At 67.7% G+C, this 56,356-nt stretch carries 54 protein-coding genes and 1 pseudogene (1 of these 55 only partly in view); 21 read left to right on the top strand and 34 right to left on the bottom strand.

The window, feature by feature from the left end; translation table 11 throughout:
- The 3 genes from ASF80_RS09625 to ASF80_RS09635 form a co-directional block, all read right to left on the bottom strand.
- The coding region (locus ASF80_RS09625; RefSeq protein ID WP_235559928.1) for an ABC transporter ATP-binding protein at positions 1–564 on the bottom strand (564 nt) is incomplete at its 3' end.
- On the bottom strand, positions 561–1,385 hold the full coding sequence (locus ASF80_RS09630; protein WP_056310222.1) for an ABC transporter ATP-binding protein: 825 nt from the start codon (positions 1,383–1,385) through the stop codon (positions 561–563). The genes ASF80_RS09625 and ASF80_RS09630, both read right to left, overlap by 4 nt.
- A gap of 72 nt (positions 1,386–1,457) precedes the next feature.
- The gene (locus ASF80_RS09635; protein WP_056310223.1) at positions 1,458–3,122 is read right to left on the bottom strand and encodes an ABC transporter substrate-binding protein; all 1,665 of its coding nucleotides are present in this window, start codon (positions 3,120–3,122) and stop codon (positions 1,458–1,460) included.
- 167 nt (positions 3,123–3,289) lie between these two features.
- On the opposite strand from ASF80_RS09635, the gene ASF80_RS09640 reads away from it, so the two are divergent.
- Positions 3,290–3,937 (top strand): TetR/AcrR family transcriptional regulator, encoded by a 648-nt coding sequence (locus ASF80_RS09640; protein WP_056310226.1) that lies wholly within the window; start codon positions 3,290–3,292, stop codon positions 3,935–3,937.
- Between the two features lie 129 nt (positions 3,938–4,066).
- Here the strand turns inward: ASF80_RS09640 and ASF80_RS09645 are convergent, their stop codons facing one another.
- Both ASF80_RS09645 and ASF80_RS09650 read right to left on the bottom strand, forming a co-directional pair.
- Positions 4,067–4,438 (bottom strand): hypothetical protein, encoded by a 372-nt coding sequence (locus ASF80_RS09645; protein WP_157521017.1) that lies wholly within the window; start codon positions 4,436–4,438, stop codon positions 4,067–4,069.
- A gap of 92 nt (positions 4,439–4,530) precedes the next feature.
- The gene (locus ASF80_RS09650) at positions 4,531–5,892 is read right to left on the bottom strand and encodes an AAA family ATPase (RefSeq protein WP_056310230.1); all 1,362 of its coding nucleotides are present in this window, start codon (positions 5,890–5,892) and stop codon (positions 4,531–4,533) included.
- 136 nt (positions 5,893–6,028) lie between these two features.
- On the opposite strand from ASF80_RS09650, the gene ASF80_RS09655 reads away from it, so the two are divergent.
- Positions 6,029–8,269, top strand: coding sequence for an ATP-binding protein (locus ASF80_RS09655; RefSeq protein WP_162239127.1), 2,241 nt, complete (start codon positions 6,029–6,031; stop codon positions 8,267–8,269).
- Positions 8,270–8,320: 51 nt separating this feature from the next.
- Positions 8,321–9,535 (top strand): amidohydrolase, encoded by a 1,215-nt coding sequence (locus tag ASF80_RS09660; protein WP_056310234.1) that lies wholly within the window; start codon positions 8,321–8,323, stop codon positions 9,533–9,535.
- Positions 9,536–9,545: 10 nt separating this feature from the next.
- Here the strand turns inward: ASF80_RS09660 and ASF80_RS09665 are convergent, their stop codons facing one another.
- The 7 genes from ASF80_RS09665 to ASF80_RS09695 all read right to left on the bottom strand — a co-directional run bounded on the left by ASF80_RS09665 (position 9,546) and on the right by ASF80_RS09695 (position 15,625).
- On the bottom strand, positions 9,546–10,133 hold the full coding sequence (locus ASF80_RS09665; protein ID WP_235559930.1) for a hypothetical protein: 588 nt from the start codon (positions 10,131–10,133) through the stop codon (positions 9,546–9,548).
- Between the two features lie 153 nt (positions 10,134–10,286).
- On the bottom strand, positions 10,287–11,372 hold the full coding sequence (moaA, locus tag ASF80_RS09670; RefSeq protein ID WP_056310236.1) for a GTP 3',8-cyclase MoaA: 1,086 nt from the start codon (positions 11,370–11,372) through the stop codon (positions 10,287–10,289).
- A gap of 278 nt (positions 11,373–11,650) precedes the next feature.
- A complete protein-coding gene (locus ASF80_RS09675) occupies positions 11,651–12,364 on the bottom strand; it encodes a hypothetical protein (RefSeq protein ID WP_157521018.1) in 714 nt (237 codons plus the stop codon).
- 242 nt (positions 12,365–12,606) lie between these two features.
- Positions 12,607–13,662, bottom strand: coding sequence for an ABC transporter ATP-binding protein (locus ASF80_RS09680; RefSeq protein WP_056311973.1), 1,056 nt, complete (start codon positions 13,660–13,662; stop codon positions 12,607–12,609).
- Positions 13,659–14,447, bottom strand: coding sequence for a molybdate ABC transporter permease subunit (modB, locus tag ASF80_RS09685; protein WP_056310241.1), 789 nt, complete (start codon positions 14,445–14,447; stop codon positions 13,659–13,661). Before modB ends, ASF80_RS09680 begins: the two co-directional genes overlap by 4 nt.
- A complete protein-coding gene (gene modA, locus ASF80_RS09690; RefSeq protein ID WP_056310243.1) occupies positions 14,444–15,229 on the bottom strand; it encodes a molybdate ABC transporter substrate-binding protein in 786 nt (261 codons plus the stop codon). Before modA ends, modB begins: the two co-directional genes overlap by 4 nt.
- Positions 15,230–15,232: 3 nt before the next feature.
- Positions 15,233–15,625 (bottom strand): TOBE domain-containing protein, encoded by a 393-nt coding sequence (locus ASF80_RS09695; RefSeq protein ID WP_056310245.1) that lies wholly within the window; start codon positions 15,623–15,625, stop codon positions 15,233–15,235.
- Between the two features lie 150 nt (positions 15,626–15,775).
- On the opposite strand from ASF80_RS09695, the gene ASF80_RS09700 reads away from it, so the two are divergent.
- Genes ASF80_RS09700 through ASF80_RS09715 form a run of 4 tightly spaced genes read left to right on the top strand, consistent with a single transcriptional unit; the run spans position 15,776 to position 18,514 of the window.
- The gene (locus tag ASF80_RS09700; RefSeq protein ID WP_056310247.1) at positions 15,776–16,543 is read left to right on the top strand and encodes a HesA/MoeB/ThiF family protein; all 768 of its coding nucleotides are present in this window, start codon (positions 15,776–15,778) and stop codon (positions 16,541–16,543) included.
- Positions 16,540–17,787 (top strand): gephyrin-like molybdotransferase Glp, encoded by a 1,248-nt coding sequence (gene glp / locus ASF80_RS09705; protein WP_056310249.1) that lies wholly within the window; start codon positions 16,540–16,542, stop codon positions 17,785–17,787. Before ASF80_RS09700 ends, glp begins: the two co-directional genes overlap by 4 nt.
- Positions 17,784–18,263: a cyclic pyranopterin monophosphate synthase MoaC gene (moaC, locus tag ASF80_RS09710; protein ID WP_056310251.1), complete on the top strand. Its 480-nt coding sequence runs from the start codon at positions 17,784–17,786 to the stop codon at positions 18,261–18,263. Before glp ends, moaC begins: the two co-directional genes overlap by 4 nt.
- Positions 18,260–18,514, top strand: a complete 255-nt coding sequence (locus ASF80_RS09715; protein ID WP_056310253.1) for a MoaD/ThiS family protein — start codon at positions 18,260–18,262, stop codon at positions 18,512–18,514. The genes moaC and ASF80_RS09715 overlap by 4 nt, the downstream gene beginning before the upstream one ends.
- Positions 18,515–18,639: 125 nt before the next feature.
- Here the strand turns inward: ASF80_RS09715 and ASF80_RS09720 are convergent, their stop codons facing one another.
- The 5 genes from ASF80_RS09720 to ASF80_RS09740 all read right to left on the bottom strand — a co-directional run bounded on the left by ASF80_RS09720 (position 18,640) and on the right by ASF80_RS09740 (position 22,375).
- Positions 18,640–19,080, bottom strand: coding sequence for a molybdenum cofactor biosynthesis protein MoaE (locus ASF80_RS09720; protein WP_056310255.1), 441 nt, complete (start codon positions 19,078–19,080; stop codon positions 18,640–18,642).
- Complete coding sequence (locus ASF80_RS09725; RefSeq protein WP_056310257.1) at positions 19,077–19,565, bottom strand: molybdenum cofactor biosynthesis protein B; 489 nt, start codon at positions 19,563–19,565, stop codon at positions 19,077–19,079. Before ASF80_RS09725 ends, ASF80_RS09720 begins: the two co-directional genes overlap by 4 nt.
- Positions 19,566–19,605: 40 nt before the next feature.
- Positions 19,606–21,261 carry a molybdopterin-dependent oxidoreductase gene (locus ASF80_RS09730; protein ID WP_056310259.1) on the bottom strand — a complete coding sequence of 552 codons (1,656 nt, stop codon included), beginning with the start codon at positions 21,259–21,261 and terminating at the stop codon, positions 19,606–19,608.
- A 90-nt stretch (positions 21,262–21,351) separates the two neighbouring features.
- Positions 21,352–21,621 carry a hypothetical protein gene (locus ASF80_RS09735; protein WP_056310261.1) on the bottom strand — a complete coding sequence of 90 codons (270 nt, stop codon included), beginning with the start codon at positions 21,619–21,621 and terminating at the stop codon, positions 21,352–21,354.
- 55 nt (positions 21,622–21,676) lie between these two features.
- Positions 21,677–22,375: a GTP pyrophosphokinase family protein gene (locus tag ASF80_RS09740; protein WP_056310262.1), complete on the bottom strand. Its 699-nt coding sequence runs from the start codon at positions 22,373–22,375 to the stop codon at positions 21,677–21,679.
- Between the two features lie 155 nt (positions 22,376–22,530).
- On the opposite strand from ASF80_RS09740, the pseudogene ASF80_RS09750 reads away from it, so the two are divergent.
- The 3 genes and pseudogenes from ASF80_RS09750 to ASF80_RS09760 form a co-directional block, all read left to right on the top strand.
- Positions 22,531–22,842 (top strand): annotated as a pseudogene (locus ASF80_RS09750) (nuclear transport factor 2 family protein); the annotation flags it as partial.
- A 104-nt stretch (positions 22,843–22,946) separates the two neighbouring features.
- Positions 22,947–25,034, top strand: a complete 2,088-nt coding sequence (locus ASF80_RS09755; RefSeq protein ID WP_056310268.1) for an APC family permease — start codon at positions 22,947–22,949, stop codon at positions 25,032–25,034.
- Between the two features lie 141 nt (positions 25,035–25,175).
- Entirely contained in the window at positions 25,176–25,775 is a 600-nt protein-coding gene (locus ASF80_RS09760; RefSeq protein WP_056310269.1) for a GNAT family N-acetyltransferase, read from the top strand.
- Here ASF80_RS09760 and ASF80_RS19325 read toward each other — a convergent pair.
- The 5 genes from ASF80_RS19325 to ASF80_RS09785 all read right to left on the bottom strand — a co-directional run bounded on the left by ASF80_RS19325 (position 25,762) and on the right by ASF80_RS09785 (position 29,301).
- Entirely contained in the window at positions 25,762–26,073 is a 312-nt protein-coding gene (locus ASF80_RS19325) for a hypothetical protein (RefSeq protein ID WP_056310272.1), read from the bottom strand. The two genes, ASF80_RS09760 and ASF80_RS19325, sit on opposite strands and share 14 nt — an antisense overlap.
- Entirely contained in the window at positions 26,070–26,381 is a 312-nt protein-coding gene (locus ASF80_RS09770; protein ID WP_056310275.1) for an AbrB/MazE/SpoVT family DNA-binding domain-containing protein, read from the bottom strand. Before ASF80_RS09770 ends, ASF80_RS19325 begins: the two co-directional genes overlap by 4 nt.
- 80 nt (positions 26,382–26,461) lie before the next feature.
- Positions 26,462–27,640 carry an SLC13 family permease gene (locus ASF80_RS09775; RefSeq protein ID WP_235559931.1) on the bottom strand — a complete coding sequence of 393 codons (1,179 nt, stop codon included), beginning with the start codon at positions 27,638–27,640 and terminating at the stop codon, positions 26,462–26,464.
- A 33-nt stretch (positions 27,641–27,673) separates the two neighbouring features.
- Positions 27,674–28,030 (bottom strand): YciI family protein, encoded by a 357-nt coding sequence (locus ASF80_RS09780; protein ID WP_056310277.1) that lies wholly within the window; start codon positions 28,028–28,030, stop codon positions 27,674–27,676.
- Complete coding sequence (locus tag ASF80_RS09785) at positions 28,027–29,301, bottom strand: RNA polymerase sigma factor (RefSeq protein ID WP_235559933.1); 1,275 nt, start codon at positions 29,299–29,301, stop codon at positions 28,027–28,029. Before ASF80_RS09785 ends, ASF80_RS09780 begins: the two co-directional genes overlap by 4 nt.
- A gap of 572 nt (positions 29,302–29,873) precedes the next feature.
- Here ASF80_RS09785 and ASF80_RS09795 point away from each other — a divergent pair.
- The 6 genes from ASF80_RS09795 to ASF80_RS09820 are packed head-to-tail and all read left to right on the top strand — an operon-like array spanning position 29,874 to position 37,657.
- A complete protein-coding gene (locus ASF80_RS09795) occupies positions 29,874–29,963 on the top strand; it encodes a potassium-transporting ATPase subunit F (RefSeq protein ID WP_056276367.1) in 90 nt (29 codons plus the stop codon).
- Positions 29,964–29,980: 17 nt separating this feature from the next.
- Positions 29,981–31,660 (top strand): potassium-transporting ATPase subunit KdpA, encoded by a 1,680-nt coding sequence (gene kdpA, locus ASF80_RS09800; protein ID WP_056311980.1) that lies wholly within the window; start codon positions 29,981–29,983, stop codon positions 31,658–31,660.
- 1 nt (position 31,661) lies between these two features.
- A complete protein-coding gene (kdpB, locus tag ASF80_RS09805; protein WP_056310282.1) occupies positions 31,662–33,812 on the top strand; it encodes a potassium-transporting ATPase subunit KdpB in 2,151 nt (716 codons plus the stop codon).
- A 43-nt stretch (positions 33,813–33,855) separates the two neighbouring features.
- Positions 33,856–34,455 (top strand): potassium-transporting ATPase subunit KdpC, encoded by a 600-nt coding sequence (kdpC, locus tag ASF80_RS09810; protein WP_056310284.1) that lies wholly within the window; start codon positions 33,856–33,858, stop codon positions 34,453–34,455.
- Positions 34,455–36,989, top strand: coding sequence for an ATP-binding protein (locus ASF80_RS09815; RefSeq protein WP_414845664.1), 2,535 nt, complete (start codon positions 34,455–34,457; stop codon positions 36,987–36,989). The genes kdpC and ASF80_RS09815 overlap by 1 nt, the downstream gene beginning before the upstream one ends.
- Positions 36,986–37,657: a response regulator gene (locus ASF80_RS09820; protein ID WP_056310286.1), complete on the top strand. Its 672-nt coding sequence runs from the start codon at positions 36,986–36,988 to the stop codon at positions 37,655–37,657. The genes ASF80_RS09815 and ASF80_RS09820 overlap by 4 nt, the downstream gene beginning before the upstream one ends.
- Positions 37,658–37,666: 9 nt before the next feature.
- Here the strand turns inward: ASF80_RS09820 and ASF80_RS09825 are convergent, their stop codons facing one another.
- Together ASF80_RS09825 and ASF80_RS09830 are read right to left on the bottom strand one after the other, a co-directional pair.
- A complete protein-coding gene (locus ASF80_RS09825) occupies positions 37,667–38,461 on the bottom strand; it encodes a TspO/MBR family protein (RefSeq protein ID WP_056310288.1) in 795 nt (264 codons plus the stop codon).
- A 99-nt stretch (positions 38,462–38,560) separates the two neighbouring features.
- The gene (locus ASF80_RS09830) at positions 38,561–39,124 is read right to left on the bottom strand and encodes a TetR/AcrR family transcriptional regulator (RefSeq protein ID WP_056310289.1); all 564 of its coding nucleotides are present in this window, start codon (positions 39,122–39,124) and stop codon (positions 38,561–38,563) included.
- A 95-nt stretch (positions 39,125–39,219) separates the two neighbouring features.
- On the opposite strand from ASF80_RS09830, the gene ASF80_RS09835 reads away from it, so the two are divergent.
- Positions 39,220–40,062 (top strand): alpha/beta fold hydrolase, encoded by an 843-nt coding sequence (locus ASF80_RS09835; protein WP_056310293.1) that lies wholly within the window; start codon positions 39,220–39,222, stop codon positions 40,060–40,062.
- A 56-nt stretch (positions 40,063–40,118) separates the two neighbouring features.
- Here the strand turns inward: ASF80_RS09835 and ASF80_RS09840 are convergent, their stop codons facing one another.
- The 5 genes from ASF80_RS09840 to ASF80_RS09860 form a co-directional block, all read right to left on the bottom strand.
- Entirely contained in the window at positions 40,119–42,884 is a 2,766-nt protein-coding gene (locus ASF80_RS09840; RefSeq protein ID WP_082488258.1) for a glycosyl hydrolase 53 family protein, read from the bottom strand.
- Between the two features lie 31 nt (positions 42,885–42,915).
- Complete coding sequence (locus ASF80_RS09845) at positions 42,916–43,827, bottom strand: sugar ABC transporter permease (protein WP_056310294.1); 912 nt, start codon at positions 43,825–43,827, stop codon at positions 42,916–42,918.
- Positions 43,827–45,449, bottom strand: a complete 1,623-nt coding sequence (locus tag ASF80_RS09850; protein WP_056310296.1) for an ABC transporter permease subunit — start codon at positions 45,447–45,449, stop codon at positions 43,827–43,829. The genes ASF80_RS09845 and ASF80_RS09850 overlap by 1 nt, the downstream gene beginning before the upstream one ends.
- 64 nt (positions 45,450–45,513) lie before the next feature.
- A complete protein-coding gene (locus ASF80_RS09855) occupies positions 45,514–46,740 on the bottom strand; it encodes an extracellular solute-binding protein (protein WP_056310298.1) in 1,227 nt (408 codons plus the stop codon).
- 126 nt (positions 46,741–46,866) lie between these two features.
- On the bottom strand, positions 46,867–48,876 hold the full coding sequence (locus ASF80_RS09860) for a beta-galactosidase (protein ID WP_056310302.1): 2,010 nt from the start codon (positions 48,874–48,876) through the stop codon (positions 46,867–46,869).
- Positions 48,877–49,091: 215 nt separating this feature from the next.
- On the opposite strand from ASF80_RS09860, the gene ASF80_RS09865 reads away from it, so the two are divergent.
- Positions 49,092–50,099, top strand: coding sequence for a LacI family DNA-binding transcriptional regulator (locus ASF80_RS09865; protein WP_056310304.1), 1,008 nt, complete (start codon positions 49,092–49,094; stop codon positions 50,097–50,099).
- Between the two features lie 21 nt (positions 50,100–50,120).
- On the opposite strand, the gene ASF80_RS09870 is transcribed toward ASF80_RS09865, so the two are convergent.
- The 4 genes from ASF80_RS09870 to ASF80_RS09885 form a co-directional block, all read right to left on the bottom strand.
- Positions 50,121–50,579: a hypothetical protein gene (locus ASF80_RS09870; RefSeq protein WP_056310306.1), complete on the bottom strand. Its 459-nt coding sequence runs from the start codon at positions 50,577–50,579 to the stop codon at positions 50,121–50,123.
- Between the two features lie 43 nt (positions 50,580–50,622).
- Complete coding sequence (locus tag ASF80_RS09875; RefSeq protein WP_056310308.1) at positions 50,623–51,489, bottom strand: alpha/beta fold hydrolase; 867 nt, start codon at positions 51,487–51,489, stop codon at positions 50,623–50,625.
- Positions 51,490–51,624: 135 nt separating this feature from the next.
- The gene (locus ASF80_RS09880) at positions 51,625–52,305 is read right to left on the bottom strand and encodes a GntR family transcriptional regulator (protein WP_200934762.1); all 681 of its coding nucleotides are present in this window, start codon (positions 52,303–52,305) and stop codon (positions 51,625–51,627) included.
- A 191-nt stretch (positions 52,306–52,496) separates the two neighbouring features.
- The gene (locus tag ASF80_RS09885) at positions 52,497–53,939 is read right to left on the bottom strand and encodes a leucine-rich repeat domain-containing protein (protein WP_056310312.1); all 1,443 of its coding nucleotides are present in this window, start codon (positions 53,937–53,939) and stop codon (positions 52,497–52,499) included.
- A 277-nt stretch (positions 53,940–54,216) separates the two neighbouring features.
- Between ASF80_RS09885 and ASF80_RS09890 the strand changes: the two genes are divergently transcribed.
- From ASF80_RS09890 to ASF80_RS09900, 3 genes are all read left to right on the top strand, one after another.
- On the top strand, positions 54,217–54,618 hold the full coding sequence (locus tag ASF80_RS09890) for a hypothetical protein (protein WP_157521020.1): 402 nt from the start codon (positions 54,217–54,219) through the stop codon (positions 54,616–54,618).
- A 135-nt stretch (positions 54,619–54,753) separates the two neighbouring features.
- Positions 54,754–55,035 carry a PadR family transcriptional regulator gene (locus ASF80_RS09895; RefSeq protein WP_235559992.1) on the top strand — a complete coding sequence of 94 codons (282 nt, stop codon included), beginning with the start codon at positions 54,754–54,756 and terminating at the stop codon, positions 55,033–55,035.
- A gap of 2 nt (positions 55,036–55,037) precedes the next feature.
- Complete coding sequence (locus ASF80_RS09900) at positions 55,038–55,565, top strand: hypothetical protein (RefSeq protein ID WP_235559934.1); 528 nt, start codon at positions 55,038–55,040, stop codon at positions 55,563–55,565.
- A 17-nt stretch (positions 55,566–55,582) separates the two neighbouring features.
- On the opposite strand, the gene ASF80_RS09905 is transcribed toward ASF80_RS09900, so the two are convergent.
- Positions 55,583–56,356 carry the 3' portion of a siderophore-interacting protein gene (locus ASF80_RS09905; protein WP_056310319.1) on the bottom strand. Its footprint extends 183 nt past the window's final position, so 774 of the gene's 957 nt are visible here — the last part of the coding sequence; its start codon lies off the right edge, out of view; its stop codon occupies positions 55,583–55,585.

Genomic DNA, 56,356 nt, shown 5'->3' on the forward strand with positions numbered 1-56,356 from the left:
GTTCAGCACCCCGAGACGGATCGACACGTCGAGCATCGACACCGGCTCGTCGGCGACGAGCAGCGACGGGCGGGACGCGAGCGCGCGGGCGATCGCCACGCGCTGACGCTGGCCACCGGAGAGCTCATGCGGGCGGCGGTCGATCACGGCATCCGCGTCGAGCCGCACGCGCTCGAGCAGTCGGCGCACCTCGGCCTCGGTCTCCTTCTTCGGCACGACGTCGTCGAGACGGATCGGGCGCTCGATGTGGTACCTGATCGAGTGGTACGGGTTGAGCGAGGCGAACGGATCCTGGAACACCATGCGCAGCTGCTGGCGGTACTTCCGCAGCCCCTTGCCGCGTCGAGGGATGGGCTTGCCGTCGAGGCGGACCTCTCCGGTCGTCGGCGTCTCGAGCTGGGTGAGGATCTTCGCGATGGTCGACTTTCCGCTGCCCGACTGGCCGACCAGGCCGATGGTCTGCCCGGAGTTCAGCGTGAAGCTGACGTCGTCGAGCGCCTTGAGCTGACCGGCTCCGCGGACGTTGTAGGTCTTGGTGACGTGGGAGAACTCGAGAGTGGTCATCGGGTCAGCACTCCTCGCGCACCGGTGAGACGGGGGAACGACGACAGCAGTGTCTTCGTGTAGTCGTTCTGCGGATTCGTCCAGATCTGCTCGGCGGACGCGAGCTCGACGATCTCTCCCTCGCGCATGATCGCGATGCGGTCGCTGATCTCGAGCAGCAGGGGAAGGTCGTGCGTGATGAAGATCACCGAGAAGCCGAACTCGTGTCGCAGCTGCGAGATCTGCTTGAGGATCTCTCGCTGCACCAGTACGTCGAGCGCGGTGGTCGGCTCGTCCATGACCATCAGCTGCGGACGGAGGGCGAGGGCCATCGCGATCATGACGCGCTGGCGCATGCCGCCCGAGAGCTCGTGCGGGAACGAGCGGGTGCGCTGGCGCCCGACTTTGACGATCTCGAGCAGCTCTTCGGCCTCGGCACGGCGCTGCCGACGCGTCATGTCGGGGCGGTGGATCTCGAAGACGTCCTCGAGCTGCGACCCGATCGTGGCGACGGGGTTGAGCGCGTTCATCGCCCCCTGGAACACCATCGACACCTTGTCCCACCGGAACTTCTGCATCGCGTCGACGTCGAGGGCGTTGATGTCGACGTCCACGCCGGATGCATCGTGGAACGTCACGCTGCCGCCGGCGATCACCGCGGGGGCACGCAGCAGGCGCTGCACCCCGTAGGCGAGCGTGGTCTTGCCGCACCCGCTCTCTCCCGCGAGGCCGAGGATCTCGCCTCGCTGCAGTTCGAGGGTCACGTTCTTCACCGCCTCGACGGGCGGATCGACGTCGTACACGACCGAGAAGTCGCGCACGCTGAGCAGGGGTTCTGACATGAGGGGTCCTTCGTCGGTCGGGAGGTCGGTGGGAGGGGCGGATGCGGTCGCATCCGCCCCTCCGCGCGCTGCTTACTCGGCCGGCTTCAGCTTCGTGAGGATCATCACGATGTTCTGCTGCGTCGGGTCACCCGAGGCGTAGGGGTCGTCCTCGGACGGCCATCCCACGTAGTTGCGGGTGTTGTACTCGCCGAGCAGCGGGTGCGCTCCGAGCGGGATCGCCGGGACCTGATCGACGAAGATCTGCTCGAGAGTGGTGATCGCCGCGGTGCGCTCCTCGTCGGACGAGGCGTTCGCGTAGGTGTTCAGCGCCTCGGTGGCCGCCGGGTCCTCGAAGCGTCCGAAGTTGAATCCTGCGATGCCCTCGGGAGAGATCCAGCGCGGGTCCATGGTCGAGGTGTAGAGGCCGTAGGCCGTGCCGCTGTCCTCGAGCCAGTGGATGATGGCAGAGAACGTGCCCTCGTCGCGGGGTCCGGCCCAGCCGCCCCAGTCGGGCATGTCGATCTTGACCTCGGCGCCGATCGCCTCGGTGATGTCCTCGGCGATGAGCTCCTGCGCCGTGTTCCAGTCGCTCCATCCGGAGGGGACGGAGAGGGTGAACGAGACGGGCGTGCCTTCGGGGTCGACGAGCGCGTCGTCCTTCCAGGTGTAGCCGGCCTCTTCGAGGATCCCGCGCGCCTTCTCGGCGTCGACCGAGTAGTCCTGGCCCTCGAACTCGGGCTGGATCTCGTCTTCGAGGATCGAGGACAGACCGGTGACGGACCACACCGGCTCGCTGGCACCCTCACGGGCGATGTCGACGTAGGCGTCGCGGTCGATCACCCAGGCGAGCGCCTTGCGGAACGCCACATCGTCGAACGGCTTCTGCTGCAGGTTCATGAACAGCGTCGCGGACCCGGTGGTCGGAGCCACGAAGAACTTGTTGTGCTCGGGGTCGGCGTCGAGGAACTGCTCCTGGATCTGCGGGATGAACGCCTGCGCCCAGTCGGCCTCGCCCTGCGCGAGCGCGGTGGTGAGTGCCGTGTTGTCGCCGTACGAGACGTAGTGCAGCTCGGGAACGGCGAGGTCGCCGCCCCAGTAGTCGTCGCGGGCATCGAGCGTGACCGACTCGGTCGACCAGTTCGACAGCGCGTACGGACCGGTGCCGACCAGGTCGTCGCCCTTGACCGGGTCGGTCGCGGGCTCGTCGAACTTCTCCCAGATGTGCTTCGGCACGATGGGCACGTGCAGCACGCGGGCCTGGTTGACGTACTTCGACTCCCCGAAGGTGAGCGTGACGGCGTCGCCCTCGACGGTCGCGCCCTCGAACTTGAGGCCGGCGGTGTCGAGCTCCGGCGTCGAGACGAGCTCGTAGGTGAAGACGATGTCGTCGGCGGTGAACGGCTCGCCGTCGCTCCAGGTGACGTCCTTGCGGGGCACGACCGTGACCGCGGTGAAGTCGTCGTTCCACTCGATGCTCTCGGCGAGCCAGGGCGTGACCTCGCGGTCACCGGTCTGGTTCACGAGGCCGAGCGTCTCGAAGATGACCTTGCCGTAGCCGTACTTCGAGGCCGACGAGTCGCCGACGTACGGGTTGTTCGACTCGGTGGTGATCGCGCCGTCTGGCTTGGCGATCGTCAGGGCGGCACCGTCTCCGGAGCCGCTGTCGTTCGATCCGCCGGCGGCGCAGCCGGCGAGGGCCGAGATGCTGAGGGCGGAGATCGCCGCGACAGCGATCAGGGACTTTCTGAGCTTCATTGCTTCTCCTTGGGCACGGGTCGTTGTGCTGTGGTGCTGTCGGTGCTCGGGCATCCGACCTGTCTTTGCTTACTGGCGAGAAAGTAAGCTGGTGCGAGGTTACTCGTTGGTAAGTAGAGTTGGCAAGTACGATCCAGTGCAGGATTCCGTGCAGAAGAGGATGGACCATGTCGAAGGATGCTGTCGCCCACACGTCCGTCCGGCCTGCCACCCGCGAGAAGCGGGAGCAGATCCTCAAGGCAGCCGTCGAGATCTTCGGCAACAAGGGCTCGACCAACGGCACTCTCGCCGATGTCGCCGAGCAGGTCGGCATCACCCACGCGGGCGTGCTGCACCACTTCGGCTCGAAGCAGAAGCTGCTGCTCGAGGTGCTCGCCTACCGTGACCAGGCCGACGTGGCCGAGCTCGCCGAGAAGCACATCCCCGGTGGCCCCGAGCTCTTCCTGCACCTGGTGCGCACGGCGATCGCCAACGAGCGGCGCCCCGGCATCGTGCAGGCGTACACGGTCCTGTCCTCCGAATCCGTGACCGACAACCATCCCGGTCGCGAGTACTTCGAAGAGCGGTACACGACGCTGCGCCGCGAGGTGACCGACGCATTCCATCTGCTGTGCGCCCAGGAGGGCGTCACCGAGCCCGAGACGGTCGCGACCGCCGCGGCCGGAATCCTCGCCGTGATGGACGGCCTGCAGCTGCAATGGCTGCTGCACCGCGACGTCTTCGACCTCGGCGAGGCGAGCGAGTTCGCGATCCGCGCGATCGTGAACGGCGTGCTGCACCCCGGACCCACGCTGGAGTCCTACCGCCACGACTAGCGAGACGTCGAGTCTCGCACGATCTTGGATCCGAGAATCAACCCCAGCTCGTCACGACCGCAACAGCCGCTGCTACAGCTGATCCACTCGAGGCTGACTACGAGATCCAAGGTCGGGCCGGTGGCAAGCCTACGCGTGCGCCAGAAGCCCGTCGTCAAGTGTCCAGATTTTGGCCCGAATCTTGGATCGTTCCTCGAACTGGAGCCGCTCCGTGATGATACAAAGGTCGCCAGCGCCAACTTTATTCATTGCGTGCTCGACGTACGTCGACATCGTGTCGGCGCCGTCGAGCAGGGTGCGCAGGAAGTTTCTGTCCCACGCGACGTCATGAAGAACCCACGGCGCTTTGCGCTCGCAGATGAGATTGAGGATAGCGTCGAGCTTCTCGGCAGTCTGCCGGCGCAACTGCCCATCAGCGAGTTGAGCTATGAAGTTGCCCGTCTCGATGACCGACGTGATCGGAAGAATGAATCGCTCCCGGCGATTGAGACGCTCCGTCATCTCTCGCTTCACCTCATCCGCATTCTGATCGCGACCTGGAACTGGCACTAAGTTGCAAAGCACCGTGGTGTCAATGAATGAAACCTCAGTCATCATCCGAGCCCCAGGAGTCGCTGAAATTCCGCGTAATCGGGTTCCTCGTGCGCGCCCGACGATAGCTTGCCGCTCGTCACGGCCGCGCCGAGTGAGCCTTCCGCAAGCGAAATCGCGTATCCGGGAAGATCAATAATCCGCTCAAGCTTGCTGTACCCGGAACCGGGGTGTCGATAGCAAACGATTATGTTTTCGTTAAGATGACCCTCCGCAGCATCAAGGAGAGCTGGACTATGCGACGTGATCAGCACACTGGTTCCGGTGGATCGGCTGCTCTCCCGGATCAGTTCGAGCACCCTGTGCGCTTGGGATGGGTGAAGACCGTTTTCGAGCTCTTCCAGCACTACGAGCACTGCACCCCGCGGCTCTTCGTCGTCTATCGATGACGACATCGCCGAATCGATGTCTAGACCGTTCTGCGGCGAGAGCAATGCCGTCGCGATCCCGATGAAACGGAGAAGACCATCACTCATCTCTCGAGCCGGCGTTCGCTCGGATCGCTCAGTCGCCGCACCGCGAGACTCCTGTAGCGCCAACATAACGTCACCGAGTTCACTGCTCACGAACGAGATGCCTTGAACTCCGTCATCCGCGATCAGCCGCACAAGTTCCCCGATGCGGCGGAATGCATCGGGGTCAGTGGATTGCAAGTTCCTAAGTGCAGCCGACAGGTTCTCGCCCGTTCGACGAAGCTCGACATCTCTGCCGGGAACGAAATCTCTCATCAAGTGTGGAATTGGATCGAAGTGAAAGACCCCTCTGAGAGCATTCCTCACGGCTGCGACGGCCCTGAGGACAGACCTCTCCGCCCGGTTTGCCCCTGGGACAACCAGGGGAACCTGCGTCAACAGCAGCCTGCTGTCGCGAAACCTCGACCACGGATTTGATCCACGTTTACCGTTGTGAATCTCGGCCTCGATCCCGGTACCGGGGGCGCCCGCTCGTCTCGTCTCGAAGATCGGACCATACGAACGTGCACCGCTTGCGGCGGCTACTCCATACCCGTAAAGTTTCTCCGCGATTATGCGAATATCGGGCCGAACTTCGATCGTCACCTCGTACCGCAACGACTCACCGGCGTAATCTACGCGGCAGCCAAGCGTGAAGCTATTCGTCCCGTGGGGCGCACAGCCCTCGGACCCACCGCGAACCGCTCCCATCTCTCTCCGGCGTCCGTCTAGCGCATCTATCAGGTCTTCGCCCTCCGCTAGACGGGCGAGCACCTCTAGCCCATCCAACGCGTTCGACTTACCTGAGCTGTTGCGCCCGATCAGGAGCGTCAGGTCGTCAAGCGGAAGCGACTCTTCTCGGAAGGACTTGAAGGCAACCAGATTCAGCTCGGTCACGCGGGCGTCTGTCATGGATAAATCGTAGGCCCAACACGCCACCGAGTAGCTAGCACCCAGGACAACCAGCGTCAATCCGACCCTCAGGCCTGGAGGGTCAGTGCCCGCCCGGGACGGCGCCTGCGCAAGCGATATGTGGGAAAGTACGTTCGTGCGCAGTTACAAGAACCTGTCCGACCATGACTTCGAGCTCCTCGTCGCCGAACTACTTGGTGCGGACGAGGGTCGAGTCTACGAAGCTTTCGCCCGCGGCGCGGACGGAGGAGTGGACGTTCGATCACTTGGCCCTGACGGCTGTCTTGACGTGGTGCAGTGCAAGCACATGGAAGGAAGTACCTTCCCGCAAATTAGGTCAAAGGCGAGGGTCGAGGCGACCAAGCTCCGTAAGCTCGATCCACAACCAAACCGCTATCGCTTCGTAACGACACACTCGTTGACCCCCGGGAACAAGACTGAACTTCGGAAACTACTTTCACCCTGGATAGCGTCCGACGATGAAATCATTGGGGCGGAGGACCTCGAGCTGCTGCTCAATCGTCATGTGGCTGTGGAACGCAACCACGTAAAGCTCTGGATCAGCAACTTCGCGTTGCTCGATCGAGTCCTGCACTCAGCGACCTGGGTGCGTAGCGAACGGATGCTCGAAGAGATTGCCGAGACCCTACCGCGGTTCGTTGATACCGGCGCCTACGGAGTAGCAAGTGATCGCCTGCACAGCGAGAAGGTCCTAGTTCTATCGGGTCCACCCGGCATAGGCAAGACCACCATCGCCCGGATGCTTGTTGCCGACGCCGTGTCAAAGGGTTACGAGCCGATCGAGATCTCTGAGGATATTGAAGAGGCTCATTCAGTCCTCGAGGAAAGCCGACTTCAGGTCTTTATCTACGACGACTTCCTCGGAGCGACATTCCTCCATAATCGCCTGACGAAGAATGAGGACAAACGACTAGCTACCTTTATGCGTCGGTGCCGTCGCTCAAAGAACACATTGTTCATTTTGACTACCCGCGAGCATATTCTTCAACAAGCTCGAAGCTGGTACGAAGAACTGGATCGTCTGGACCTGCCGTTGTCGAGACTCCTTATCGAGCTTCGCTCCTACTCGCGGCGGGAGCGCGGCCTGATCCTTTACAATCACCTCTTCCACAACCAAGAGCTGACCAAGCCCCAGAAGAGATCGATGCTTCGGAACGCCGGATACCTTGAGGTGGTCGACCACCCCAACTACAATCCGCGAATCATCGAATACACGACCGCCAACTACTCCGCGGCGCCGCAGGGAACCAGCACCCTTGATTTCGCTCTCTGGAACCTAGACCACCCCGAACGAATCTGGCAGCACGCCTTTACTCAACAGCTCGACGACGATTGTAGAGACTTGGTCCTCATCCTAAGCTCTATCCCGAGCGCGATCACCGTTTCCCGCCTACATCCAGTGTTCGACGCGGTCGTCGCCGAGCGCGGTAGGCGACCGCCCCAGGGAGCGCTCCGACAAGCGCTCCGGGTTCTCGATGATTCCTTCACTCGAGCTAGCAATCGCTGGGCGCATGAACCGGAAATAGAGATCGCAAATCCGTCAGTTTCCGACTTCGCCGCATCTTGGTTGCGCGAGAACACCACCGATGCTCGGCAGCTGCTGGACGGCGCCATTTACTTCGAACAACTTGAATGGTTAGAGGCACAGGTCGTGCGTGCATCGAAAACGGTGACGTTGCAAGAAGCTCTTGAGCGAGCCTTCATGCGCACCTTCGATGCCGGACCTCCGACTTGGTGGTTCGACCGCGCGCCCTCGGCTCCTCTTGGACGATACGGGGAGGCTCGTCTTCTGTTTATTAGGCGAGTTCGTCGCAGGGCGCCCTCGGTTGGCAGCGAACTGTTCAACGAGTGGTGGAAAGAGCAGATGAAGCTTGCGGTCGAGTTGTGGAGAACAACGGGCGCGCACGACCTCGCAAGCGCCCTGACACTCGCCAGAGCCTTACTCGAAGACGAGCAGTTGAGTTCGGATGAGCAATCAGCAATCACTGCAGCCGCGATGGCGGCCGATTCAACGTCAGACTGGTCCTTGGTAGTTAGCGTGATCGCCGATTCCCCGTCGCTCTTCGATGAAGACGCACGAGCCTTTTCAGCGCGCTTCCGCGAGTGGGCAGAAGACCGTCTTAGTAATTCAATCGAGGAGGTTTCGGACTTGGAAGAGCTCTACGAACTCGAGGCCGCCGCCGAGTCATTGGGAGTGCCGATAACTTCGCACCTGTGGTCGAGCGCCTATGACGACATAAGCAACAGACCGAACGATGAGGTACCACAAGGTGAGAACTCAATCCGACCCCGCATTGAAGTCGAAGATGCAACAGACGGCGAGCTACGCCGACTCTTTTCTCGACTGGGGGAGTAACTGCCACCGCAAGAGGTGGTCAGCAGTACCGCCACGACTAGGCTCGGGGCCATGACGATCGACCTCGAAGCGCTCTACATCGACCTGCACCAGCATCCTGAGCTCTCGTTCCAGGAGACGCGCACCGCCGGCATCGCCGCCGGTCACCTGCGGGATCTCGGCCTCGAGGTGCACGAGGGCATCGGTGTCACCGGCGTGGTCGGCATCCTGCGCAACGGCGAAGGTCCGGTCGTCTGGGCGCGCGCCGACATGGATGCACTGCCCGTCGGCGAAGAGACCGGCCTCGCCTATGCAAGCACCGCGACCGGCATCGACCCCGCCGGCAACACCGTGCCCGTCATGCACGCCTGCGGTCACGACATGCACGTCACCGCCATGATCGGTGCGGTCGAGAAGCTCGTCGCCGAGAAGGACGACTGGTCGGGAACCGTGGTCGTACTGATCCAGCCCGCCGAGGAGTACGGAGCAGGCTCCCGCGCCATGCTCGACGCCGGCCTGCGTGACCTCGTGCCGCACCCCGATGTCGTCCTGGGCCAGCACGTCACTCCCCTGCCCGCCGGCACGATCGGCGTACGCCCAGGCACCCAGATGGCGGCATCCGACGGCCTCACCGTCGTGCTGCACGGACGCGGCGGTCACGGCTCGCGGCCGCACTCGACCATCGACCCCGTCGTCATGGCCGCGGCGACCGTCATGCGACTGCAGACCATCGCCTCGCGAGAGGTCGACCCCCGCGACGTCGCCGTGGTGACGGTCGGCTCGATCCACGCGGGTCTGAAGAACAACATCATCCCCGCCGAGGCGAAGCTCGAGCTCAGCCTGCGCTACCCGAACGACGAGATGCGCGACAAGGTGCTTGCGAGCGTCGAGCGCATCGTGCGCGCCGAGGCCGCGGCATCGGGAGCAGAGCGCGAGCCCGAGATCCGCACCGACCACACCCTGCCGCCGACGATCAACGATGCGGATGCCACGGCACGCGTCACATCGGCGCTGCAGCGCGCGCTCGGTGAGGCGTCGGTGATCGACCCCGGCATGTTCACCGGCAGCGAGGACGTGTCCTGGTTCGCCCGAGACACCGGGGCGCCCCTGGTGTTCTGGTTCTGGGGCGGCGTCGATGCGGCGAAGTTCGCTGAGTCAGCGGCGGCCGGCACCCTCGACAAGGACATCCCGACCAACCACTCGCCGTTCTTCGCGCCCGAGATCCACCCGACGATCGAGGTCGGCGTCACGGCACTGTCGGCGGCGGCGCGCGAGTTCCTCGACTGAGGCTGTTCCGCTAGCTCGGCGGTCCCGGCACGCAGCCCTGCGGTTCGGAGTTGCCGCTGACGACGAAGTCGCCGCAGGTCAGGAAATGCTCCTGGTTCGCGCCGAGCGCGAACGAGGCCACGCCGACCACGACGACCGCGATCACCACGAGGAATCGCCGGCCTCGGCTGATGTCCTCGCCGAACTCCGGCCACATGACGCGGGCGAGCACCCAGATCGTGGCAGGCACGCTCAGCAACGCCACGAAGACGGCCAGGAGGTCGATCACGACCGTCAGCACATCGTCGGAGTCCAGGGGCACGAACGACAGCACCAGCCAGAGGGACGGCACCAGCAGAGCGAGCGCCTTGAGAACCCGCGGCCTCCCCCGAGGCTGGAAGAGCACCACGATCAGCGCACCGACCGATGCCGCCCACACAGTGAGCAGCTGATCGAAGAAGAAGGTCCCCCACGCGCCCAGTGTGAACGCCGGCCACCAGACCGCGATGCTCATGGCGATGATGACGACGCCGGTCGCGCGGGCAGATGCAGGCGAGCGCGCCGGAGCGAGGCGGTCACTGCCGGCGTGGCGCGAGTCGTCGGATGGTGGGCTGCTCACGAGCTCACGGTAACAGCCGACACGACGCCGCCGCCGTCAGGCAGCGCCGCCGTTCACAATTCAGGAAGAACGCGTCGGCTCGGATCGGATTCGTGTCCCGCGAGAGCGGAACGCGCGTTCTCTGCTGCGTTGTGAACGCGAAGCGGGGCTGACTCAGCCGCCGATGGCGTTCATGCCGCGGGCGGGCTGCAGGAATGACGGGTCGTTGATCGCGTGTCCCGGCAGCTTGCCGTGCACGCAGGAGCGGAGCATGTCGGCGATCCCGCCGGCACGCCGGGCGGAGTCGGATGCCCCGTCGCCGCGCAGCACGCCTATCAGGTCGTACTCGGCGTTGGAGAACAGGCAGTTGCGCAGCTGTCCGTCGGCGGTCAGGCGCAGGCGGTCGCACGCGCCGCAGAAGGGGGCGGTGACCGAGGCGATGACACCGACCTCGTGCGGCCCTCCGTCGATGCGCCACTTCTCGGCGGGTGCACCGCCGCGACCGGGAACGGGCTCGAGGCTCCATCTTGCGCTGAGCTTCTCAAGGATCTCCTCGCGCGTGACCATCGAGGCGCGATCCCAGGTGTGCCCGGCGTCGAGCGGCATCTGCTCGATGAAGCGCAGCTGCGCTCCGACCTCCATCGCGAACGCGACCAGGTCGGGCAGCTCGTCGTCGTTCACACCGCGCATGGCGACGGTGTTGAGCTTGAGCGGGCGGAGTTCGGATGCCGCCGCTGCCGCGATGCCCTCGAACACGTCGTCGATGCGATCCCGGCGAGTGAGGTCGGCGAAGCGCTGACGGTCGACCGTGTCGATGCTGATGTTCAAACGTGTGAGCCCGGCGTCGATCAGCGCGGGCAGGTGCTTCGCGAGCGTGATGCCGTTGGTGGTCATGGCGACCTCGACGGGGCCCTCGTCGCCCTGGATCGCGGAGACGCGGCGAACGACCTCGACGATGTCGGCGCGCAGCAGCGGTTCACCGCCCGTGAGCCGGAAGGTGCGGATGCCGAGCGAGGCCGCGACCTGCGCCACCTCGACGATCTCGTCGGTCGAGAGGATGCTCGTGCGCGCGAGCCATTCGTTGCCCTGCTCGGGCATGCAATACGTGCAGCGCAGCGAGCAGCGGTCGGTCAGCGAGATGCGCAGGTCACGGTGCACGCGACCGTGCGTGTCGACGAGTCCGTGCGACGCGGGCGCGGCGGCATCGATGACCGCGGCGCTCGGCGCTCGCATCCCGATCACGACCGGCACAGCCGTCATCGCTCCATCCCTCTCCCCGACATGTTCCGAGACTACCCGCGACTCCGGCGCCAAGGCCCGCGCGGCGACGACGACCGGCATATTGCCAGGTCGCAGACCTCCAGTGCGGGTGCTCAACGGTTTCGACTCGTCCCCGTGTGATTGTCGCCGCGCACCTGTCGGCGACGCCGTCTACTGCTGCGGTCGCTGTGGGGCCGTGAAAGCCAGAAGAGCTGGGGTCGAAGAATCGATTCCCAGCATTGCGGCTGCTGGCACCGCAAGCGCTGCCATCTTCTTGTTCATGAGATCTCCTTTGACTCAAATGGGTGGATCCACGCCCGCACTTCGAGCGCGCTTGCAGGCGCCGCACTCAGCGCCGGTGTCCAGTGTTTGACGATGCCGACGACGCGGTAGTCACCATTCGGACTCATCGCCTCTCCTGCCATGAGGAGGTTGTTGTCCCGGTCCTCATTGGCGAGAATCTCGTCCGCGCGTCGGAGCATGGCGGTGGTGTTCTGAGAGTGGACAACGACCAGGCAAGTGCCCAGAAGCGGCCCCAGCTCAGACTCGACGCGATCGACATCAGTGGCCGCGACAACGACTGCGAAATGCTCGGCGTCGTCCACCACGACGAAATGCAATGCTGCTTCTTTCTCGACCAGCTCGCCAGCGACCGACCGAGCGAGGGAGAGATCGATCCCGGCCCGGCTGCCAGCAGCAGAAGGCAAAGACAGAAGAGCCTGCGTACCCAATGACGGCGGCGGCGCAAGGACTGCGGCATTCTCAGCTACCGGAATGATGTCCCGAACTGCGACTGCTCCCTCGCGAACCCACACTCCTCGCGCCTCGACGTAGCCGTGGGTCAAGCGATCGAGATCCGAAGATGCTTCCAGGTGAATCCTGGCATCGTCCATAGCAAGGCGGGTCTCGGGTGACAGCGAGACCACCGGAATCAACCACGAGTCGTGTTCGTCGTGGCGGACGAGTCCGCGGGCTGCAACCGTGTCCCCCACTGTCGCCCCTCTCGAAGTGTCTGACATCGTCACCATCTCCTCTTCCTCGCACCGACGCTGGTGCAAGACCCTCCCAAGGTCCCATCGCTACCGTGCGGAGACGAGTTCTGGTCTTATCGGCCGCGTCCGAATGAAACTCTGACGGCAACGAGCCTTCTTCCTCCACACCCACCGCGACGCATATCGATATGAAGCGCTGTCAGCGGAGAATTCGATGCTTGATCACGAAAGCTGGGCGCAGCTCAGGGCACCGCGACGAACCGCACCAGGGCCGGGTCCACCCGCAGCCGAATCCGGTCACCGACCGCGACCCCTCCGGCAGCATCCAGCGACAGGTCGACCGCCCCGACATCGGTGTGCGCGCGCATGCCTCCCAGCGTGGGCTCGATGCGCGCGACCACAGCCGGCCACGACTCCGGTCCGGTGTCGGCCACCCGCACATCGCCCGGGCGGAAGACCGCGGCGAGCGCGGCACCGTCCGTCGCAGCGAGAGCACGCGAGGCCGGATCGTCACTGGTCAGCAGCACCTCGCCGCTTCGCCATGCTCCCCCACTCGCCACCCCGACGAGGCGATTCACCCCGGCGATCGATGCGACGAAACCGGATGCGGGTGAGGCGAGCACCTCTCGCACCATCCCCTCCTGCGTCACGCGGCCCGCCTCGACGACGATCAGCCGGTCAGCGAGCGCGACGGCATCCGCGGCATCGTGCGTGACCGCGACGGTCGTGGTCGAGACGAGCTGGTCGCGCAGCATCCGCCGGATGTCACCGGCCGTCTCGGGATCGAGGGCGACGAGCGGCTCGTCGAGCAGCACGACACGAGGGGATGCGGCAAGCGCACGCGCGACCGCGACCCGCTGCTGCTCTCCTCCGGACAGCTCGTGCGGCATCCGCTCTCCGGCGCCGGGGAGCCCGACGCGCGCGAGCCAGTCGTCGGCGCCAGCTCGCGCTGCTCGCGCCTCGACCCCCGCCGCACGCGGCCCGAATGCCACGTTCTCTCGCGCCGACAGATGGGGGAACAGCCGGGGCTTCTGCCCGAGCAGCACGACACCGCGGCGCATCGGCTCGGTCCGCACCCTGGGCTTCGCGACCCGGTCGACGACCCGACCCTCGACGGCGATCTCGCCCCCACCCAACGGTTCGAGTCCGGCGAGCGCCTGCAGCAGCGTCGACTTGCCCGCACCGCTCGGCCCCATCACGGCGACCGTCTCTCCCGCCGCCACCTGCAGTGAGACGTCGACCGTGAAGTGCTCCCGCGGCACGACCACCTGAGCGTGCAGGCCACCGACGGCGCTCATCGTGCAGCCCCCGGACGCCACCCGCGCACCAGCAGCAGCACGAGGATCGCGGTGGCGAGCAGCAGCAGTGCGAGGGCGACTGCGGCTCCCTGGGTCACCCCGGCGCCGTTGAAGGCCGTGTAGATCGCCAGGGGCATGGTCTGCGTGACGCCGGGGCGGTTGCCCGCGAAGAGCGCCGTGGCCCCGAACTCACCGATCGCCCGCGCGAAGCACAGCACCACGCCGGCCACGATTCCGGGGGCCGCCAGTGGCAAGGTGATGCGGCGCAGGATCGTCCAGCGGCCGGCGCCGAGCGCCGCGGCGGTGCGCTCGTACTCGACCCCCGAGGTGCGCACGGCGCCCTCGACCGCCAGCACCAGGAAGGGCAGCGCCACGAAGGTCTGCGCGAGGATGACCGCCGGGGTGCTGAACGAGAGCCCGAGCCCGCCGAACCACCCCGCCCGCCCGAACAGGTAGAGCAGGGCGACACCGCCGACCATGGGCGGCAGCACGAGCGGAACCGTGACCGCCGCACGCAGCACGGCCGCGAGGCGAGGCCCTGAACGAGCGATCGTCAGCGCCAGCGGCACGCCGATCACGATGCACAGCAGCGTGGCGATGAGCCCCGTGCCCAACGACAGCAGCAGCGCCGAGCGCGCGGCCTCCGACGTCACGTCGGCGAGGAAGGTCGACCATTCGACGCGGGCGACCAGGGCCGCGAGCGGGAGGATGAGGAACGCGAGACCGATCAGCGCGGGGACGGCCAGGGCACGCGGCGCGTATCCGCGGGCTCCGGCCGCGCTCACGGCTTTCCGAATCCGAAGTCGGCCAGGATGCGCTGCCCCTCGTCTGACAGCACGAAGGCGACGAACGCCTCGGCGGCCGCGGAGTTCGGGGCTTCGGACAGTGCGGCGATCGGATAGTGGTTGACGACCTCATCGGCGCCGGCGGGCACGATCACCTCGACGTCGTCGCGGCCGATCACGTCGGTCGCATACACGAGCCCGGCATCCGCCTCGGATGCGGCGACCTTGGTGAGCACCGCCGTGACGTTCTGCTCGAGGCTGGCCGCCTCCACCGTGACGCCCGCGTTCGAGATCAGGGTGGCGGATGCGGCACCGCACGGCACCTCGGGGGCGCACAGCACGGTGGTGACGTCAGCCAGGTCGTCGAGGGTCTCGACGCCGCCGGGGTTGCCGGTCGGCACGGCGATCACGAGCGTGTTGGAGGCGAACAGGGTCGGGTCGACCGCGGCATCCTCGAGCTTGTCCATATTCGCATCGTCGGCGGAGGCGAAGACGTCGGCCGGGGCACCTTCGAGGAGCTGCGTGACCAGCGTCGAGGACCCGTCGTACACCCCGCTGAAGTCGACGTCCGGGTTCGCCTCGGTGAACGCCGCGCCGATCTCGTCGAACGCACCCGAGAGCGAGGCCGCCGCGTAGACCGTGAGCTCCCCGCTCACTGTGCTCGCGGATGCCTCGTCGGCGGCGGTCGGTGTCGGCGATTCGGCACCGGCGGCGCACCCCGTGAGGGCGAGCGCTGCGGCGGTCAGCGCGACCGTGAGGGTGCGGCGGAGGGTGCGGTTCATGTGTCAGTCCTTCGGCACTTCGACGACGACGTTGGTCGCCTTGACGGATGCGGTGGCGAGCGAGCCCACCTCGAGCTGCAGCTCGCGGGCGGCCTCGGCCGACATCAGCGAGACGACGCGGTGGGGTCCGGACTGCAGGTCGACCTGCGCCATCACTCCGTCGATCTGCACGCGGGTCACGATGCCGACGAAGCGGTTGCGGGCGCTCGAGAGCGCATGATTCGACTCCTGCGCCTCCTCGGCGAGCTCCACGGCACGGGCGGCGAGGGCGTCTCCGGGGATCTCGGCGGGCACGGCGTCGGTCGTCGGCAGCAGTCCCTGGTCGATCCAGCGCCGCACCGTGTCGTCGCTCACGCCGAGCAGCTGTGCCGCACGTGAGATCCGAAAGCTCTGCATGAGTGAACATTACCGCAGAAGCGGATACTGAGGCAGAAAAAAACCGCATCAGCGGAAGGGAGGCGTGCGAGCCGCATCCATCCGCTCCGCACCCCGGGCGAATCCCCCTGCGCCCGCCGCAATCGAGCACCCCGGGCATAGCCTGGGGACATGCAGCCGCTCGTCGCCCCCGCGCCCGCCCTCGACCCGGCAGAACTCGTCCGCACCGCCAGGCACGCGGTGCTCGCGGGCATCGGAGAAGAGGGCCAGCGCCGCCTCGCCGCAGCCCACGTCACCGTGGTCGGCGCCGGCGGCATCGGCTCCCCCGTGCTTCTCGCACTGGCCGCGGCAGGAGTGGGCAGCATCACCGTGATCGACGACGACATCGTGGAGCTGACGAATCTGCAGCGCCAGCTCGCCCACCGCGTCGAAGACATCGGCAGGCCCAAGACCACCTCGGCGGCGCGCGCGATCATGGCCCTGTCGCCCGGGGCGGATGTCGTGACGGCGGCGGAGCGACTCGACTCCGAGAACGCCGAGCGCCTGTTCGCCGGCGCCGACATCGTGGTCGACACGAGCGACTCCTTCGCGACCCGGCGCGATGTCGCCGCCGCGACCGAAGCCCTCGGTGTCCCCCTCGTGTGGGGCGCCGTGCAGGAGTGGCACGCGCAGGCGACCGTGTTCTGGTCGAACCCGCCAGAGCACGATCCGGTCGTGCTGACCGATCTCTTCCCGCTCGGCACCGAGGGCGAGCCGCCCAGCTGCGCGCAGGTCGGCGTGCTCGGCGCGCTGTGCGTGCAGGTCGGAGGGATGCTGGCGGGCGAGGTCGTGAAGCTCATCACCGGCGCGGGCGCGCCGCTGCTCGGGCGCCTCGCCATCATCGACGCACTCACCTCGAGACAGCACGAGATCGCGATCCGTTCGGCGGTGTCGGCATGAGCGCCGCGAGCGGCAGCCGCCGCACGGTCGAGGAGCAGTTCGCGCGGGTGCTGGATGCCGTGCGCACACTGCCCGCCGAGACACGGCCGATCCGCGACGCCGCCCACCGCACTCTTGCGGAGCCCGCGACGGCGGCCCACGACATCCCCCTCTTCGACAACTCGGCTATGGACGGCTTCGCGGTGCGAGCGGCCGACGTCTCCGCTGCATCCGCCGACAACCCGGTGGTGCTGCGCGTGGTCGCCGATCTGCCCGCCGGGGTGTCCGACGACCCGCCTCTGGATGCCGGCGAGGCCGCGCGGATCATGACAGGCTCCCCGACGCCGACCGCGGCCGATGCGATCGTGCCCTTCGAGGACACCGCCGGAGGGCTCGCCGACTCGCTCGGCGAGGTGCGGGTGCTGCGGGCACCGGCGACACCGGGAGCATTCGTCCGCCGCCGCGGCGCCGACCTGCGAGCGGGGGATGCCGTCGTGCTCGCCGGCGAGCGCCTCGGCGCCTTCCAGCTCGCGGCGGCCGTCGCAGCCGGCGTCGAGACCGTCTCGGTGACCCGGGCGCCGCGTGTGGCCGTGGTCTCGACGGGCAGCGAGCTGCTGGAGCCGGGTGAGCCCGCCACCCGTGGCCGAATCCCCGACTCGAACGGCCCGCTGCTCGAACTGCTCGTCGCCGCAGCCGACGCCGAAGTCGTGCTCGTCGCCCGGGTCGCCGACGATGCCGACGCCGTCCGCACCGTCACCGCGACCGCCGTCGAACGCGGCGCCGATGTGATCGTGTTCACGGGCGGCGTCAGCGCCGGAGCCTACGAGCCGGTGCGCGGCGCCTTCGACGGACAGGGTGCCGTCGAGTTCGCGAGCGTCGCGATGCAGCCGGGCAAACCGCAGGCGTTCGGCGCACTCGACTCCGGCACGCTCGTGTTCGGGCTGCCCGGCAACCCGGTCAGCGTCGCGGTCTCGTTCGAGGTCTTCGTGCGGCCGGCGCTGCTCGCGCTGCAGGGTCGCTCCGAGATCCATCGCGCTCGCGCATCCTTCACGGCGGATGCCGCCTGGACCACCCCTCCCGGGCGGCGCCAGTACCTGCCCGCCGTCGTCGACCTCGCGAACCGCACGGTGCGCCCCGCGACCGCCGGAGGGTCCGGATCGCATCTGGCCGGCGGTCTCGCCCGGGCACGCGCTTTCGCGATCGTGCCCGCCGAGGCCGAGGCCGTCGCCGTGGGCGACGTGATCGATGTCATGCTGGTCGAATGAGTTTCACGCACCTCGACTCGGCCGGTCATGCGCACATGGTCGATGTGACCGCCAAGCAGCCGACCGTCCGCACCGCGACCGCTCGCGGCTTCGTGCGCTGCAGCCCCGAGGTCATCGCGGCGCTGCGCGACGGCACCGCCCCCAAGGGCGACGTGCTCGCGGTCGCCCGCATCGCCGGCATCCAGGCCGCCAAGTCGACGCCCGCCCTGTTGCCCCTCGCCCACGTGATCGGCGTGCACCGGGCGAACGTCGAGCTCGACATCGTCGACGACGGCGTGCACGTCGAGGCGACCGTCGGCACCGCCGACCGTACCGGCGTCGAGATGGAAGCACTGACAGCCGTCTCGGTGAGCGCTCTCGCGATCGTCGACATGATCAAGGGACTCGACCGCTCGGTCGTCATCGAAGACGTGCGCATCGTCGCGAAGTCGGGCGGACGCTCGGGCGACTGGGTGCGCGAGGGCGAGACCCGATGACCGCGCCGCTGACCACGACCGTGCGCGTGCGCTACTTCGCGGCCGCCGCAGAGGCTGCGGGCACCGACTCGGAGGAACGCGGCGAGCGCTCGCTCGCACAGCTCCGCGCGGCACTCGTGGCGGAGCATCCGGCTCTCGCCGACATCCTGCCGCGCTGCGCGGTCATGGTCGACGGCGTGCGCAGCGACGACGACCGATCGCTCGACGATGCTCAGCTGATCGACGTGCTCCCGCCGTTCGCCGGAGGCTAGACCACCGGCGAAGCGATGGCCGCGGGGCGTGCGCTTCGTGCGGCGATCTGCGCTTCGGAAGGACGCGGATGCCGAGAACGGCCGTCAGAAGCGCAACTGGCCGCGTGAAGCAGCCGCAACCCGGCTCAGCCGCCGATGCCCTTCCAGGACGTCGATCCGTCGGACTCGACCTGACGCTTCCACACGGGCAGCGAGGTCTTGATGTCCTCGATGATCGCGCGGCACACCTCGAACGCCTCGGCGCGATGCTCGGCGGCGACCGCGATCACGACGGCCGCATCGCCCACGTCGAGCCGTCCGATGCGATGACTCACGGCCACCGCGACGCGGGCCTCGCCGACGGCATCCGCTGCCGCCTCCTCCGCGATGCGCCGCAGTGTGGTCTCGGCGTCGGGGTGCGAGCTGTACTCGAGCCCGACGACAGGCGTCTCGGCATCCGGGTCGTTGTCGCGCACCCGGCCGATGAAGGTCGTCACGCCGCCCAGCGCAGGGTCCTCGACGGCGGCGAGATGAGCGTCGAGGTCGAGGCGCTGGTCGGAGATCGCGGCGATCCGCACCTCGTTCATGCGTGGTCACCGCCCTCGACCTGGTCGACCACGTGTCTCGCGACGGTCAGCACCACGGGAACTCCGGATGCCACGGCACGCGTGGATCCCGGCAGGTTCACGACGAGCGCTCCGGCCGGGTCGACGACACCGGCGAGCCCGCGGGAGAGCACCGACAGCGGCGTGTCGGAGAGGCCGCTGTGACGCAGTTCCTCGGCGATGCCCGGCACCTCGCGGGTGATGACCTGACGGGTGCCCTCGGGGGTCTCATCTCGCGGGCTGACGCCCGTGCCGCCCGTCGTCACGATCAGCCGCACGCCCCGCGCGACCGCTCGGCGCAGTGCATCGGCGACGGAGGCCGCCCCATCGGGGATGACCTCGGCGTCGGGGCAGTGCCACCCGGCATCCCGCAGCAGACCGACCGCGATCGGACCGCCTCTGTCTTCGCGTTCCCCGGCGAACGAACGGTCCGAGACGGTGATCACGCAGGCGGGGAGCGACGTCATGGCTCCACCCTAGGTGCTGCCCCGCAGCGACGCACGGGCATCACGAGACGCGGATGAGCGAACGCTGCCAGCCCGACGATCCGTCCGGCGCGATCGGTGCGCGTTCCTCGATCTGCATGTCGCCGTTCTTGTTGATCGCTCGCACGGCCACGTAGTGCGTGCCCGGTGTCGCATCCCACTCCATGAACCACTGCACCCAGGTGTTCTCGTTGATCGGGGCCGAGAGCGTCGCCGGCATCCAGTCGCCCTCGTCGATGCGCACCTCGACGCGCTCGATTCCCACCGTCTGCGCCCACGCGACACCGGCGATCGGGATGCGACCGGCATCGACGGCCTGGCCGACCTTGGGGGTGTCGACGCGCGAGGCGAACTTGATCGGAGCCTCTGCGCTGTATCCGCGCGGAGTCCAGTAGGCCTCGTCCTTGTCGAACGTGGTGACCTTGAGCTCGGTGAGCCACTTGGTCGCCGAGACGTAGCCGTAGAGCCCCGGCACCACCATACGCACGGGGAAGCCGTGCTCGAGCGGCAGCGGCTCGCCGTTCATTCCCACGGCGAGGATCGCGTCGAGGTTGTCATCGGTCAGCGCCGACAACGGCGTGCTGGCGGTGTAGCCGTCGACGCTCTTCGACAGCACCATGTCGGCACCGGACTTCACCCCGGCCTTCTTCAGCACATCGCGCAGCGGAACACCCAGCCACACGGCGTTGCCGACGAGGCCCCCGCCGACCTCGTTCGAGACGCACGTGAGCGTGACCGCGTACTCGTCGAGGCCCATGTCGAGGATGTCCTGGAAGCTCATCTCGACGCGCTGATCGACCATGCCGTCGATCACGAGACGCCAGGTCTCGGGGTCGATCGTCGGCACGGTCAGTGCGGTGTCGACGCGGTAGAAGTCCTTGTTCGGCGTGATGAGCTTAGTGAGGCCAGGGATGTCGAGCTCGGCACCCTTCGGGACGGTCACCGTCGACTTCGGCGACGGCAGTTTGAGGGCGTCGCGGATCGACGCGACGGATGCGACCGTCATGCTCACGGTGCGCGAGGCGACGCCCACGACGACGGCGGCGACGCTGGCGATGCCGGCGAGGATGAAGAACTGTCGACGACCCAGTGCCTTCGCGGGCTTGCCGTCGGAGGCCTCGGCCTCGGCATCCGCTGGCTCGGTGGTCTCCCCCTTGCGGTCGACCATCGCGGCGGGAACGGCGGAGGCCTTCCACGCGACGAGGCGGCGGGTGAGCATCACGAGGATGACGGAACCGACGATGGTTCCGAGCACGGGAGGCAGGAAGGCGAGGGGCGTGACACCGGCTCTGGTCACGATCGCCGCGGTGGAGAGCACGCCCGCGACCACCAGGGCGATGACGCCGAGCGGGGGACGGAGCAGCTGCAGGATGCCGGCGATCGCCGACGCGATCACCACCGCGAGACCGAGACCGGCCAGGAGCGCGATCTTGTCGTACTCGCCGAAGGTCGCGATCGCGAACTCCTTGAACGGCTGGGGCACGATGTCGATCACGAATCCGCCGACGGCGAGGAGGGGGCTGGCCGAGCGCGCGAAGATCAGCGCGAACAGCTCGGCGGTCGCGAGGAAGACGAGTCCGCTGATGACGCCCGAGAGGGCCGCCCAGAAGAAGAACCTCTTGCCTCTGCTCTGCCGTGTGCTCGTGCCGCGCTCTTCTGCGGTGCTGCGCTGTGCCATGGTCTGCTCCTTCGCACCGAGGACGGTGTGGTCTCGGGTTGTTCGGAGCGGACGCGCGAACGGATGGTCGCGGCATCGGATGCTGCGTGATCAGAGGCGGCGCGCGGTGATGGTGTCGCGGTCCTGCAGTTCGCGCAGCGTGCGCAGGCACCTCGAGCAGAGGATCTCGACGCGACGCGGGTGGTTCTCTCCGCACACGCAGTCGACCGACACGCGCCACTTGGCCTTGCGGCCGCAGGCGGCATACGCCTCGTCGTCGCCGTGGTCGCACTCGCACAGCTGGCGCCCTCGGTCGAGTCCGGGGACCTCGACGAGGGTGCGCTCGATGTCCGAGACAGGGGCCTGCTGCGTCTTCACCACCTGTCGATGCTCCCAGGGCCGTGCAGCCCCGCGCAACACCGCGACGGGTGGCGCGTCAGACCTGCACGACGTGCGGGGGCGGCGGCGGGGCGAGCTGACGCTGGGGCACGCCGTGGGCCTCGCGGTGCAGACGCTCCATGCGGCTGTCGAGTTCGGCCGCGGCCTCGGCGGCATCGGTCAGGCTCTCGACGAGGTGCGACGGCACCTGGTTCGAGAACTTGTAGTAGATCTTGTGCTCGAGGCTGGCCCAGAAGTCCATCGCGATGGTGCGGAACTGCACCTCGACCGGCACCGACAGGGCACCGGTCGAGAGGAACACCGGCACCTCGATGATCGCGTGCAGGCTCTTGTAGCCGTTGTCCTTCGGGGTCGCGATGTAGTCCTTGACCGTGACGACGGTCACGTCGTCCTGCGCGGTGAGCAGATCGAACAGACGGTAGACGTCGGCGACGAAGCTGCAGGTCACGCGCACGCCGGCGATGTCGGTGATCTCGGCGCGGATGCGCTCGAAGTCCGGCTCGGCGATGCCCTTGCGGGCGATCTTCTCGACGATGCTGTCAGGAGTCTTCAGCCGGCTCTTGACGTGCTCGATCGGGTTGTACGCGTGGTGGTGGGTGAACTCGTCACGAAGGATCGAGATCTTCGTCTCGACCTCCCGCATCCCGAACTCGTATTCGCGCAGGAAGCGCTGGAACTCATCGCGGAGTTCCCGAGTCTGCTGGATGGCGTCATCGGTGACCTGGAGGGACGTCATGTCTTCGACGTTACGCGTCCGTGATCGGAAGTGGCTGTGCATCGTCGATGAGAAATCGAGTCGAACCCCCGTTGACGATGTCGGAGCCCGGGTCTAGAACGGAGGACATGACCAGCGCAGGAGAGAAGTGGACCGAAGCGTAGGTCGAGGCCTGGAGGTCGAACGATCCCCAGCAGATCGCGGCGCTCTTCAGCGAGGACGCCAGGTATCTGACGAGCCCCGATTCCGAGCCGCGCGTGGGCCGAGCCGACATCGTCGCCGGCTGGCTCGAGGATCTCGACGAACCGGACACGTGGTCGTTCGAGTGGTGGATCGTCCGGGAGGATGCCGGTTTCGTGGCGATCGAGGGTCGGACGAAGTATCCCTCCGAACGCGACTACCTCAACCTCTGGGTCGTTCGTCTGGATGACGAGGGCCGGGCGACCGAGTTCACCGAATGGTACATGCCACGCCCGCACGAGGACTGATCGGTCGCGCATCCTCGCACCGACCCGTAAGGATTCCGTGAGGACGGCGCATGCGCCCGTAGGGATTCCGTGAGGAACGCGTGAGGAAGGCGTGTGCGGGCGTAGTGTCGCCCGACGTGTCAGATGAATCCCGGGACAACACCGACGCCCCTCCCCGCGCCAAGCGCATCCTCATCGGCGACCCGCTGACGAGCGAGCAGGTCGACGATCAGCTGCTCCCGAAGAAGATGGCGTTGCCGATCTTCGCATCGGACGCACTGAGCTCTGTCGCCTACGCGCCGCAGGAACTCGTGATGATCCTGCTGATCGGCGGCCTGACGTTCCTGTCGTTCACGCCGCTGGTCGCGGTCGCGGTCGTCGTGCTGCTGATCGTGGTGGTGCTCAGCTACCGACAGCTCATCAAGGCCTACCCGTCGGGCGGTGGCGATTACGAGGTCGCGTCGAAGAACCTCGGCGAGATCCCGGGCGTCATAGTGGCCGCCGCTCTGCTGGTCGACTACGTGCTCACGGTCGCCGTGTCGGTGGCATCCGGTGTCGACAACATCATCTCGGCCGTCCCGGGGCTCGATCCGCTGAGGGTCGAGCTGGCGGTCGGCTTCGTGATCCTGATCATCCTCGTGAACCTGCGCGGTGTGCGCGAGGCGTCGCTCGTGTTCGCGATCCCCACCTACGTCTTCATCGCCTCGGTCGGCTTCATGATCGTGACCGGACTCATCCGGACGTTCCTCGGCGATGCGCCGGTCGCATCCAGCGCCGAGTTCGCGGTGAACGCCGAGAACCTCGGCCAGGCGGCGGTCATCCTCCTGATCCTCCGTGCCTTCTCGAGCGGATGCTCCGCCCTCACCGGCGTCGAGGCCGTCTCGAACGGCGTGCCCGCCTTCCGCACGCCGAAGGTGCGCAACGCGCAGTCGACGCTGGTGCTGATGGGCTCGATCGCGGCCTGCCTGTTCGCCGGCCTCACGGCACTCGCCCTGATCACCGGCGTGCACTACGCCGAGAACCCGTGCGACCTGATCGGCTTCGACTGCTCCAACCCGCAGCCGAGCCTGATGGCGCAGATCGCGTCGGCGACATTCGGCGGCGGCAGCATCATGTTCTTCATCATCCAGGCGGCGACCGCGTGCGTGCTGCTCCTCGCGGCGAACACCGCCTTCAACGGATTCCCCCTGCTCGGCTCGGTGCTCGCCCGCGACGGCTATGCACCGAAATCGCTGAACACCCGCGGCGACCGCCTCGTGTTCTCGAACGGCATGATCGTGCTCGGCATCGCCGCGATCGCCGTGCTCGTGATCTTCCAGGCGAAGCTCACGACGCTGATCCAGCTGTACATCATCGGCGTGTTCGTGTCGTTCTCACTGGGACAGATCGGCATGGTGCGGCACTGGAAGCGCGTGCTGCGGGGTCCCGTCGAGAAGACGCCGGGCTCGGGGATCGACGGTGCCTCGGCATCCGATCGCCGCTCGGCCAAGATGGGCCTGGTCATCAACTCGCTCGGTGCCGCCATGACGGTCACGGTGCTGCTGATCGTGACGATCACCAAGTTCACCCACGGCGCGTACCTGGTGTTCTTCGCGATCCCCGTGCTCGCCTTCCTGATGATGGGCGTCAAGCGGTACTACCGCGACGTGGAGCACGAGATCGCGATCGATGACACCACCAAGTTCGGCGCCACCGGCGACCTCGCGATCGTGCTCGTCAACCGCCTGCAGAAGCCGGTCATCAAGGCGATCGACTATGCGATCGCCGCCAAGCACGGCAAGACGCTCGCGGTGCACGTCGCCGTCGCATCCGACGATGCCACCCAGCTGCAGAAGGACTGGGCCGACCATCTCGTGCCGATACCACTCGTGATCGTCGAGTCGCCGTACCGGTCGTTCGCCCAGCCGGTGTCGCAGTTCATCAAGCAGTACCGCGCGAAGCACGGCTCGTCGGTCGTCACCGTGTACCTGCCGCAGTACATCGTGGGGCACTGGTGGGAGACGTTCCTGCACAACCGCCGCTCGCGCCGCCTGGCCAACCAGCTCATGCTCGTGCACGGGGTGTCGATCACTCTCGTACCGTGGCTGCTCGACTCGTCGGAGCTCATCTACGGTCGGCGTTCGCGGCCGCTGCCCGGGCAGGAGCGCGCAGGCCGCCCTGTCGTCGTGAACGGACGCCGCGCGCATCGTCCCGAGGGACCGCCCGAGAGCTGAGCCGCGCCGGTTCCCGAGCGCCGTCTCGCTCTCCGGTCGCAGTTCGTGCCGCCCGAGAGAGAGATTTCGGCGGCACAGAGTGCGACCGGAGCGAGAAGGAGACGGATGCCGGCCGCGCAGCCGCCTCAATAGGCTGGGGCGATGACCGCTACGCCGCACGCCGATGTCTGGCCCGTCCGCACCGAGCGCCTGCAGATCCGCCCGATGACCGCGCCCGACATCGATGCGATGTGGACGTGGCGGCACCTGCCCGATGTGAATCGCTGGCTGGGGCTCGCGCCCGACACGATCGAGGCGTTCCGCGAGCGGTACCTCGACCCTGAGCGCCTCGCCTCGATGTACATCGTCGAGCTTCTGCCGGCAGATGGCACTGCAGCCGCGACCCCGATCGGCGACGTCATGATCAGGATCGGCGACGGGTGGGGTCAGCTCGAGGTCGCCGATCAGGCGAAGGGCGTCGAGGCGGAGCTCGGCTGGGTGCTCGATCCCGGCTACACCGGACGCGGCTATGCGACCGAGGCGATCCGAGGCGTGATCGACGTCTGCTTCGGCCCGCTGGGGCTGCGCCGGGTGCACGCCGGATGCTTCGCCGACAACGAGCCGTCGTGGCGCTTGATGGAACGCCTCGGGATGCGCCGCGAGGAGTTCAGCCGCAAGACCGCGCTGCACCGCTCGGGCGAGTGGCTCGACGGCATGAACTACGGCATCCTCGCAGAGGAGTGGGCGGTCACGGACTCCTGAACACGTCGTGGTCTCCGACGCGACGCCACCGGATCCGGGGTTCATCGTCGACAGTGACGATCTCGAACGTGGCTCGACCGTCGGGCGAGGAGAACGACCAGGTCATCTCGAAGATGCCTGGCGCAGCGCGCATGGACTTGATCCTGAGTGACGCCGGCCAGGGCGTGGACGGATCTTTCGCGAAGGCATCGCAGGCCGGGATGAACTTCTCGCGCAGGATCTTCCGGAACTCAGCGAGATGAGAAGACTTCAGTCTGCGGACATCGGTGTCGAAGCTCGGGGTCGTCTCGAACTTCACTGCTCGGACTCGAGGGCTTCGAGGCTCTCGAGGAAGGCCTCTCCGCTGTCGAACGTCGACACGCGCCCGGCCGCCACGTGCGCATCGACCTCGCGCTCTCGCTGCTGCCACCTCTCGGTCCAGAACCACGCTTGCTCTGCGGGCACGGGCACAGCGGCCCGCAGCTCCACGACCCCATCAGCGCGCTCGGTCACTTCGAGCTGGGTTCCGGGCTCGTTCAGACGCAGGCGTTCACGCACGCTCGCAGGGAGGGCGATGAGGCCGCGACTCTGCACGCCGACGTAGCCATGGAACTCTGCGGTGGACATGTGTCGAGTGTACTGCGATGCAGATACACAGGGAAGCTGTTTTACAGCATTACAGCAGGCCGCTTCTCGGAGGCGACTTCTCAGCCCGAGACGAGCGCGAGCACGAGCGTCGCGACGAGCACGGTCGGCACGGCCACGATCGCACCCCAGAGCATGAGGCTGCCCCAGCGGATCTCGACGCCGAGCGACACCACCCGGTGATGCCACAGCAGGGTCGCGAGAGAGGCCCAGGGCGTGATCAGCGGGCCGAGGTTCACGCCGATCAGCAGCGCCATGAGCGCGACCGGGTCACCGGCGGCGGGTTCGAGGATCAGGTAGGCCGGCAGGTTGTTCACGCCGTTCGCGGCGAGCGCGCCAGCGGTCGAGAGACGCAGCAGCTCTGCGGGTGCGTGCCCACTGGTGGCCAGCACCGACAGGAAGTCGAGGAGGCCGTTCGCGTGCGCCGTCTCGACCACGACGAACAGCGCCGCCGCGAGGCCGATCGCCTGCCATGGCACGAGCGACAGCCGCAGCACGTGTCGACGCCGCATGCCGAAGAGCACGATGAGGATCACCGCGGCGACGGTCGCGGGGATCCAGACGTCATGGGTCAGTGCGAGCAGCGGCATCAGCAGCACGAGTGTCGCCGCGGCTCCCCAGAACAGCAACGGATCAGACGGCTGCCCTCCTGACGGCACCCGGTATCCGCCGAAGAGCGTGCGCCGATGGCGCAGGGTGAGGATCAGTACGGGGATCAGCACGCCCACCAGCGTCGGCGCCCAGCTGAGCGCGAGGAACGAGAGCGGGTCCTCGCCGATCGCGCGCGCGGCCAGCAGGTTCGTGAGATTCGAGACCGGCAGGGCGAGGGATGCCGTGTTCGCGAGCCACACGGTCACCAGCGCGAAGGGCAGGGGTGGGATGCCGACGCTCTGCGCGAGCACGACGACGACCGGCGTGACGATCACCGCCGTGGTGTCGAGCGAGAGGAACACGGTGCTGATCACCGCGAGCACCACGACCGACACCCAGAGCAGGATGACGCGACCATGCCCCCCACGCGCGAGGCGCTGGGCGACCACGTCGAACACGGCCGCATCGCGCGCCAGTTCGGCGACGATCGTGATCGCCACGACGAACCCGAGCACCGGCGCGATGCGGGCGCCGAGTGCCCCGGCATCCGCCCGCGGAAGGATGCCGGAGACGACGCAGACGACGGCGACGGCGATGAGCACCAGGACGATGATCGTTCCTGCACTCAGCCGCCGTCGCGTCGCACTCACTCGCTGAGTGTAGATCCGGTCGGTGTGTGACGTTCAGTCCTCGTCCCAGGGGAGCTTCACCACCGGCAGGATGTAGACCCGGCCCATGACGGCGGTCGGATGCTTCGCCATGAACGTCGCTGCTTCTTCGATCGACTCTGCGGTGAGGAGGTCATAGCCCGCGAACCACTCCTTGAACTCGGGGAACGGGCCGTCGGTGACGAGCACCTTGCCGTTTCGCACGGCGACCGACTTCGCCTCCTCGGGCCCGGCCACGGGTGCGCCCTCGCCCAGGCTGCCGTCAGCCCTGCCCTCTTCGGCCCAGTCTTCGAGCAGGCGCTGATCCTCTCCCTGCGACATCGTGCCGCCGGTGGGATCGGTCATGTGGATCACGAGGTACTTGTTGCTCATCTGCTCTCTCCGTTCGATGCGGTCCCGGGCGTTCCGGGTGCGGGAGGCGTCGCGAGTTCGTCGCGGCGCCGGGTCAGGTGGATGATCTCGGCGGCGTTGTCGGCGAGCGCGATCGCACGTGCGTACGCGTCGCGGGCCTCTGCCTCGCGGCCCGCGGCCCGCAGCAGTTCGGCGCGCGTCACGTGGAACCCGTGGAAGTGGTCGAGCGCGTCGTCCAGCTGCTCGACGAGCGGCAGCGCCTCCTCGGGCGAGTCCCGCTCTGCGAGCGCGACCGCCTTGCTGAGGACGACGACCGGGCTGGGGTCGATCCGCTCGAGCTGCTCGTAGAGTTCGACGATGCGCGCCCAATCGGTGTCGGCGGCATCGTTCGCTCGCACGTGCACCGCGTTGATGTCGGCCAGCAGCCGATGACGACCGGGTGCCGCACGAGGCGGCCCGTCGAGAAGCGCGAGCCCCTCCCCGATGAGCTCGTGGTTCCAGGTCGCGCGGTCCTGTTCGTCCAACCGCACCAGTTCGCCCTCGGTCGTGACTCTCGCCGTGGCGCGCGCCTCGCTGAGCAGCATCAGCGCCAGCAGACCCGCGACCTCCGCGTCGTCGGGCAGCAATTCGCGGAGCAGCCCGGTGAGCCTGATGGCCTCGCCGGTCAGCTCCCGACGCAGCGCGGGCACACCGGCCCCGGACGCGAAATACCCCTCGTTGAAGACGAGGTAGAGCACGGCGAGCACCCCGTCGATCCGGGCCGGAAGGTCGTTGGCCGCCGGCATCCGATACGGGATCCGTTCGGTCTTGATCTTCGTCTTGGCCCGGGTGATGCGCTGCCGCACCGTGGACTCCGGGATGAGGAACGCCCGCGCGATCTCTTCGACCGTGAGACCCCCGACGATTCGCAGAGTCAGGGCGACACGCGCCTCGAGCGAGAGCGCCGGGTGGCAGCAGGTGAAGAGCAGTCGCAGGCGATCGTCGTCGATGACTCCTGTGGGCTCCGGTGGTTCGGGATCCTGCAGCATCAGGGCCTCCCGCTGCTTGGCGTCGCGGAACGACTCCCGGCGGAGCCGATCGATGGCCTTGCGATAGGCCGTGGTGGTGATCCAGCCGGCGGGGTTGGGTGGCACACCCTCCTCCGGCCAGAGCTCAGACGCTGCGGCGAAGGCCTCAGCCGCCATCTCCTCGGCGAGGTCGAGATCCCCGCATCTCCGGGTGAGACCACCGACGATGCGCGCCCACTCGTCTCGGTACACCTGCGTGACGCGCGCCGCGACGTCGATGTTCACCGAGGCTCCTCGATCCGATTCCGGCGCTGCATCACTCAGACTCTCTCCGTCCGCACGATCGAGCAGGCTCTGCGTCGAGCCTGCCCTCCCGACGATCATCCCGGTTCCCCGCTTCCGCCGGAAGAGATACGTGCCCAGAGGCGGCGAGCGCGCTCACGGAGGGAAGGACGCCGGATCAGGCTCGGATGCTCGAGCGCCGCTCGACGTCGCATGATCTGCTCCTCGGCTTCCTCCGCCTCGAGCCGGTAGACCAGGTTCGCCACCATCGGGTCGTTGTACACAGCCGCCACCGCGTCTCTCGTGTCGTGGGGAGACCGCGTATCGGTCGCCTCCACCTTCACCACGAACGCCGAGACCCGGATGCGACAACGAGGCGCGAGAAAGTTCGCGCGAGTCCGAGATGTGAGCATCCCGCATGCATCGCGCACACCCCCGTAGGCAAAGCGTGAGGATCGTCATATTCCGGTCTGCACGAGAGTTGTATCGAGTCTCGTGCTCGACATCATCTACATCGCGCTGACTCTCGCGCTGTTCGCCCTCGTCTCCCTGGTCGCGAAGGGGGTGGAGCGACTGTGATCGTCTTCGAGATCATCGCCGCCGCCCTCGCCGTGGCCGCCGTCGTCTACCTCGTGGTGGCTCTCGTCGCCCCGGAGAAGTTCTGATGGGCGCCGGTTCGTCGATGAGCGCCGACCTCTGGTTCGGCATCCTGCAGGCTGCCGTCCTCATCGTCGCCCTCGTGCTGCTCTACCGCCCCGTCGGCGACTACATGGCCCACGTCTTCAGCACCCCCCGTGATCTGAAGGCCGAGCGAGGCATCTACCGCCTGATCGGCGTAGACCCGGCATCCGAGCAGACCTGGCGGGCCTACGCCCGCAGCGTGCTCGCGTTCTCGGTCGTCGGCCTGCTGCTGGTCTACGGCCTGCAGCGTCTGCAGGGCTTCCTGCCGCAGTCGCTCGGACTCCCGGCCGTTCCCGAGGGTCTGGCGTTCAACACCGCCGCGTCGTTCGTCGCGAACACCAACTGGCAGTCCTACTCGCCCGAGCAGACCATGGGGTACACCGTGCAGCTCGCCGGCCTCACGGTGCAGAACTTCGTCTCCGCCGCCGTCGGCCTGGCCGTCGCGGTCGCCCTGATCCGCGGTCTCTCCCGCCGCGGATCGACCACGATCGGCAACTTCTGGGTCGACCTGATCCGCGGACTCGGACGCATCCTGCTGCCGATCGCCCTGATCGGCGCCATCGCCCTCATCGCGGGTGGCGTTGTGCAGAACTTCGCCGGCTTCACCGATGTGACCACCGTCTCGGGAGGCACGCAGACGGTCCCCGGCGGACCCGTCGCCTCGCAGGAGGCCATCAAACTGCTCGGCACGAACGGCGGCGGATTCTTCAACGCCAACTCCGCGCATCCGTTCGAGAACCCGACCGGCTGGACCAATCTGCTGCAGATCCTGCTGATCCTCGTGATCCCGTTCGCACTCCCCCGCACGTTCGGCCGCATGATCGGCGACGACCGTCAGGGCTACGCGATCGCCGCCGTGATGGGCACGATCTTCCTGGTCTCGACCTTCGCCCTCTCGGCCCTCGAACTCGCCGGCCGCGGCAGCGCCCCCGAGCTCGCGGGTGCCGCCATGGAGGGCAAGGAGGTGCGCTTCGGCATCCTCGGCTCCACCCTGTTCGGCAGCGCCAGCACGCTGACGTCCACCGGCGCCGTCAACTCGATGCACGACTCGTACACGGCACTCGGCGGCATGATGCCGATGCTCAACATGATGCTCGGAGAGGTCGCCCCCGGCGGCGTCGGCACCGGTCTCTACGGAATGCTCGTGCTCGCGATCATCGCGGTGTTCGTCGGCGGACTGCTCGTCGGCCGCACCCCCGAGTACCTCGGCAAGCGCATCGGCCCGAAGGAGATCAAACTCGCGAGCCTCTACATCCTCGTGACGCCGACCCTCGTGCTGGCAGGCACCGCGCTGAGCTTCGCGATCCCCGGCATCCGCTCCGACGTCGAATCGACCAGCATCCTGAACCCCGGCGTGCACGGCATGAGCGAGGTGCTCTACGCCTTCACCTCCGCCGCGAACAACAACGGCTCGGCCTTCGCCGGACTCACCGCGAACACCCCGTGGTTCAACACCGCACTGGGAGTCGCGATGCTGCTCGGCCGGTTCCTCCCGATCGTCCTCGTGCTGGCTCTCGCCGGGTCTTTCGCCGCGCAGCAGCGCGTGCCCGAGAACACCGGAACACTGCCCACGCACGGACCGCAGTTCGTCGGCCTCCTCGCCGCCGTCGCGGTCATCATCACGGCACTCACCTACTTCCCCGTGCTCGCACTGGGACCCCTCGCTGAAGGACTCGTCTGACATGACCCTCACCACCACGCCCTCCGAGACACCGTCGGAACAGCAGGATGCTGCGGCATCCGCCCCGACCACACCGCCGCGCTCTTTCGGCTGGGCGCAACTGACCCAGGCGCTTCCCGGCGCGCTGCGCAAGCTGAACCCCGCATCTCTCGTGCGCAACCCCGTGATGCTGCTCGTCTGGGTCGGCGCCGCGTTCACGACCGTGCTCGCGATCGCCGAACCGTTCCTCGGCGGCCCCGCCGACTCGGGCGGAACCCCGGTGCCCGCACCGTTCACCTGGGGCATCGCGATCTGGCTGTGGCTGACCGTGCTGTTCGCCAACGTCGCCGAGTCGGTGGCCGAGGGCCGCGGCAAGGCTCAGGCTGCGAGCCTGCGCAAGACCCGCACGAGCACCATGGCCCGTCGCGTGGTGCGGTACGACGCAGGCGCGGATGCCACGGCCGAGCGCACGGAGACGGTCGACGTCTCGTCGGCCGAGCTGCAGCGCGATGACATCGTGATCGTCACTGCGGGCGAGCTGATCCCCGGCGACGGCGACATCGTCGCGGGCATCGCCACGGTCGACGAGTCGGCGATCACAGGCGAGAGCGCCCCGGTCATCCGCGAATCCGGCGGCGACCGCAGTGCCGTCACCGGAGGCACGCGAGTGCTGTCGGATCGCATCGTCGTGCGCATCACCTCGAAGCCCGGCGAGACGTTCGTCGACCGCATGATCGCTCTCGTCGAGGGTGCCAGCCGTCAGCGCACGCCGAACGAGATCGCGCTCAACATCCTGCTCGCGAGCCTGTCGATCGTGTTCGTCGTCGTGGTGCTCGCACTGAACCCGATCGCCTCGTACGCGGCGTCGCCCGTCAGCATCCCGGTGCTGATCGCCCTGCTCGTGTGCCTGATCCCCACCACGATCGGCGCCCTGCTCTCGGCCATCGGCATCGCCGGCATGGACCGTCTCGTGCAGCGCAACGTGCTCGCGATGTCGGGCCGCGCGGTCGAGGCCGCAGGAGACGTCACGACCCTGCTGCTCGACAAGACCGGCACCATCACCTACGGCAACCGCCAGGCCCACGAGGTGCTGCGACTCGGAGGCGTCGACCCCGACGAACTGCTGCGCGTCGCCGCCCTCGCATCCCTCGCCGACCCGACGCCCGAGGGCGCTTCGATCGTCGAGCTGGCGCTGAGCCGCGGCATCCGGGTCGACGAGCCGGCGGATGCCGTGGTCGTGCCGTTCACCGCGCAGACCCGCATGTCGGGCCTCGACCTGGCCGACGGCACACAGATCCGCAAGGGCGCAGGCTCGGCGATCAGCGCCTGGCTCGGACTCGGGGCGGATGCCGAACTCACCGGCCTCGTCGACGGCGTCGCCTCGAGCGGCGGCACCCCGCTGGTGGTGGCCGTGAAGCACGCGGCGGGAATCGGCGAAGTGCTCGGCGTCGTGCACCTCAAGGACATCGTGAAGGACGGCCTGCGCGAGCGGTTCGAGGAACTCCGCAGCATGGGCATCCGCACGGTCATGATCACGGGCGACAACCCGCTGACGGCCGCCGCGATCGCGAAGGAGGCGGGCGTCGACGACTTCCTCGCCGAGGCGACCCCCGAGCAGAAGCTCGAGCTGATCAAGCGCGAACAGGAGGGCGGCCGCCTCGTCGCCATGACCGGTGACGGCACGAACGACGCCCCGGCTCTCGCCCAGGCCGACGTCGGCGTCGCGATGAACACCGGCACGTCGGCGGCGAAGGAGGCAGGCAACATGGTCGACCTCGACTCGGACCCGACCAAGCTGATCGACATCGTGCGCATCGGCAAGCAGCTGCTCATCACCCGTGGAGCGCTCACGACGTTCTCGCTCGCGAACGACATCGCCAAGTACTTCGCCATCATCCCGGCGATGTTCATGGGCGTCTTCCCCGGGCTCGCGGCGCTCAACATCATGCAGCTGCACTCACCGGCATCCGCAGTCACCAGCGCGATCATCTTCAACGCGATCGTGATCGTCTTCCTCATCCCGCTCGCACTCCGAGGGGTCAAGTACCGTCCCGCGAGCGCCTCGCAGATCCTGCAGCGCAACCTGCTCGTCTACGGCCTGGGCGGGGTGATCGCGCCGTTCATCGGCATCAAGCTGATCGACCTCGTCATCACCCTCATCCCCGGTTTCTGACCGGCATCCGCCTCGCTTCCCTCTCGCCTCTGAAAGGCCTCTCATGTCCTCCTCCCGCACCGCTGCCCGCACCACCGGCGTCGCGATCCGCGCGATGCTCGTGCTCACCCTCGTGCTCGGCGTCGGCTACACGCTGGTCGTCACCGGCATCGGCCAGCTGCTGCTGCCGTTCCAGGCGAACGGCTCCCCGCTCGCCGACGGCAAGGGCAGCTCGCTGATCGGGCAGTCCTTCACGGATGCCGACGGCGAGGCGCTTCCCGAGTACTTCCAGTCGCGTCCCTCGGCCGCCGGAGACGGCTATGACGGAGCGGGGTCGAGCGGCAGCAACCTGGGCCCGGAGAACCCCGACCTCGTCGCGGCGATCGGCGAGCGCCAGGCGGCCATCGCCGAGCGGGAGGGCGTGAGCATCGAGGCTGTGCCGGCCGACGCCGTGACCGCTTCGGGCTCGGGCCTCGACCCGCACATCAGCGTCGCCTACGCCCTGCTGCAGGTGCCTCGGGTGGCGGCCGAGCGGGGCATGCCCGAACAGCAGGTGCGCGACCTCGTGGAGTCTAGGATTCAAGGGCGGGATCTGGGATTCCTCGGCGCAGAACGCATCAACGTCGCCGAACTCAATCTCGCGCTCGATGAGCAGGAGGGCTGATGACGGCAGAGCGGATGCCGCGGCGCGGCCGACTCCGCGTGCTGCTCGGCGCAGCCCCCGGTGTCGGCAAGACCTTCGAGATGCTCGTCGAAGGACGCCGGCTGCTCGATGAGGGCCGCGATGTGGTGATCGCGATCGTCGAGACGCATGAGCGCGCGGCGACCGCGGCGCAGACCATCGGCATCCCCGAGGTTCCCCGTCGCACCGATCTGCACCGGGGCGTGCCGCTGAGCGAGATGGATCTGGATGCCGTGCTCGCACGCCGCCCCGAGATCGCCCTGGTCGACGAGCTCGCCCACACGAACACCCCCGGGTCGCAGAATCAGAAGCGCTGGCAGGACGTCGATGTGCTGCTGGACGCGGGCATCGACGTCGTCACGACCGTCAACGTGCAGCACATCGAATCGTTGAACGCGGTGGTCGAGAAGATCACCGGCATCGCGCAGCAGGAGACGATCCCGGATGCCGTGGTGCGGGCGGCCGACGAGATCGAGGTCGTCGACCTCGCCCCGCAGACGTTGCGCGACCGTCTCTCGGCCGGACTCGTCTACCCCGCCGAGCGGATCGACGCAGCCCTGTCGAACTACTTCCGCCTCGGCAACCTCACAGCACTCCGCGAGCTCGCACTGCTGTGGCTGGCCGACGAGGTCGACAGCGCGCTGCGCAGCTACCGCGCCGACCACGGCATCGAGGGCGCGTGGCAGGCGCGCGAGCGCGTGGTCGTCGCGCTCACGGGTGGCCCGGAGGGTGAAACGCTGCTGCGCCGAGGGGCGCGCATCGCGGCACGGTCGGCCGGCGGCGAGCTGCTCGCGGTGCATGTCGCAGCCCAAGACGGACTGCGCGACGAGACCCCGGGTGCTCTTGCGGCGCAGCGCTCTCTGGTCGAGTCACTCGGCGGCAGCTTCCACCAGATCATCGGCGACGACATCCCCGAGACCCTCGTCGAGTTCGCACAGGGCGCGGATGCCACGCAGCTCGTGATCGGCGTCAGCCGGCGCGGGCGTCTCGCGGCGGCGCTGACCGGACCGGGCATCGGATCCGAGGTCATCCGCCGCTCCGGCGACATCGACGTGCACATCGTCACGCACGCTGCCGCGGGCGGACGCGTCGCCCTCCCCCGCATCACCGGCGGTGCCCTCGGATGGCGACGTCAGCTGCTCGGGTTCGCGGTGGCGCTCGTCTTCGGGCCGCTGCTGTCGTGGGCGATGTTCGCGTTCCGCAGCCCCGAGTCGATCACCGTCGAGGTGCTGGCCTTCCAGCTGCTCGTCGTGATCGTCGCCCTCGTGGGAGGGCTGCGACCGGCCGTCTTCGCGGCGGTGCTGTCGGGCGTCACGCTCGACTTCCTGTTCGTCGCTCCGCTCTTCACCATCACCATCGCGCATCCGCTGCATGTGCTCGCCCTCGCGCTGTACGTGACGATCGCCATTCTCGTCAGCATCATCGTCGACCAGGCGGCCCGGCGAGCCCGCACCGCTCAACGTGCCGCCGCCGAAGCCGAACTGCTCGCCGCGGTCGCCGGCAACGTGCTCCGCGGAGACAACGCCGTGCTCGCCCTCGTCAGCCGCACCCGCGAGGCGTTCGGCCTCACCGGCGTGCGGCTGCTCAGCGCCGACGGCGAGGTGCTGGCGAGCGACGGGGAACCGGTGCCCGACGGCCGCGCCACGACGATCGCCGTCGGATCCGGGCCTGCGCCCGCTGTGCTCGAACTGCACGGGGAGCCCCTCGACACTCCGGCCCGACGACTGCTCGACGCGATCGTCGCGCAGCTCGCCGCGGCGATCGAGCACACCGACCTGCGCGCGACCGCACGCGAAGTCGCCGCCCTCGCCGAGACCGATCAGGTGCGCAGCGCCCTGCTCTCGGCGGTCAGCCATGACCTGCGCCGACCGCTCGCCTCGGCCGTCGCCGCGATCGGCGGGCTGCGCGCGGCGCACTCGCTGTCGGCATCCGACCGGGAAGAACTGCTCGCCACGGCCGACGAGAGCCTCGCGACCCTGTCATCGCTGGTGACCGACCTGCTCGACGTCAGTCGGGTGCAGGCCGGCGTGCTGGCTGTCTCGACCATGCGACTCGACGTCGCGGGCCCCGTGCTCGCCGCCGTCGATGAGCTGGGTCTCGGTCCGTCGGATGTCGAGCTGGCACTCGATGCCGAGCTGCCCGCCGCCTCGGCTGATCCGGTGCTGCTGCAGCGCGTGCTCGTGAACGTGATCGCCAACGCGTACCGCCACTCGCCCTCCGAGAGCCGGGTGATCGTCTCGACCAGCACGATCGGCGACCACGCCGAGATCCGCGTCATCGACCGCGGCGCCGGGGTCCCCGCCGAGAAGCGCGATGAGATCTTCCAGCCGTTCCAGCGGCTCGGCGACACCGACAACACCACCGGACTCGGCCTCGGCCTCGCCCTGTCGCGCGGATTCGCCGAGGGCATGGGCGGTACCCTGACACCCGAGGACACCCCCGGCGGTGGACTCACCATGGTCATCTCGCTGCCCCTGGCGGCAGAGCCCGATCCCCTGCAGGAGGAGACGGAGTGAAGCTCCTCATCGCCGACGACGACCCCCAGATGGTGCGGGCATTGCGAATCACGCTCTCCGCTCACGGATACGAGGTCGTCGTCGCTCCCGACGGGGCCGCCGCCGTGGCCGCTGCCGCGCAGACGCACCCAGACCTGATCATGCTCGACCTCGGGATGCCGCGGCTCGACGGCATCGAGGTGATCCAGGCGCTCCGCGGATGGACGAACGTGCCCATCATCGTCGTGTCGGGGCGCACCGGGTCCGCCGACAAGGTCGAGGCGCTGGATGCCGGAGCCGATGACTTCGTCACCAAGCCCTTCCAGGTCGACGAACTGCTCGCGCGGCTCCGTGCGCTCTCTCGCCGGTCGGTGCCGGTGGGAGGAGAGTCGACCGTCGGGTTCGGCGACGTGGTCGTCGACCTCGCGACCAAGACCGTCACCCGGGCAGGATCGCGGGTGCACCTGACCCCGACCGAGTGGCGCATGCTCGAGCACCTCGCGCGGCACCCTGGAGCCCTGGTCACCCGGCAGGATCTGCTGAAGGAGATCTGGGGCAGTGAGCAGGTGTCGGACTCTGGCTACCTGCGGCTCTACATGTCGCAGCTGCGCAAGAAGCTCGAGGCCGAGCCCAGCGCGCCCGAGCACCTGCTGACGGAGTCGGGCATGGGCTACCGGCTCGTGCTCTGAGCTCTGCGCTCAGGCCGCGACGTCTGCCCGCGACCGACGCAGGACGCCGAACGCGCCGGCTGCGACGAGGGCGACAGCGACGATGATCCCGGCGATGCCGACGACGGTGCTCTCGGGCTCTCCGGTGAAGCGACCGACCGCGAGCCAGCCGAGACCCCACGCCGTCGCGAGGGCGGGGGCGATGCGCTTGGTGACGAGCGCGCAGGCGACACCGATCACGAGCACGACGGCGAGCACGGCGACCGCCCAGATCTCGGCCTGGTCGGCCCAACTCTCGGGGGCGATCTGCGTGAGCCACGCCGTGGCGTTGGCGACGGTCGCGATCGTCACCCAGCCGAAATGCAGACCGTTGGCTCCGTCGACGACGATGCGCTCGGGCCAGGTGCGGGCGCGGCTGCGTCCGAGGATCACGATGACACGGGCGAGGGTCGCGAGCAGGACGGCGATCACGAGCACCGTGAGGGGCAGCGACAAGAACTGCGCCGTCACGAGCCACAGTCCGTTGAGGATCATGGATGCGGCGATCCATCCGCCGACTGCGCGCTGGCGCTCATCTGCCCGCTGCGCCGGCAGCGCCTGCCACACCGTATACGCGATCAGGCCGATGTAGATCAGCGACCAGATCGAGAAGGCGGGGCCGGCCGGGGCGAGGTACGACCCCTCCGCCGACAGCGCTCCGTCTTGCAGCTCACTGACCGAGGTGCCGCCGAAGGCACCGGATCCGACCGCCGCGGCTATCAGCATGAAGGTGGCCGAGGCGATGATGAACGACTGTCGGGCGATGTCCTGCGTCCGGGATTCCATGCTCGCAACCTACGCGCGAGCGGGTGGGTGCGCAGGAGCCTTGACACCGGCATCCAGAAACGCTAGCCAGGCTAGCTAAATGACACTGTCGCGGCGCGCTCAGGCGGCGACGGCCGCGTCGATCAGCACTTCGGCGGCATTGCGCGCCTGCACGGCGACCTGCGGATCCGCGGCGATGGCGGCGGTGCTCTGCGCACCCTCCGCGAGGATCGACAGCTGCGCGGCAAGAGACGCCGGCGCCCCCGCATCCACCACGAGTCCCGACATGTAGGCCTGGAACGAGGCCTTGTGGTCACGGACGATCTGCGCGACCTCGGGGTTCGTGCCACCGAGTTCACCGAACGCGTTGATGAAGGCGCAGCCACGGAAGTCGTCGGCGCAGAACCAGTCCTCGAGGTACCCGTACACGGCGAGCAGGCGGTCGCGGGGGTCGGCCCCGGCATCCGCCACAGCCCCCGTCAGCCCCGACTCCCACTCCGCGTGTTTGCGCGCGAGCACAGCGGTGACGATGTCGGTCTTCGAGGGGAAGAGCGCATAGAGCTTGCGCAGCGAGACCCCGGCCGCGGCCCGCAGCTCATCCATGCCGACAGCCGCGTAGCCCTTGCGGTAATACAGTTCGTCGGCCGCCGCAAGGATCTGTTCACGCACTGTTCCGTCCGTCATGCTCCCAGTGTACTTGACATGAGAACGACCGTTCTCTAGTGTGGAGCACATCAGGTGAGAACGATCGTTCTCGCCGAACCGAAAGGATCAGGATCATGGGTTACATCACCGTCGGAAACGAGAACAGCGCCCCGATCGAGCTCTACTACGAAGACCAGGGATCGGGCCAGCCCGTCGTCCTGATCCACGGTTACCCGCTCGACGGCCACAGCTGGGAGCGCCAGACCCGCGAACTCCTCGCTCAGGGCTACCGCGTCATCACCTACGACCGCCGCGGCTTCGGTCAGTCGTCGAAGGTCAACGCCGGCTACGACTACGACACCTTCGCCGCCGACCTCAACACCGTGCTCGAGACCCTCGATCTGCGTGACGTCGTGCTCGTCGGATTCTCGATGGGCACCGGAGAGCTCGCCCGCTACGTCGCGAAGTACGGACACGAGCGCATCGCGAAGCTCGCCTTCCTCGCGTCCCTCGAGCCTTTCCTCGTGCAGCGCGACGACAACCCCGAGGGTGTGCCGCAGGAGGTCTTCGATGGCATCGAGGCCGCTGCCAAGGGCGACCGCTTCGCGTGGTTCACCGACTTCTACAAGAACTTCTACAACCTCGACGAGAACCTCGGATCGCGCATCAGCGAGCAGGCCGTCACCGGCAGCTGGAACGTCGCGATCACCAGCGCCCCCGTCGCCGCCTACGCCGTGGTGTCGTCATGGATCGAGGACTTCCGCGGAGACGTCGACGCGGTGCGCGACGCCGGCAAGCCCACGCTGATCCTGCACGGCACCAAGGACAACATCCTGCCGATCGATGCGACAGCCCGCCGGTTCCACCAGGCAGTGCCCGCCGCGACCTACGTCGAGGTCGAGGGCGCGCCGCACGGTCTGCTCTGGACCCACGCAGACGAGGTCAACGCCGCGCTGAAGGACTTCCTCAGCAAGTAATCCGCGACCGGCCCGAGAGCCCGGCATCCACCTCAGGATGCCGGGCTCTCGCGCTGTCAGCGCTTCACCGTCAGCGTCAGCGTCTTGCTCTCGCTGCTCCCGGCGGCGTTCACGAACTCCACGCGGTAGGAGTGCTTCCCCACCGCACGGCCGGTGACCGGCACCGAGACCCGCTGCGCGGCGGGGCTGCTCGCGACCATGTCACCCTCGGAGATCAGCACGCCGTCTTCGAACAGGCGGTACGACGTCGCGTTCGTGCCCCACCACATGTCGGCGGTGAGTGTGTACGAGCCGTCGCCGTCCCCGTTGTCAGCCGACAGCACCGGGGTGCCGGGAGCGGCATCCTTCACCTTCACCGTCACCGGCTGCACCGCGGTCACGCCGCGCGAGTTCACGAGCTCGCCGGTGTAGACGTACGTCCCGTTCTTCTTCCCGGCCACAGCGACCCGAGCGACCTGCGCGGAAGTACCCCCGAACGTCAGCGGCACGGTCGAGATCAGGACGCCGTTCTCGAACACCCGCAGCTTCGTCGCGTTCTGCCCCCACCACATGTTCATGGTGAGCGTGAAGTCGCCGTCGAGCAGTCCGGTGTCGTGACCGTTGTCGTGCGAGAGCACCCCGCGAGCCGGCGCGGCCGTCGCAGCATCCTTCAGCACGAGGGCATCGACCGCGGCATCCAGAGCGTCCAGTGCCCCGGCGACAGCAGAGGCACTCGGGCTCGCCGCGGACAACACGATGTCGGCCCGGCCGATCGCACCGGGCACCACGGCCGTCGACGACTCGACATAAGCCGCGAGGTCGAGGGCGGCGGCAGCATCTCGCCGCTCCCGCAGCGTCGAGGTGTCGGCACCGACCGCGGGTTCGCGAACGAGCTCGAAGTCGTCGATCGTGCCCCACGCCCCGGCAGGCAGAGCAGCCGCGAGCCGCACCACAGCCGTGCCGTCAGCGCCGACCTGCAGCGCCTCGGTGGTCGGCGTCGACCACACCCGCCATCCGTCGAGCCCGAAGACCGCAGGCGCACCCGTCACCGCAGAGGAAGACAGAGACAGCGCCACTCGCCCGTCGGCCCCCTCGCCGTCACCCTGCAGTGATGCGCGCGCGACATACGACCCGGCGGGCAGTCCCGTCACGGTCTGCGAGAGCTCGAACGAGTACGCGGATGCCGCATAGAAGTGCGCCGAGTGCGTGCCGCTGCGGGGGTCGTCCCAGGCGCGCAGAGTCAGACCCGATCCGGTCGGCCGCCACATGCTCGTGTCCGCAGCCTCGAAGCCGGGGTTCCGCAAGAAGTTCCGGGCCGAGACGGTCACGGTCGCAGTGGCGGCGAGGCCCGCATCCGTCACTCCCGAGATGGCGTACTCGCCGATGCCCTCGATGTACTGCGCGGCGTCAGACCACGTGACGGCCTGCTTCTCCGACGACCCGTCGTTGTAGAGCACGGTGACCTCGCCCGGCAGCTCGACGGCATCGCCCTCGGTCACCGGCAGCGCGACCGGCTGCACCGACTCGACGGCGCGAGGGGCCTGAGCGCCGGTGCGCACGTACGAGAAGATGTTCAGCGCGTCGGATGCGGTGCCGTCGAAGCCGAACAGCGCCTGGTTGTCCCACGCGGATCCGCCGAACCAGTGCCCGGCGTCTTCGGGCTCGTACTCGCCCGCGAAGCTCGACGCCCATCCCGATCCGTCACGCTCCCACAGCGCCTTGTTCTGCTCGAGCTGCGCGGGAGGGCCGACCGGCAGCCACGCGGGCTCCCAGTAGTAGACGCCGATGCCGGCCTCGCCCACGTCGGCGACCGCCTGCACGACCGCACGCACCGCATCGGCCTGCCCCTGCACGCTCACCGGATACTGCGTCGCCTCGGACGGCAGGTCGACGACGTTGCCGTGGCCGTCTCCGTCGTCGAGGGTGAACGCCCACGAGGTCTCGGCGACCATGACCTTCTTGCCGTAGGTCTCGGCGACGTGCGAGAGCACGGCCGTGAGGTTCTCGGGGGTCCCGTGCCAGAACGGGTAGTACGACGACGCGAACACGTCGTAGTCGACGTCGCGGCGGTCGAGCTGGGCGGCGACGTCTGCATAGAAGCCGGCGCGCTCGGGGTTCGTGAAGTGCAGCGCGACGAGCGTGTCGGGCGCCTCCGCCCGCACGGCCGCAGCGCCGGCGGAGAACACCTTCGCCATGTCGTCCCAGCCGCGCACACCGGCGACCCCGCCGTTGGTCTCGTTGCCGACCTGCACCATGCGCAGATCGACGCCTGCATCGACGAGGCGTCGCACGGCGTCGCGGGTGAAGACTCCCACCTCGGCGGCGACCTGATCGGCCGTCATGCCCTCCCAGGCCTTCGGCACCTGCTGCTTGGCGGGGTCAGCCCAGAAGTCCGAGTAGTGGAAGTCGACGAGCACGCCGAGTCCGGCATCCGTCGCGCGCTGCGAGATCTCGATCGCCCGCTCGACGTCGACGTCACCGCCGCCGTAGCCGTTGCCGTTCGCGTCGAACGGGTCGTTCCAGACGCGCACCCGCACGTCGGTGACCCCGGCGTCGGCGAGGATCTCGAACAGATCGCCCGGTGCGCCGTCGGAGTCACGGAAGACCACGCCCGACGCCTCGAGTGACAGCACCGACGAGACGTCGACGCCGCCGATGAAGTCGTCGGGCAGGTCCTCGACCCGGGGGACGGTGATGGTGGCATCCACCGGATCGTCCGCCGCAGCCGAGACCGCAGCAGAGAAGACGGACGCGGCCGACGCCGGCAGCGCGACGCCGATCAGGGCGACGGCGGTGACCGTTGCCAGGGCGGTGGAGAGAAGGGAACGCGTGCGACGGTGCATGACGGCCTTTCGAGCAGTGCGGAAGAGGGGATCAGCCCTTGACGGATCCCTGGGTGAGCCCGCCGACGATGTACTTCTGCAGCGAGAAGAACAGCGCGAGCACGGGCACGGCGGCGACCACGACACCGGCGGCGAAGAGCCCCCAGCGCGAGGTCAGCTGGTTCGAGACCCACTGGTACATGCCGACGGCGAGGGTCCAGTTGTCCTCGGAGGTGAGGATGATCTTCGACAGGATGAAGTCGCCGAAGGCCGCGAGAAAAGCGAGCAGCGCGACGACCGCGAGGATCGGCACGACCAGCGGCATGATGAGCCGCCAGAAGATCTGCGCGTGGCTGGCTCCGTCGATCTTCGCCGACTCGTCGATCTCGACGGGGATCGTGTTGAAGAAGCCGTACATGAGGAAGGTGTTCGCGCCGAGAGCGCCGCCGAGGTACACGCAGATCAGGGCGATCTTCGAGTTGATGCCCAGGGCCGGCACGACATCGCCGATCGTCTGCAGCATCAGGAAGATCGCGATGAACGCCAGCGCCTGCGGGAACATCTGCAGCACGAGCAGCGTGGTCAGGCTCGCCCGCCGCCCGCTGAAGCGGAAGCGCGAGAACGCGTATGCCCCGCAGGCGCCCATGAGCACGGAGCCGACCGCGGTCACGCCGCCGATCAGCAGCGTGTTGCCGAACCACACCCAGTAGCGCGATTCGCCGAGGGCGATGTAGTTGGCGGGATCGAACGCACTGAACAGAGCGCTGGATGCCGCGAGGCTGCCGTTCGGGTTGAGCGACGCCGACAGCACATAGACGAGGGGGAAGGCGGCGAAGAACAGCACGACGGCAGCCAGGATGTACTTCCATCCGACCTCGCCCCACCACCGACGTCGACGCGCACCCGCACGCGCGGCCTCCGCGTCTTTCGCTGAACCCGTCACGATGACTCTGGTCTCACTCATCACTGGTACTCCTCGAGCTTGCGGGTCTGTCGGAAGCTCAGCGCTGAGATGAGACCGACCACGATGAAGGCGATGATCGACAGCGCACTCGCGAGGCCGTAGTCGGCCGCACCACCCGAGACGCCCGAGACGTCGTAGATGGCCGAGACGAGGATGTCGGTCGAACCCAGTGCGTACGGAGCCCCGGCGATCGCCGGCCCGCCGTTGTTGAAGGTGTAGATCACGGTGAAGTTGTTGAACGCGACGGCGAACGAGGCGATCAGGAGCGGCGCTGTCGACACGAGCAGCAGCGGCAGCACGATCGAGCGGAAGCGCTGCAGCTTGTTCGCCCCGTCGATCTCGGCGGCCTCGAGCGTCTCGCCCGGGAGCGATTGCAGCGCACCCGTGCACACGAGGAACCAGTACGGGTAGCTCAGCCACACGTTCACGAAGATCACCGCTGCTCGGGTGAGCCACGGGTCGCCGAGCCAGTTGATCTGCGAGCCGAAGAAGAACAGGTCGTTGATCACGCCGAACTCGGCGTTGAACATGCCGCGGAAGAGCAGTGCGGCCATGAACGCCGGGAACGCGTACGGGAGGATGAACAGCGCCCGGAGGAACCGCCGCCCCTTGACCCGAGGGTCGTTGTAGACGATCGCGAGCCCGAGTCCGACGGCGAAGCTGAGCACGACCGACAGGATCGCGAACGCGAAGGTCCAGACCGTGACGCTCAGCAGGGTGCCGGCGAGGTTCGCATCGGTGAAAAGCTTGAGGAAGTTGGCGAACCCGACGTTCACCGACCACCCCGTCGGCAGCGCCGTGCCGTCCTCGGCGACGAACGCCCCGAGATCCGAGGCGGTGTAGACCGTGCCCGACTGCGTGTCGGTGATGGTCTGCGCCTCGGCATCCCACACCAGCGTCGGCTCGTAGACCGCTCCGGTGGATCCCTCTCTGGTGCGGATCGAGCCGTCGTTCGGGTCGTCCGACACCGGAACGCGGAGTTCCTGGATCGTCGCGCCGAGCGTCGCATCCGTCAGCACCGACGCCCGCGGGACGACCGTCCAGCCGGGCACCTCACTGGGAGCACCGGTCGTGCCGACCTCGGCGCCCGAGACATCGGACAGCGGCTCGGTGGCCGACCCGACCTGCACATCACCGTCGTCGTCGACGATCGCGAAGCCGAGTTCACCGCCGCGCTCGACGATCGACAGCGGATATTCGGAGGAGCCCTCGACACGGCGCTCGCCCTGGATGAGAGCCGCCTCGACCGCCTGCTCCTGCGTGCCGACGTGGCCGGTGCCGTAGTTCGTGAAGGCGATGTAGGCGGTGTAGCCGAAGATGAAGATCTGGAAGACGAGCAGGAAGATCAGGCCGGGGAGCAGGTACTTCAGCGGCAGCGCCCGACGGGTGAAATACACCCAGTCGGCGATGATCACCAGCAGCACGACGACGCCGAGGACGATCCACGACTCGGCGCTCCACGCCGAGATCGCCGTCATGATGCCGAAGGCGTTGACCAGCGCCATCAGGGCCAGCTTGATGAGGAAGCCCCAGCCGAGACCGCGGAAACGGCGGGCGTGGGATTCGCGCGAAGGCTTCACCACAGGGGTGGGCGCCTCGGTGGGCGGTGCCTGGATCGTCATGTGTGCGTCCTGTCTGCGGATCGCAGGACGGGGAGGGGTTCGGGCCCCTCCCCGTCCGGCAGGATCAACCGGCGAGAGTCGTCTCGAGGTCGGCGACCATGGTGTTCCACGTCGACACCGGGTCGGCGCCGTTGATGATCTGCGCCTGAGCGGCATTCCAGAGGTCCCAGACAGATCCCATCTCAGGGATCGACGGCATCGGCACGCCGGACTGAGCGGAGGCCACGAAGCCGGCCGTGATCGGGTCGGACGAGACCTCGTCGGCGAGCGTCGACCATGCGGGGATGCGGGGGTCGGCCTCGTACAGAGCGCGCTGCGCGTCTTCGGTGCCGAGGTAGTTCGTGAGGAACTCCTGGGCGAGGAGCGCGTTCTTGCTCTTGCTCGAGAGGTAGAAGCCCTGCACCCCCACGAAGGGTGCGGCGGTCTCGCCACCGGCAGACGGGATCGGGTTCACGGCGACGTTGACACCCTCGAACGCGCTGATCGCCCACGGTCCCTGGATCGTGTACGGAGCCTTGCCCGAGGCGAACAGCTCGTTGTTGATGTCGTAGTCGACCGTGGTCGAGATGTAGCCGGTGCCGTTCGAGCCGTTGGCGCCGAGCCAGCTGGCGAAGGCCTCGCCGGGCGCTCCGCCCATGCCGACCTCGCTCGTGTACGAACCGGTGTCATCCTGCACGAAGACGGGGGCGCCGAACGAGGTCTGCAGTCCGTACATCGTGTATCCGTCACCGGTCTCGCCGCCCGTGTTGATGACGAACGGACGCTCGGTGCCTGCAGCGACGCCCTTGGCGATCATGTCGTCCCAGGTCGCGGGAGCCTCGGCGCCGACGAGGTCGACGTTCTGCACCAGCGCGATGGTCTCGAGCGAGTACGGCAGCGCGTAGAGCTGGCCGTCGTAGGTCATGGCGTCGAGGGCGACCTGCTCGAACTCCGATGCCTTGTCGCCGAGGTCGATCGTGTCGACGACACCGGCGGCGACGAGCGCGCCGAGCCAGTCGTGCGCGCCGACGGTGATGTCGGGGCCCTCGCCGGTCGGAACCTGAGCGATGAAGTCGTTGCGGAGGTCCTCGAAGTTCTTCTGCACGAGGGTGACCTTGGCTCCGGTCTCCTCCTCGAAGGCCTCGGCGGCAGCGGTGATCGCGGCTTCGCGCTCTGCATCCGTCCAGATGACGAGCTCGGCCCCGTCGCCGGATGCCGTGTCGTCGCCGCCCTCCGGTGCGCCGGCCGAGCAGCCTGCCAGGAGGACGACTGCGGACAGAGCGAGTGCGCCGACTCCGATGTGCTTGCGCATGCGTTTTCCTATCTGTTGTGGCCGACGATGCGCTTCGCGTCATCGCGACCGGGTGTGAGTGGGTGGTGCTGGTGTTCGGGTGGTGCTGAGTGGTGCGGGTGGTGCTGAGTGGTGCGGGTGGTGCTGTCAGTGGGTCGCGGTGCGGATGACGGCGACGCCGCCCGCCGCGATCGTCAGGGCGCCCGAGACCTCGGCACCCGTGAGCAGATCGACGCCTGACGCCTCGAGCTCGACGTCGTCGTCACGGTGGTTCACGGCGATGCGGTAGACCGCGTCGGCGCCGTGACGCGTGACGACCTCGAGCCCATCGGCGACTCCCGACGGCGCGATGTCGGCATCCGCATAGACCTCGTGGAGCAGAGCACGCATGCCCGTGGCGTCCAGGCGGGTGCCGACGTACCAGCCGGTTCCCGCGCCGTGCGTGTGCCGCGTGATCGCCGGCTCGCCTTCGCCGGGTCCGCCGGAGAAGTTGGCGACGACCTCGGCTCCTTCGAGCGCGATGTCCTCCTGCCAGACGTCGGCGACGACGCCCTCGTGGTCGACCCAGTCGAGGCCGTGGCTCTCGCCCTCGCGCAGCGGCAGGAACTCCTCGACCGTCAGACCGAGCGCGTCACGCAGCGGGGCCACGAAGCCTCCGGCGTGCACGGCGTCGTTCTCGTCGACGATCGCCGAGAAGAACGACACCAGCAGTGTGCCTCCGTCGTTGACATAGGCAGTCAGGTTCGCGGCATCCGCGGTGCTCAGCAGGTATTGCGCCGGGGCGACGACCAGGCGGTAGCCCGAGAGGTCGTGACCTGGCAGGGCGAAGTCGACCGTGATGCCGTCGCGCCAGAGCTGCTCGTAGAAGCGGCGCACCTGGGCGGCGTGCGTGACGTCTTCGGAGGGCCGCCATTCGAGATCCTGCGCCCAGAACGATTCGAAGTCCCAGAGGATCGCGACGTCGGCCTTCACCGTGGTGCCCTGCACCTCGTCGAGGCGGCCGAGCGCTGCGCCGAGGTCGACGACCTCGCGGAAGACGCGGGACTCCGCTCCGGCGTGCGGCAGCATCGCGGAGTGGAACTTCTCGGCGCCCGAGCGCCCTGCGCGCCACTGGAAGAACAGGATGCCGTCGGCCCCGCGGCCGAGGTGCGTGAGCGAGTTGCGGGTCATCTCGCCGCGGCGCTTGGCGATGTTGCGCGGCTGCCAGTTGACGGCCGACGTGGAGTGCTCCATGAGGATCCACGGCTTGCCGCCGCCGACCGAGCGGCTGAGGTCGGCGGCGATCGCCAGACCGATGTGCGCGTCTTCGTCTGCCGCCCACAGATAGTGGTCGTCCGAGACGATGTCGACCTCGCGGCCCCAGGCCCACAGGTCCGTGGTCCAGCTCTGGTTCGCCATGAAGTTGGTGGTGACGGGCTGGTCGGCGTGTGCGCGGATCGCGTCGCGCTCGGCGATGAAGCACGCGCGCAGCTGGTGATCCGTGAAGCGGGCGAAGTCCAGGCGCTGCGCCGGGTTCACGACGCTCGGGGCGATGGCCGGGGCACCGACGTGCTCCCAAGCCGAGTAGTGCTGACCCCAGAAGGCGGTGCCCCAGGCGCGGTTCAGCGCCTCGAGCGAGCCGTACTTCTCCTGGAGCCAGAGTCGGAAGGCGGCGACACCGTTCGGGGAGTAGTCCTCGCCGACGGGAACGCCGTACTCGTTGTGCACGTGCCAGAGCACGACCGACGGATGCTGCGCATAGCGCGCCGCGAGAGCATCCGCGATCCGCACGATCGCCTCGCGGTAGGCCGGAGACGAGTGCGACGCCATGCCGCGGGAGCCGAAGCCCATCGTGCGACCCTCGCGGTCGATCACGTGAGCGTCGGGGTTCTTCGCGAAGAACCAGGCCGGCGGGGATGCCGTGGGCGTGCCCAGGTCGACCTTGATGCCGTTCTCGTGCAGCAGGTCGAGCAGCTCGTCGAGCCAGCTGAAGTCGAACTCGCCCTCGGCGACCTCGATGAGCGCCCACGAGAAGATCCCGACGCTGACCAGGTTCACGCCGGCCTCGCGCATCAGCACGACATCCTCGCGCCAGGTCTCACGAGACCACTGCTCGGGGTTGTAGTCGCCGCCATAGGCGATTCCGCGCAGGTCGGGCCAGGCGTGGGGGGAGGTCATCGGCACTCCATCGGGTCGGTGCGGTCGTGGTGCGTGTCCCGTGCTGCTGTCGCTCATTCGACTGGGACCGGTCTCAGGTTGTTCCGGAGAACGGGACTGGGACCGGTCTCAGTTCTACCCCAGGTGCGCGGGAGATCACAACCGCCGTTACCGAACTGAGACCGGTCCCAGTTTCGACTACCGCTGGACGGGATGCTGTGGGTAGAGTCACAGCGATGAGTGATGTCAGCGCGAAGCGCAAGCCGACGATCCGCCAGATCGCGGCGCAGGCGGGGGTGTCCCGCAGCACGGTCTCGCGCGTGATCAACGGCGGGCACTGGGTGTCCCCCGACGCCAGACAGGCCGTCGAAGAAGCGATCCTCGCCACCGGCTACACCGCCAACCATCACGCCCGCAGCCTTGCCACCGGTCGCGCCGGCTCCCTGGCGTTCCTGCTCACCGAGCCGCAGCAGCTGCTGTTCGACGACCCGACGTTCGCACTGCTGCTGCGTGGCGCCGCTGAAGCACTCGCCCAGCGCGCGATGACCCTGGTGCTGCTCGTGGCCGGAACACCCGCCGAACGCGAGAGCGTCGCCCAGTTCCTCAGCGCCGGACACGTCGACGGCGTCATGCTGATCTCGTCGCACGAATCCGACCCTCTGCTCGATCAGCTGATCGAGGTCGGCATCCCCACCGTCTGCTGCGGCCTGCCGCTCGGACACGAGCGCGAGCTCTCGACGATCTCCGTCGACGAGGTCGCCTCCGCCCGCGCGATGGCCGCGCATCTCGTGGCGCAGGGGCACCGCCGCATCGGCATGATCACGGGCCCCGACGACACCCCCGGCGGGCGCTACAGACTCGTCGGATTCCGCGAAGAGCTCGGCGAGCTGTACGACGAGTCGCTGGTCGAACAGGGCGACTACTCGTACGAATCGGGTGTCGCCGCGATGACCCGGATGCTCGAGCACGACGTCGACGCCGTGTTCGCCGCCTCCGACCGCATGGCCGCAGGAGCCATCGCCGCCGCCCGCCGCGCGGGCCGCCGCGTGCCCGAGGACATCGCGATCGCCGGCTTCGACGACTCGGGCCTCGCCGCGACCCACGAGCCGCCGATCACGACCATGCGCCAGCCGTGGGATCAGATCAGCGCGCAGATGGTCGCCGTGCTGCTCGAGGTCATCGCGGGAGCATCCCCTCGCTCCGTCATCCTCGACACCGAGCTCGTGGTGCGCGCGAGCGCGTAGAACGAGCCTCTGCGCCCACGCTCAGCCCCGCAGAGGGAACCAATGCCGTTCGCGCAGGACGGACCCTTCGCCGACCCCGACCCAGGATCCCTCGACGACGGGACTGGCCTCCGACGCCCAGACGCCGAAGTGGGCGTGCGGCATCGGCCAGGGGTAGTCGGCGTGGGGCGAGTCGACGACGTTTCGCACCGCGCCCGTGAACGTCAGCGGCGCACGGCATCCGGTCACCTGTTCAGCGAGGTCGGCGATCGCGATCTCGCCGCACGGGTCGTCGGCGCCGACGATCCGGTGCGGCAGATCGAGGCGGCCGTCCTCATGTCTCGGCACGCAGAAGACGCGATCGTCATGCCGCAGAAGCAGCCGGACAACGCTCATCGGCCGGGGCGGCGTGCGGCGCCGAATCACCTCGGCCCTGCCGTGTCGGGGCAGCCACGCGGCATCCGGTGTCACGTGGATGACGGTCTCGTCGTCTGTGGTCACCCCGCGAGCGTAACCGCAGAAGACGGCGTATTCCGTGTACGCCCTATGACCGGTCGAGCACCTCGCGGAGCTTGGCGGCGAACGCCTCGGGCTGGCCGGCATAGCCGAATTCGCCGCCCATGAAGCCGCCGTGGTGGCTGGGGAAGACCGTCGCCTGCTGACCGAGCTGCTCGGCCAGGGCGATCGCGGTGCGGCCGGTGTAGACCTTGAGCGACTCCTCCCCTACCGCCACGACGATCCTGGTGGGCGCAGCCTTCAGCGCCTCGATATCCGGAACGTAGAGAGGAACCGCCCAGGAGAGTTCCGACAGCAACGGGTCGTCTCGCTTGCCATCGTCATCGGTCGGCATCCCGAATGCCGCGGGGTCGGGCGCGGGCAGGTAGAGGAACTCCTCGGTGACTTCGCCCTCCCACGACGTCATCGCGATGAACGCCGCCATTCCGGCACCCCAGCCCTTGTCCTGATATGCCTGGGTATAGGCCACTCGGGCTCGATGTACCGCTTCGGCATCCGGCAGCACGCTGTCGATCGGAGGCTCATGGGCGACGAGAGTCGCGACGTCGTGCGGGTGGGCCGTGACCAGAGCGAGTGCACTCACGGCTCCGCCGCTGCTCGCGAGCATGTCGACGGGTCCGACGCCGAGCGCCTCGACGATCGCGTGGACGTCCTCGGCCTGGGTCTCCGGCTCGTTCGTCTGTCCGCCGTCCTTGCGCGTGCTCCGTCCCAACCCTCGCGGGTCGTAAGTCACGACGGTGCGATCATCGAACAGCGTCACCTGCGCCTGGAATCCGCTCGCATCCATCGGCTGGCCGATCATCATCAGCGGAGGACGACCATCCGCCGTCGGCAGCGGCCCGTGCACGTCGTAGACGAGGTCGACCTCGGGGAGCTCGCGCGTGTGCTGCGTCATCGGGGGCCTCCTCGCCGGCGGAACGATTCCACTGGGATGCTACGGCGCGGCCTCCGCCGGCGCCACCGCTTCGCGGCTGAGCGAGTGCAGGTCGCACATTCACTCGCGTCGGCTCCCCATGTCACCGGATTGCCTTCAGGGAGCCGACAGCCGAAACGCCTTCTTGATCGCGTGTTCCGCAGCCAGGGCGTCTCCTACGACGAGAGCGTCTCGTAACGCTGGACAGCCCGCCGCCACACTCGCCCAGTCGGCGTTCCCCTGAGCTCGAGTCGCGGACAGGTGAAAGGCGAGGCCGCGGACGACCTCACGAGTTGTGCTCACGAGGACGGGATTGGGACAGTGGGTGATGAAGAGGTCGATGAGCTGCCAGCCGAGCGCGACGAGGCGCCGGAGGTCATGCGACTCCACCAATGGCTCAACCCGGTCGAGGAGCCCGAGAAGAGTGCCTCGCTGCCGCGTCGACAACACGGGGACCGTCACCCGAACGACCCCGCCCATCAGTGCACCGAGTGTCTGCAGCACAGCGGTCCGATCCTTCGGATCCGGCGCAGCGACTCGGGTGTAGCTCTGCGGCGCCGTCTCCACCAGCCCGATCCTTGAGAGGTTGTTCAGCGCCTCACGGATCGGCTGCTTCGACACGCCCAACCACGTCTGAAGCTCCGCGTCGTGGAGCACCTCGCCCGGCTCCAGCGTTCCGTCGAGGATCGCGTCACTGATCTGTTCTTCGACCCTCTCGCGCAGACTCATCCGCAGAGCCGCAACCGGCACGAAGGGTATTGGCATGATGGCTCCTGAACTGGCATTCTGCTCGCGCAAGCGTTCGAAGCGTGTCGAGTTCCGATGATCTTCGACCGCTCCGAGACGATGATCGGATGGGCGGCTCCGGCAGCCCACCCGATCGTCTGGACGCCGCTGTTGGGGCAGCTTCGCGTCCTCGAACGCACCCCTGGGGAAGGGTGCGAGTCCGACAGCGTCCGGGACCTCACAGCACCCGGACGCACACAGGATCAGACCTTGCGGTTCCGCCTGCGCAGCAGGAGTGTCAGAGCACCCAAGGCTGCAAACCCCGCTCCGGCGAGAGCAGTCCCCCACGCGAACTCAGCGCCCGTCTGCGCGAGTGAGCCCGCAGGCTTCGCGGCGCCGACACCATCAGCAGGGGTCTCAGCGCCCGACCCGACGATGGGGTCGACGACGGTGGTGGCCTCGCCCGTCAGCGTCACGACGATGCTTGCGGAGCCGCCCTGACCATCGGCGTTGACGACGGCGTATCGGACGGCCTCGAGCGAGGTCGTTCCGACGAAGCCCGGGTCCGCAGTGAACTCGATGCGACCGTCGACGACGCGGAACATCCCATGGTCGACGATGAGCGACGTGGTCGGCGTGCCCGCGGAGTCGAGCAGCATCAACGTGACGGGGTCCACAGCGGGCTCGCCGGGGAGGCCGTCATTGGCGAGCACGTCGATGGACACACTCGCGCCCGACACGACCTGAGCGACGTCATCGACCAGTGTGGTCGGCACAGCCACGTGCGCCCCGACCGAGTCCTGAGCGATGGACCCGGTGAACGCATTCGTGGTCGTGCCCGGAACGGCTGTCTGCCACGAGACGACGTTGCTTCCTGTCGCGGCGTATGCCCATGAGAGGCCATCGGGCGAGACGATCGCGGATCCCGAAACCGCCGCGACTCCCACATCCTCACCGTCAAACCCGGTGACGGGGGTCGCCTGCGTTGCATCGACCTCGATCTGCGGCAGAGTGAGGGTTTGGAACCGGGCGCTGAAGTAGCGTCCGCTGCCGGCGATCGAGCCCGCGATCGCCGCGACGGGGGAGATGTCCGCGATGTGGTTCGCATCGAGGACCAGATAGGTCAGCCCGGTCAGCCCGGCAAGGGGTGAGACATCTTCGATCCGGTTGTAGTGGATGATCAGGGACTCGAGATCACGGAGACCCTCGAGCGGATCGAGGGATGAGATCTCATTGTGGTTCAGCTCGAGCTCGACCAGCCCTGTCAGACCGCTCAGCGGCGAAAGATCAGAGATCTGGTTCCCATTCAGAAGCAGTCGCCGAAGGCTGGGAATGCTGCTCAGCGGTGAGAGATCAGCAATGTCGTTGTCGCCGAGATCGACATCACTGAGTGCCGTCAGGCCCGACAACGGTGCGAGATCCGCGATGTCGTTCAGATGGAGATCGGCGTACACGAGCGAGCTCAGCATCTCGATCCCCTCGAGGCTCTGGATGCCGCGGTCGCCGCAGTGCAGGTATTCGATCGCGGCGACGCGGTCTTCCGGAAGAGGGCTCCCTGGCACGAGGCTGAGGGTCTCGGTGATGCATGCGGCGAGCGCATCGTCAGGAATGACGACATCCGCAGCGTTCGCCGGCGACGGTGCGAGGAGTACGACTGCAAGCCCTCCCGCCACGGCGGCAGCACTCAACTTCTGAAACGTGAACATGTGGATCCCCCAATGTCGATGGATTGTCTTGTGCGCGGCGAACGCTCCTCGATGAGCTCTCGCCAGAGTGGCGAGATGACATCGATGCGAAGCGGTCCCAGAACCGCGGCCCCCCAGGGCCTCGATCAGCAGTGAGTACGACTCAGCAGCGATCCCGTTTAGTATACATCTATATTAATATATTTGTGCAAGTCCACGATCATCCCAATGTGACGTTCGGGCCCGATGCGGTGAGATAGCGCGCACTCGAACGGGCGCGATGCGACAGTATGGTGCGATGCGCCACCGTTCCTCGACTGCTGCCTGCGCGATCGCACTGATCAGCCTCACGGCGCTGACCGGGTGCAGCTTCACGTCCACGACCCTCGCCGTGTTCGAGACCGATCGGGTGGCGGAGGACGAGCTGCCTCCCCTCGAGGAAGACTCCTATTCGCCGGTCGATGTCGAATCGAGCCGCTACGTCGGAGAGTACGAGGGCGTGTCGCTCTGGATCGCGAAAGGTACGGATTCATCGACGTGCCTCGTGGCGATAACCGACCCGGAAGACGACTGGGGAATCGGATGCGGCGGCCTGCCGACGAGGATCAGCGGCTCCGGCCATACGTTCGAGGTCCGCGCAGACGATTGGCCCGCCCCCGAGGGGATGACGCGCGTCTCTGACAACGTCTACGCCGAGTAGCGAGCCGACTCAGCCGCGCGCGGCGAGGGCTGCAGCCCCCTGGTGCGATGCCGGTAGTTGTGTTTCACTACTACTGTGTCTCGAATACAAGCCCGCCAGGACGCGCAGCTCACTCGTGCTGCACTCCCGCTGCTCGTGCTACACCTCATCCAGCGCCACGAGTCGTATGGATACGAGCTGGTCGAACGCCTGAGCGCGCTCGGCCTTGAAACGAGCACAGGGCTGGTCTATCCGGTACTGAACCGCCTGGAACGAGACGCACTCGTCGTGACCACCTCCAAGCCCTCGCCGAGCGGCCCTCCGCGGAAGTACTTCTCGCTGACGAATGCGGGTGTCGCTGCGTTGGAAGTCGCAACATCTCAGTGGCAGCAGACGGCTGACGTTGTTTCCCAAGCACTCGATCCCGCAAAGGACTGACCATGCCCCGCTCAACTGTCACGAAGCGTCCGCTCGGGATGCGTGAATCGTTGTATCTGTCGCGGTTGGAGTGGCACCTCGAAGGGGTCGTCCGAGCATCCGAGCGCAAGCACATTCTTCGGTCGCTGCGTGAACAGATCAGCACTGACCTTCGTCCCGTGAAAGTCGTGCTCACGGATCTCGGCTCGCCGCGCACGCTGGCGCTGCGTTACGGCGAGGGTGAGAGACCTCGACCACTTTGGCAGATCGGCATACTCACTGCCGCGACAGCGTTGATGGCGTACTGGGTCCTGTTCGGCGTCTTCACCGGCGGGATGCTCGCGGCGGTCGACAGCGCCGCGCCCATGAGCGCGGACGCCACCTTCCTCTTCGTGCCCGTGATGGCATTCTCCGACGATCAGGGCATCGGCGTCGGGTGGACGGGCGGCTGGGAATGGCTCATCGTGCCGCTCGTGATCGTCGCTGTCGCGCTGGTCGTCGGCGCACGGACATGGCGGCTGTTCCGCCGCGACTCGGAACCGAAGTCGTGATAGCGACAGCCGCCGACTCAGCCACGCATGGCGACGCCGCGGCGCCAGTAGCCCATGAAGGCGACCTGCGAGCGGTCGATGCCGAGATCCTTGACCAGGTGGCGGCGCAGCGTCGTGACGACGCCGCTCTCGCCGGCGATCCAGAAGTAGCGCTCGGCCGGAGCATCCGCCGCAGCGATGTCCTCGCCGAGACCCGAGTAGTCGGGCGTCTCCCAGAGCAGATCCTCGGACTCGATGTCCTTCACGTCGATCTCGTCGGCCGCGTCCGCATCGCCGAGGTATCCGAGCACGGCCGGGATCAACCGCACGCCGTGGGGCTCCCCGATGTCGCGGGGCAGCCAATGCACCTCGACCCCCGACGGAGCGTCGATGCGCAGGATGTCGGACGGAGATGGCACCTCGATGAAGGCCACTCCCCGCAGGTCGCTCGGGGCGTCCTCCAGGATGCGGGCGATGGCCGGAGCCGCCGTCTCGTCACCGGCGAGCACGATGGAGGTCGCCGTGCCGGGCTCGTACTCGGCACCGCCATGAGCCGCCGCGGCGACCCCTCGACGCGGTCCGACGATGAACAGCTCCTGCCCGACCTCGGCCGCGCTGGCCCAGAGCGACGCGGGGCCGGTGAGTCCCGATGCGAGATGCAGCACGAAGTCGACGTCGAGCTCGGTGCCCGCATCGGTCACGCGCAGGTCGCGCACCGAGTAGGTGCGCATGGATCCGCGCTCGGCCTCGGGCACAGCGAGGAAGGACCCCCACCAGTCGCCGGTCTCACGATCGAGATCGGGGAGGATGCC

It is taken from the genome of Microbacterium sp. Leaf159 (genome assembly GCF_001423615.1).
Classification (GTDB): Bacteria; Actinomycetota; Actinomycetes; order Actinomycetales; family Microbacteriaceae; genus Microbacterium.

What these genes read in the sequence shown, in the direction of transcription:
- ASF80_RS09630 (WP_056310222.1), bottom strand. Translation starts at nt 1,385, where the DNA reads ATGTCAGAACCCCTGCTCAGCGTGCGCGACTTCTCGGTCGTGTACGAC.
- ASF80_RS09635 (WP_056310223.1), bottom strand. Translation starts at nt 3,122, where the DNA reads ATGAAGCTCAGAAAGTCCCTGATCGCTGTCGCGGCGATCTCCGCCCTC.
- ASF80_RS09640 (WP_056310226.1), top strand. Translation starts at nt 3,290, where the DNA reads ATGTCGAAGGATGCTGTCGCCCACACGTCCGTCCGGCCTGCCACCCGC.
- ASF80_RS09645 (WP_157521017.1), bottom strand. Translation starts at nt 4,438, where the DNA reads ATGACGGAGCGTCTCAATCGCCGGGAGCGATTCATTCTTCCGATCACG.
- ASF80_RS09650 (WP_056310230.1), bottom strand. Translation starts at nt 5,892, where the DNA reads ATGACAGACGCCCGCGTGACCGAGCTGAATCTGGTTGCCTTCAAGTCC.
- ASF80_RS09660 (WP_056310234.1), top strand. Translation starts at nt 8,321, where the DNA reads ATGACGATCGACCTCGAAGCGCTCTACATCGACCTGCACCAGCATCCT.
- moaA (WP_056310236.1), bottom strand. Translation starts at nt 11,372, where the DNA reads ATGACGGCTGTGCCGGTCGTGATCGGGATGCGAGCGCCGAGCGCCGCG.
- ASF80_RS09680 (WP_056311973.1), bottom strand. Translation starts at nt 13,662, where the DNA reads ATGAGCGCCGTCGGTGGCCTGCACGCTCAGGTGGTCGTGCCGCGGGAG.
- modA (WP_056310243.1), bottom strand. Translation starts at nt 15,229, where the DNA reads ATGAACCGCACCCTCCGCCGCACCCTCACGGTCGCGCTGACCGCCGCA.
- ASF80_RS09695 (WP_056310245.1), bottom strand. Translation starts at nt 15,625, where the DNA reads ATGCAGAGCTTTCGGATCTCACGTGCGGCACAGCTGCTCGGCGTGAGC.
- ASF80_RS09700 (WP_056310247.1), top strand. Translation starts at nt 15,776, where the DNA reads ATGCAGCCGCTCGTCGCCCCCGCGCCCGCCCTCGACCCGGCAGAACTC.
- glp (WP_056310249.1), top strand. Translation starts at nt 16,540, where the DNA reads ATGAGCGCCGCGAGCGGCAGCCGCCGCACGGTCGAGGAGCAGTTCGCG.
- moaC (WP_056310251.1), top strand. Translation starts at nt 17,784, where the DNA reads ATGAGTTTCACGCACCTCGACTCGGCCGGTCATGCGCACATGGTCGAT.
- ASF80_RS09715 (WP_056310253.1), top strand. Translation starts at nt 18,260, where the DNA reads ATGACCGCGCCGCTGACCACGACCGTGCGCGTGCGCTACTTCGCGGCC.
- ASF80_RS09720 (WP_056310255.1), bottom strand. Translation starts at nt 19,080, where the DNA reads ATGAACGAGGTGCGGATCGCCGCGATCTCCGACCAGCGCCTCGACCTC.
- ASF80_RS09725 (WP_056310257.1), bottom strand. Translation starts at nt 19,565, where the DNA reads ATGACGTCGCTCCCCGCCTGCGTGATCACCGTCTCGGACCGTTCGTTC.
- ASF80_RS09730 (WP_056310259.1), bottom strand. Translation starts at nt 21,261, where the DNA reads ATGGCACAGCGCAGCACCGCAGAAGAGCGCGGCACGAGCACACGGCAG.
- ASF80_RS09740 (WP_056310262.1), bottom strand. Translation starts at nt 22,375, where the DNA reads ATGACGTCCCTCCAGGTCACCGATGACGCCATCCAGCAGACTCGGGAA.
- ASF80_RS09760 (WP_056310269.1), top strand. Translation starts at nt 25,176, where the DNA reads ATGACCGCTACGCCGCACGCCGATGTCTGGCCCGTCCGCACCGAGCGC.
- ASF80_RS09770 (WP_056310275.1), bottom strand. Translation starts at nt 26,381, where the DNA reads ATGTCCACCGCAGAGTTCCATGGCTACGTCGGCGTGCAGAGTCGCGGC.
- ASF80_RS09780 (WP_056310277.1), bottom strand. Translation starts at nt 28,030, where the DNA reads ATGAGCAACAAGTACCTCGTGATCCACATGACCGATCCCACCGGCGGC.
- kdpA (WP_056311980.1), top strand. Translation starts at nt 29,981, where the DNA reads ATGAGCGCCGACCTCTGGTTCGGCATCCTGCAGGCTGCCGTCCTCATC.
- kdpB (WP_056310282.1), top strand. Translation starts at nt 31,662, where the DNA reads ATGACCCTCACCACCACGCCCTCCGAGACACCGTCGGAACAGCAGGAT.
- kdpC (WP_056310284.1), top strand. Translation starts at nt 33,856, where the DNA reads ATGTCCTCCTCCCGCACCGCTGCCCGCACCACCGGCGTCGCGATCCGC.
- ASF80_RS09815 (WP_414845664.1), top strand. Translation starts at nt 34,455, where the DNA reads ATGACGGCAGAGCGGATGCCGCGGCGCGGCCGACTCCGCGTGCTGCTC.
- ASF80_RS09825 (WP_056310288.1), bottom strand. Translation starts at nt 38,461, where the DNA reads ATGGAATCCCGGACGCAGGACATCGCCCGACAGTCGTTCATCATCGCC.
- ASF80_RS09830 (WP_056310289.1), bottom strand. Translation starts at nt 39,124, where the DNA reads ATGACGGACGGAACAGTGCGTGAACAGATCCTTGCGGCGGCCGACGAA.
- ASF80_RS09835 (WP_056310293.1), top strand. Translation starts at nt 39,220, where the DNA reads ATGGGTTACATCACCGTCGGAAACGAGAACAGCGCCCCGATCGAGCTC.
- ASF80_RS09840 (WP_082488258.1), bottom strand. Translation starts at nt 42,884, where the DNA reads ATGCACCGTCGCACGCGTTCCCTTCTCTCCACCGCCCTGGCAACGGTC.
- ASF80_RS09845 (WP_056310294.1), bottom strand. Translation starts at nt 43,827, where the DNA reads ATGAGTGAGACCAGAGTCATCGTGACGGGTTCAGCGAAAGACGCGGAG.
- ASF80_RS09850 (WP_056310296.1), bottom strand. Translation starts at nt 45,449, where the DNA reads ATGACGATCCAGGCACCGCCCACCGAGGCGCCCACCCCTGTGGTGAAG.
- ASF80_RS09855 (WP_056310298.1), bottom strand. Translation starts at nt 46,740, where the DNA reads ATGCGCAAGCACATCGGAGTCGGCGCACTCGCTCTGTCCGCAGTCGTC.
- ASF80_RS09860 (WP_056310302.1), bottom strand. Translation starts at nt 48,876, where the DNA reads ATGACCTCCCCCCACGCCTGGCCCGACCTGCGCGGAATCGCCTATGGC.
- ASF80_RS09865 (WP_056310304.1), top strand. Translation starts at nt 49,092, where the DNA reads ATGAGTGATGTCAGCGCGAAGCGCAAGCCGACGATCCGCCAGATCGCG.
- ASF80_RS09875 (WP_056310308.1), bottom strand. Translation starts at nt 51,489, where the DNA reads ATGACGCAGCACACGCGCGAGCTCCCCGAGGTCGACCTCGTCTACGAC.
- ASF80_RS09885 (WP_056310312.1), bottom strand. Translation starts at nt 53,939, where the DNA reads ATGTTCACGTTTCAGAAGTTGAGTGCTGCCGCCGTGGCGGGAGGGCTT.
- ASF80_RS09890 (WP_157521020.1), top strand. Translation starts at nt 54,217, where the DNA reads ATGCGCCACCGTTCCTCGACTGCTGCCTGCGCGATCGCACTGATCAGC.
- ASF80_RS09900 (WP_235559934.1), top strand. Translation starts at nt 55,038, where the DNA reads ATGCCCCGCTCAACTGTCACGAAGCGTCCGCTCGGGATGCGTGAATCG.